The sequence below is a fragment of the Azospirillum humicireducens genome (genome assembly GCF_001639105.2).
GTDB classification, from domain to species: Bacteria; Pseudomonadota; Alphaproteobacteria; order Azospirillales; family Azospirillaceae; genus Azospirillum; species Azospirillum humicireducens.
This window is the reverse complement of the sequence record NZ_CP015285.1, coordinates 1432519-1489165: the sequence shown is the minus strand read 5'-3', so window position 1 is coordinate 1489165 and position 56647 is coordinate 1432519. Positions and strand designations below refer to the sequence as shown.

53 protein-coding genes and 2 tRNA genes (2 of these 55 running past the window's edge) are annotated in these 56647 nt (G+C 66.5%); 30 read left to right on the top strand and 25 right to left on the bottom strand.

What is annotated here, in order from left to right:
• From A6A40_RS06820 to A6A40_RS06800, 5 genes are all read left to right on the top strand, one after another.
• Positions 1 to 1087: the 3' portion of a circularly permuted type 2 ATP-grasp protein gene (locus A6A40_RS06820; protein WP_236783758.1), read on the top strand. 296 nt of this gene lie to the left of the window's left edge; only the last 1087 of its 1383 coding nucleotides appear in the window; the start codon falls outside the window, past its left edge; its stop codon occupies positions 1085 to 1087.
• Complete coding sequence (locus tag A6A40_RS06815; protein ID WP_063634727.1) at positions 1084 to 2061, top strand: alpha-E domain-containing protein; 978 nt, start codon at positions 1084 to 1086, stop codon at positions 2059 to 2061. Before A6A40_RS06820 ends, A6A40_RS06815 begins: the two co-directional genes overlap by 4 nt.
• Positions 2062 to 2133: 72 nt before the next feature.
• On the top strand, positions 2134 to 2874 hold the full coding sequence (locus A6A40_RS06810) for an arginyltransferase (protein WP_063634726.1): 741 nt from the start codon (positions 2134 to 2136) through the stop codon (positions 2872 to 2874).
• 236 nt (positions 2875 to 3110) lie between these two features.
• Entirely contained in the window at positions 3111 to 3650 is a 540-nt protein-coding gene (locus A6A40_RS06805; protein WP_063634725.1) for a TRAP transporter small permease subunit, read from the top strand.
• Positions 3651 to 3668: 18 nt separating this feature from the next.
• Positions 3669 to 5183, top strand: a complete 1515-nt coding sequence (locus tag A6A40_RS06800) for a TRAP transporter large permease (RefSeq protein WP_063634724.1) — start codon at positions 3669 to 3671, stop codon at positions 5181 to 5183.
• Positions 5184 to 5287: 104 nt separating this feature from the next.
• Here A6A40_RS06800 and A6A40_RS06795 read toward each other — a convergent pair whose 3' ends face one another.
• The 4 genes from A6A40_RS06795 to metC form a co-directional block, all read right to left on the bottom strand.
• Positions 5288 to 5779, bottom strand: coding sequence for a PRC-barrel domain-containing protein (locus A6A40_RS06795; RefSeq protein ID WP_063634723.1), 492 nt, complete (start codon positions 5777 to 5779; stop codon positions 5288 to 5290).
• A gap of 125 nt (positions 5780 to 5904) precedes the next feature.
• On the bottom strand, positions 5905 to 6588 hold the full coding sequence (locus tag A6A40_RS06790) for a calcium-binding protein (protein ID WP_063634722.1): 684 nt from the start codon (positions 6586 to 6588) through the stop codon (positions 5905 to 5907).
• 570 nt (positions 6589 to 7158) lie between these two features.
• Positions 7159 to 7593, bottom strand: a complete 435-nt coding sequence (gene hisI / locus A6A40_RS06785; protein ID WP_063634721.1) for a phosphoribosyl-AMP cyclohydrolase — start codon at positions 7591 to 7593, stop codon at positions 7159 to 7161.
• A gap of 28 nt (positions 7594 to 7621) precedes the next feature.
• A complete protein-coding gene (gene metC / locus A6A40_RS06780; RefSeq protein WP_063634720.1) occupies positions 7622 to 8800 on the bottom strand; it encodes a cystathionine beta-lyase in 1179 nt (392 codons plus the stop codon).
• Positions 8801 to 9176: 376 nt separating this feature from the next.
• Here metC and A6A40_RS06775 point away from each other — a divergent pair, with 376 nt between their 5' ends.
• The 5 genes from A6A40_RS06775 to A6A40_RS06755 all read left to right on the top strand — a co-directional run bounded on the left by A6A40_RS06775 (position 9177) and on the right by A6A40_RS06755 (position 14789).
• Entirely contained in the window at positions 9177 to 10196 is a 1020-nt protein-coding gene (locus A6A40_RS06775; protein WP_063634719.1) for an amino acid ABC transporter substrate-binding protein, read from the top strand.
• Positions 10197 to 10413: 217 nt separating this feature from the next.
• On the top strand, positions 10414 to 11613 hold the full coding sequence (locus A6A40_RS06770; RefSeq protein WP_063634718.1) for an amino acid ABC transporter permease: 1200 nt from the start codon (positions 10414 to 10416) through the stop codon (positions 11611 to 11613).
• A 5-nt stretch (positions 11614 to 11618) separates the two neighbouring features.
• The gene (locus tag A6A40_RS06765; RefSeq protein WP_063634717.1) at positions 11619 to 12725 is read left to right on the top strand and encodes an amino acid ABC transporter permease; all 1107 of its coding nucleotides are present in this window, start codon (positions 11619 to 11621) and stop codon (positions 12723 to 12725) included.
• Positions 12726 to 12752: 27 nt separating this feature from the next.
• Entirely contained in the window at positions 12753 to 13541 is a 789-nt protein-coding gene (locus tag A6A40_RS06760) for an amino acid ABC transporter ATP-binding protein (protein WP_063634716.1), read from the top strand.
• Between the two features lie 162 nt (positions 13542 to 13703).
• Positions 13704 to 14789, top strand: a complete 1086-nt coding sequence (locus A6A40_RS06755) for a pyridoxal phosphate-dependent aminotransferase (RefSeq protein WP_063634715.1) — start codon at positions 13704 to 13706, stop codon at positions 14787 to 14789.
• 319 nt (positions 14790 to 15108) lie between these two features.
• Here the strand turns inward: A6A40_RS06755 and A6A40_RS06750 are convergent, their stop codons facing one another.
• The 8 genes from A6A40_RS06750 to A6A40_RS06715 all read right to left on the bottom strand — a co-directional run bounded on the left by A6A40_RS06750 (position 15109) and on the right by A6A40_RS06715 (position 21137).
• Positions 15109 to 15351 carry a hypothetical protein gene (locus A6A40_RS06750; protein WP_236783757.1) on the bottom strand — a complete coding sequence of 81 codons (243 nt, stop codon included), beginning with the start codon at positions 15349 to 15351 and terminating at the stop codon, positions 15109 to 15111.
• Between the two features lie 252 nt (positions 15352 to 15603).
• On the bottom strand, positions 15604 to 16221 hold the full coding sequence (locus tag A6A40_RS06745; protein WP_063634714.1) for a GNAT family N-acetyltransferase: 618 nt from the start codon (positions 16219 to 16221) through the stop codon (positions 15604 to 15606).
• Positions 16197 to 16631 carry a GNAT family acetyltransferase gene (locus tag A6A40_RS06740; RefSeq protein ID WP_063634713.1) on the bottom strand — a complete coding sequence of 145 codons (435 nt, stop codon included), beginning with the start codon at positions 16629 to 16631 and terminating at the stop codon, positions 16197 to 16199. The genes A6A40_RS06745 and A6A40_RS06740 overlap by 25 nt, the downstream gene beginning before the upstream one ends.
• Entirely contained in the window at positions 16628 to 17530 is a 903-nt protein-coding gene (locus A6A40_RS06735) for a rhodanese-like domain-containing protein (protein ID WP_063634712.1), read from the bottom strand. The genes A6A40_RS06740 and A6A40_RS06735 overlap by 4 nt, the downstream gene beginning before the upstream one ends.
• Positions 17531 to 17564: 34 nt before the next feature.
• Complete coding sequence (locus A6A40_RS06730) at positions 17565 to 18272, bottom strand: alanyl-tRNA editing protein (RefSeq protein WP_063634711.1); 708 nt, start codon at positions 18270 to 18272, stop codon at positions 17565 to 17567.
• 28 nt (positions 18273 to 18300) lie between these two features.
• The gene (locus A6A40_RS06725; protein WP_063634710.1) at positions 18301 to 19302 is read right to left on the bottom strand and encodes a cysteine synthase A; all 1002 of its coding nucleotides are present in this window, start codon (positions 19300 to 19302) and stop codon (positions 18301 to 18303) included.
• Between the two features lie 125 nt (positions 19303 to 19427).
• The gene (locus A6A40_RS06720) at positions 19428 to 20036 is read right to left on the bottom strand and encodes an NUDIX domain-containing protein (protein ID WP_063634709.1); all 609 of its coding nucleotides are present in this window, start codon (positions 20034 to 20036) and stop codon (positions 19428 to 19430) included.
• Between the two features lie 84 nt (positions 20037 to 20120).
• Positions 20121 to 21137 (bottom strand): S1C family serine protease, encoded by a 1017-nt coding sequence (locus A6A40_RS06715; protein WP_082860747.1) that lies wholly within the window; start codon positions 21135 to 21137, stop codon positions 20121 to 20123.
• Positions 21138 to 21353: 216 nt separating this feature from the next.
• Between A6A40_RS06715 and A6A40_RS06710 the strand changes: the two genes are divergently transcribed.
• Together A6A40_RS06710 and A6A40_RS06705 are read left to right on the top strand one after the other, a co-directional pair.
• Positions 21354 to 21533, top strand: coding sequence for a hypothetical protein (locus A6A40_RS06710; protein WP_063634708.1), 180 nt, complete (start codon positions 21354 to 21356; stop codon positions 21531 to 21533).
• Positions 21534 to 21597: 64 nt separating this feature from the next.
• Complete coding sequence (locus tag A6A40_RS06705; protein WP_063634707.1) at positions 21598 to 21837, top strand: hypothetical protein; 240 nt, start codon at positions 21598 to 21600, stop codon at positions 21835 to 21837.
• A gap of 8 nt (positions 21838 to 21845) precedes the next feature.
• Here the strand turns inward: A6A40_RS06705 and A6A40_RS06700 are convergent, their stop codons facing one another.
• The 3 genes from A6A40_RS06700 to A6A40_RS06690 all read right to left on the bottom strand — a co-directional run bounded on the left by A6A40_RS06700 (position 21846) and on the right by A6A40_RS06690 (position 22756).
• Positions 21846 to 22100: a hypothetical protein gene (locus tag A6A40_RS06700; protein WP_063634706.1), complete on the bottom strand. Its 255-nt coding sequence runs from the start codon at positions 22098 to 22100 to the stop codon at positions 21846 to 21848.
• 264 nt (positions 22101 to 22364) lie between these two features.
• A tRNA-Asn gene (locus A6A40_RS06695) sits at positions 22365 to 22440 on the bottom strand.
• Between the two features lie 242 nt (positions 22441 to 22682).
• Positions 22683 to 22756: transfer RNA gene (locus A6A40_RS06690), tRNA-Cys, on the bottom strand.
• 305 nt (positions 22757 to 23061) lie between these two features.
• Here A6A40_RS06690 and A6A40_RS06685 point away from each other — a divergent pair.
• The 6 genes from A6A40_RS06685 to A6A40_RS06660 all read left to right on the top strand — a co-directional run bounded on the left by A6A40_RS06685 (position 23062) and on the right by A6A40_RS06660 (position 30313).
• The gene (locus A6A40_RS06685; RefSeq protein WP_063634705.1) at positions 23062 to 24189 is read left to right on the top strand and encodes an ISAs1 family transposase; all 1128 of its coding nucleotides are present in this window, start codon (positions 23062 to 23064) and stop codon (positions 24187 to 24189) included.
• A gap of 127 nt (positions 24190 to 24316) precedes the next feature.
• Positions 24317 to 24973, top strand: a complete 657-nt coding sequence (locus tag A6A40_RS06680) for a protein-L-isoaspartate O-methyltransferase family protein (RefSeq protein WP_063634704.1) — start codon at positions 24317 to 24319, stop codon at positions 24971 to 24973.
• Positions 24974 to 25075: 102 nt separating this feature from the next.
• A complete protein-coding gene (locus A6A40_RS06675) occupies positions 25076 to 25402 on the top strand; it encodes a rhodanese-like domain-containing protein (RefSeq protein WP_063634703.1) in 327 nt (108 codons plus the stop codon).
• Between the two features lie 2 nt (positions 25403 to 25404).
• Positions 25405 to 26808: a TolC family outer membrane protein gene (locus A6A40_RS06670; RefSeq protein ID WP_063634702.1), complete on the top strand. Its 1404-nt coding sequence runs from the start codon at positions 25405 to 25407 to the stop codon at positions 26806 to 26808.
• A 96-nt stretch (positions 26809 to 26904) separates the two neighbouring features.
• Positions 26905 to 27597, top strand: a complete 693-nt coding sequence (locus A6A40_RS06665) for a DUF2497 domain-containing protein (RefSeq protein WP_108546638.1) — start codon at positions 26905 to 26907, stop codon at positions 27595 to 27597.
• Between the two features lie 67 nt (positions 27598 to 27664).
• Positions 27665 to 30313, top strand: coding sequence for a valine--tRNA ligase (locus A6A40_RS06660; protein ID WP_174718511.1), 2649 nt, complete (start codon positions 27665 to 27667; stop codon positions 30311 to 30313).
• A gap of 102 nt (positions 30314 to 30415) precedes the next feature.
• Here the strand turns inward: A6A40_RS06660 and mutS are convergent, their stop codons facing one another.
• Positions 30416 to 33109, bottom strand: coding sequence for a DNA mismatch repair protein MutS (gene mutS, locus A6A40_RS06655; protein ID WP_063634699.1), 2694 nt, complete (start codon positions 33107 to 33109; stop codon positions 30416 to 30418).
• Positions 33110 to 33353: 244 nt separating this feature from the next.
• On the opposite strand from mutS, the gene A6A40_RS06650 reads away from it, so the two are divergent.
• On the top strand, positions 33354 to 33860 hold the full coding sequence (locus A6A40_RS06650) for a hypothetical protein (RefSeq protein WP_063634698.1): 507 nt from the start codon (positions 33354 to 33356) through the stop codon (positions 33858 to 33860).
• A 16-nt stretch (positions 33861 to 33876) separates the two neighbouring features.
• Here the strand turns inward: A6A40_RS06650 and A6A40_RS06645 are convergent, their stop codons facing one another.
• The 5 genes from A6A40_RS06645 to A6A40_RS06625 all read right to left on the bottom strand — a co-directional run bounded on the left by A6A40_RS06645 (position 33877) and on the right by A6A40_RS06625 (position 39564).
• Positions 33877 to 34458 (bottom strand): class I SAM-dependent methyltransferase, encoded by a 582-nt coding sequence (locus tag A6A40_RS06645; RefSeq protein ID WP_063634697.1) that lies wholly within the window; start codon positions 34456 to 34458, stop codon positions 33877 to 33879.
• 43 nt (positions 34459 to 34501) lie between these two features.
• Entirely contained in the window at positions 34502 to 35221 is a 720-nt protein-coding gene (locus tag A6A40_RS06640; RefSeq protein WP_063634696.1) for an exopolysaccharide biosynthesis protein, read from the bottom strand.
• On the bottom strand, positions 35218 to 37113 hold the full coding sequence (locus tag A6A40_RS06635) for an ABC-F family ATP-binding cassette domain-containing protein (RefSeq protein WP_063634695.1): 1896 nt from the start codon (positions 37111 to 37113) through the stop codon (positions 35218 to 35220). The genes A6A40_RS06640 and A6A40_RS06635 overlap by 4 nt, the downstream gene beginning before the upstream one ends.
• 69 nt (positions 37114 to 37182) lie before the next feature.
• Positions 37183 to 38934: a signal peptide peptidase SppA gene (sppA, locus tag A6A40_RS06630; protein WP_063634694.1), complete on the bottom strand. Its 1752-nt coding sequence runs from the start codon at positions 38932 to 38934 to the stop codon at positions 37183 to 37185.
• A gap of 57 nt (positions 38935 to 38991) precedes the next feature.
• Positions 38992 to 39564, bottom strand: a complete 573-nt coding sequence (locus A6A40_RS06625) for a peroxidase-related enzyme (protein ID WP_063634693.1) — start codon at positions 39562 to 39564, stop codon at positions 38992 to 38994.
• A 189-nt stretch (positions 39565 to 39753) separates the two neighbouring features.
• On the opposite strand from A6A40_RS06625, the gene A6A40_RS06620 reads away from it, so the two are divergent.
• Positions 39754 to 40833 carry a response regulator gene (locus tag A6A40_RS06620; RefSeq protein WP_063634692.1) on the top strand — a complete coding sequence of 360 codons (1080 nt, stop codon included), beginning with the start codon at positions 39754 to 39756 and terminating at the stop codon, positions 40831 to 40833.
• A gap of 54 nt (positions 40834 to 40887) precedes the next feature.
• Here the strand turns inward: A6A40_RS06620 and A6A40_RS06615 are convergent, their stop codons facing one another.
• The gene (locus A6A40_RS06615) at positions 40888 to 42960 is read right to left on the bottom strand and encodes a methyl-accepting chemotaxis protein (RefSeq protein ID WP_063634691.1); all 2073 of its coding nucleotides are present in this window, start codon (positions 42958 to 42960) and stop codon (positions 40888 to 40890) included.
• Between the two features lie 337 nt (positions 42961 to 43297).
• Between A6A40_RS06615 and A6A40_RS06610 the strand changes: the two genes are divergently transcribed.
• From A6A40_RS06610 to A6A40_RS06585, 6 genes are all read left to right on the top strand, one after another.
• Complete coding sequence (locus A6A40_RS06610) at positions 43298 to 44572, top strand: LL-diaminopimelate aminotransferase (protein WP_063634690.1); 1275 nt, start codon at positions 43298 to 43300, stop codon at positions 44570 to 44572.
• Positions 44572 to 45876, top strand: a complete 1305-nt coding sequence (locus A6A40_RS06605) for a homoserine dehydrogenase (RefSeq protein ID WP_063634689.1) — start codon at positions 44572 to 44574, stop codon at positions 45874 to 45876. Before A6A40_RS06610 ends, A6A40_RS06605 begins: the two co-directional genes overlap by 1 nt.
• Positions 45877 to 45957: 81 nt before the next feature.
• Positions 45958 to 46959, top strand: a complete 1002-nt coding sequence (glpX, locus tag A6A40_RS06600) for a class II fructose-bisphosphatase (RefSeq protein ID WP_174718510.1) — start codon at positions 45958 to 45960, stop codon at positions 46957 to 46959.
• Positions 46960 to 47118: 159 nt separating this feature from the next.
• Positions 47119 to 47682, top strand: coding sequence for a ClbS/DfsB family four-helix bundle protein (locus A6A40_RS06595; protein WP_269467683.1), 564 nt, complete (start codon positions 47119 to 47121; stop codon positions 47680 to 47682).
• Between the two features lie 255 nt (positions 47683 to 47937).
• Positions 47938 to 48150 (top strand): DUF1127 domain-containing protein, encoded by a 213-nt coding sequence (locus tag A6A40_RS31080; protein ID WP_082860746.1) that lies wholly within the window; start codon positions 47938 to 47940, stop codon positions 48148 to 48150.
• 279 nt (positions 48151 to 48429) lie between these two features.
• Positions 48430 to 49629: a hybrid sensor histidine kinase/response regulator gene (locus A6A40_RS06585; protein ID WP_063634687.1), complete on the top strand. Its 1200-nt coding sequence runs from the start codon at positions 48430 to 48432 to the stop codon at positions 49627 to 49629.
• A gap of 57 nt (positions 49630 to 49686) precedes the next feature.
• On the opposite strand, the gene A6A40_RS06580 is transcribed toward A6A40_RS06585, so the two are convergent.
• A complete protein-coding gene (locus A6A40_RS06580; protein WP_063634686.1) occupies positions 49687 to 50004 on the bottom strand; it encodes a hypothetical protein in 318 nt (105 codons plus the stop codon).
• 126 nt (positions 50005 to 50130) lie between these two features.
• On the opposite strand from A6A40_RS06580, the gene cutA reads away from it, so the two are divergent.
• From cutA to A6A40_RS06565, 3 genes are all read left to right on the top strand, one after another.
• A complete protein-coding gene (cutA, locus tag A6A40_RS06575) occupies positions 50131 to 50463 on the top strand; it encodes a divalent-cation tolerance protein CutA (RefSeq protein ID WP_063634685.1) in 333 nt (110 codons plus the stop codon).
• 195 nt (positions 50464 to 50658) lie between these two features.
• Positions 50659 to 51897 (top strand): molybdopterin molybdotransferase MoeA, encoded by a 1239-nt coding sequence (locus tag A6A40_RS06570; RefSeq protein WP_063634684.1) that lies wholly within the window; start codon positions 50659 to 50661, stop codon positions 51895 to 51897.
• A complete protein-coding gene (locus A6A40_RS06565) occupies positions 51894 to 52799 on the top strand; it encodes a LysR family transcriptional regulator (protein WP_063634683.1) in 906 nt (301 codons plus the stop codon). The genes A6A40_RS06570 and A6A40_RS06565 overlap by 4 nt, the downstream gene beginning before the upstream one ends.
• Positions 52800 to 52811: 12 nt before the next feature.
• On the opposite strand, the gene A6A40_RS06560 is transcribed toward A6A40_RS06565, so the two are convergent.
• Both A6A40_RS06560 and A6A40_RS06555 read right to left on the bottom strand, forming a co-directional pair.
• Positions 52812 to 54167, bottom strand: coding sequence for a PepSY-associated TM helix domain-containing protein (locus A6A40_RS06560; RefSeq protein WP_063634682.1), 1356 nt, complete (start codon positions 54165 to 54167; stop codon positions 52812 to 52814).
• Positions 54168 to 54216: 49 nt separating this feature from the next.
• Positions 54217 to 54645, bottom strand: a complete 429-nt coding sequence (locus A6A40_RS06555) for a hypothetical protein (protein WP_063634681.1) — start codon at positions 54643 to 54645, stop codon at positions 54217 to 54219.
• Positions 54646 to 54821: 176 nt separating this feature from the next.
• Between A6A40_RS06555 and A6A40_RS06550 the strand changes: the two genes are divergently transcribed.
• A protein-coding gene (locus A6A40_RS06550; RefSeq protein ID WP_063634680.1) for an alpha-2-macroglobulin family protein crosses the window boundary here: on the top strand, positions 54822 to 56647 show its start. The gene runs 3391 nt beyond the window's last position; the window shows 1826 of its 5217 coding nt (coding positions 1–1826); the start codon lies at positions 54822 to 54824; its stop codon lies off the right edge, out of view.

The window sequence follows — 56647 nt, the reverse complement described above, 5'->3', positions numbered from 1 at the left end:
GGTGATTCCGAGGGATCTGGTCGAGGGGAACCACAATTTCCGCCCGCAGATGATCGGGCTGGACGTTCCCTTCAACACCTACATCCACATCATGGGCACCGATCTGGTGCGCGACCGCCATGGCACCTTCCGGGTGCTGGAGGACAATGGGCGCGTTCCGTCGGGCGTCTCCTACGTCGTCGAAAACCGCCATATGATGCAGCGGGTCTTCCCCGACCTGATGCAGGACATCGGCATCCGGCCGGTGGACAATTATGGCCACAAGCTGCTCGACGCGATGGTGGAGATCGCGCCGGTCGACGACCCGCAGGTGGTGTTGCTGTCGCCGGGCACCTACAACTCCGCCTATTTCGAGCACATCTTCCTGGCGCGCGAGATGGGCGTGCCGCTGGTCGAGGGCCGCGATCTGGTGGTGGACAACGACCGCGTCTTCATGAAGACGACCAACGGCCTGGCCCCGGTCCATTCCATCTACCGTCGGCTGGACGACGCCTTCCTCGATCCAAAGGCTTTCAACCCCGACAGCCTGCTGGGCGTGCCCGGCATTCTGGAGGCCTACCGCAAGGGCAATGTCGCGCTGGCGAACGCCATCGGCACCGGTGTGGCCGACGACAAGGCGGTCTACTGCTATGTGCCGCGGATGATCAAATACTACCTGGACCAGGACCCGATCATCCCCAACGTCGACACCCGCATCTGCCGCGAACCGGACGCCCTGCAATACACGCTGGACAATCTGGCCGATCTGGTGGTGAAGCCGGTGGGCGAGGCCGGCGGTTACGGCATCACCATCGGTCCGCGCGCAAGCAAGGCGGAACTGGAGGATTGCCGGGCCAAGCTGTTGGCCGATCCATCCAACTACATCAGCCAGCCGGTCGTCGACCTGTCGGTCTGCCCGACCGTCTGCGACGACGCCATCGAGCCGCGCCACGTCGATCTGCGCCCCTTCGCCATCACCGGCAAGAGCACCTGGGTCCTGCCCGGCGGCCTGTCGCGCGTGGCGCTGAAGAAGGGCACGCTGATCGTCAATTCGTCCCAGGGCGGCGGCTCGAAGGACACCTGGGTTCTGGAAGGTGGTGCGGCATGAACCTGCTGTCCCGTTACGCCGAGTGCATTTTCTGGATGGCCCGCTACATGGAGCGGGCCGAGAATCTGGCCCGCATCATGGACGTGCACGAAACCTTCGCGCGCGACACCCGCGGGGCGACCAACTGGTTCTCCATTGTCCAGCTGAACGCCGACGAGAAGGATTTCTTCAGCCGTCACGACCGCCCGACGGCGGAAGCGGTGATCCACTATTACATGTTCGACGCGCAGAACCAGAATTCGCTGCTGTCGATGCTGCGGATGGCGCGGGAGAACGCGCGGACCCTGCGCCCCTGGATCTCGACGGAGATGTGGACGCAGATCAACGTCTTCCACAACAAGCTGCTGGAGATGTCGGTCAAGGATGTGGCGACGCAGAACCTGTCCAAGGTCTGCACCTGGATCAAGGAGGAGTGCCAGACCCACACCGGGATCACCGAGGGCACGTTCTACCGCGACCAGGGTTGGTATTTCTACCAGATGGGCAAGTATATCGAGCGGGCGGACCAGACCACACGCCTCCTCGACATCAAATACCACACGCTGCTGCCGTCGCCGCTGGATGTCGGGTCCACGCTGGACGTCAGCCAATGGACGACGGTTCTGCGCTGCACCGCCGGCTATCACGCCTTCCGCCGCGTCTATCCCCGAGGAATGTCGCCGACCACGGTTGCCGGCTTCATGCTGTTCAACGAGGGGTTCCCGCGCTCGGTGGTGATGTGCGTGCGGCAGATCGACGGCGTGCTGACCAGGATGCGCTCCCGCTATGAACTTCGCGGCGGGTCGGCGGCGATGGAGCGGGTGGACGAGTTGCTGGCGGCCCTGCTGTCCCGTCCGATCGACGCGGTGCTGCGCGACGGCCTGCACGAGTATCTCGACTGGATCCAACTGCAATTGAGCATCATCACGACGGAGATCGCCCAGGCCTTCTTCGGCGTCCAGCCTCCTCTGGCGGTTCAGAGCCAGTCGCAGTAAGCTGCGGGTCCGGCGGAGGGGCGGCGACGCTCCTCCGCATCGTCCTCTCTGTCGTGGTGGTTGTCGGTCAGAATGTCGGTCATCCAGCCGCCGCAGCGTCCCCTGCAGCAATTCTTCCGGTCGGGGCCCATGCCCTGTCCCTATCTGCCCGGACGCGTGGAGCGCAAGCTGTTCACGCGCCTGATCGGTCCCTACGCGACGGAGGTGAACTCCACCCTGTCGCGTGCCGGCTTCCGTCGAAGCCACGACATCGTCTATCGCCCGGTCTGCCCCAACTGCCAGGCCTGTGTGCCGGTCCGTGTGCCGGTGGCGGAGTTCATACCGTCGCGCTCGCAACGGAGAGTTCTGAAGCTGAACAGCGGTGTTACACTGGCCGAACGGCCGGCCTACGCCACCTCCGAGCAATACCGGCTTTTCTCGCTCTACCAGAATTCCCGCCACGGCGATTCCGACATGGCCCGCATGGCGATGGGCGACTTTTCGGCCATGGTCGACGAGGGCAGGGCGGACACCAGCCTGTTGGAGGCCCGCGACGAGCGCGGTCAACTGGTGGGTTGCATGCTGACCGACCGGTTGTCGGATGGCTATTCGGCAGTCTACAGCTTCTACGACGCGGCGCAGGACCGCCGCAGCCTCGGCACCTTCATGATCCTCGGCCTGATCGAACGGGCCCGGCTGGCCGGCATGCCCTATGTCTATCTCGGCTATTGGATCGCCCACAGCCGCAAGATGGCCTACAAGGCCAAGTTCCACCCGCTGGAATGCCTGGGCGAGGATGGCTGGCGCATTGCGGACATCCCGATGGACGAATGACACGGATCCGGAGCGGAAACCGCCGGTCCGTACCGCAATCGGTTCTACGTGTTTCTACGTAGCTCCAACGTAGCCCTTGCCGGTTAATGCCCGGGAAGGAATAGTCCCGTCCAATCCTATCTTTTGGTATACCCTCCGTCCGAGAGAGGGTTGCGACTTGCCGTGTCTATGCGGCTGCAACAAAAGCAAAAGGGGACGGCCAAGGCCGCGCCCCCTGCAACAGGGAGGTTTCTCCTTTGAGAGGTCTGCTCAAACTAAGCTGCCTGATCGATGCCTTGAACGAGGGCATCGGCAAGCTTGCATACTGGCTCGTGCTGGTCGCCGTCGTCGTCAGTTCGGCCAACGCGGTCATCCGTTACGGGTTGAACACCAGCTCCAACGCATGGTTGGAGTTGCAATGGTACCTGTTCTCAGCCGTGTTCCTGCTGTGCGCCGGATATACGTTCCTGCGCAATGAACACATCCGCATCGACATCATTCTGGGTCGCTTCTCCAAGCGGGTACAGGCATGGGTCGACATCTTCGGGATCCTGGTCTTCATGTTCCCGATGACGATCCTGATCACGGTGCTGTCCTGGCCGATGTTCCTGGACAGCTATCTCACTCATGAGATGTCCAGCGATGCCGGCGGCCTGATCCGTTGGCCCGCGAAGATCCTGGTCCCGGTCGGTTTCTTCCTGCTCACCGCACAGGGTGTGTCGGAGCTGATCAAGCGCATCGCCTATCTCACCGGCCATCGTGACGAGCCGGGCGAGAAGATGCACAGCCATTCCTAAGGACCGGGAGCGCCCCTGATGGTCGAGTTCGTAACCGCCAATATGGCGCCGCTGATGTTCGGCGCCCTGGTGCTTTTCCTGTTGATGGGTTTCCCGGTCGCCTTCGCGCTGGCCGCCAACGGTCTCCTGTTCGGCCTGATCGGCATCGAGCTGGGTCTGCTGACCCCGGCGCTGATGCAGGCGCTGCCGGAGCGCGTGTTCGGCATCATGCGCAACGACACGCTGCTGGCCATTCCCTTCTTCACCTTCATGGGCCTGATCCTGGAACGCTCCGGCATGGCCGAGGATCTGCTCGACACAATCGGGCAGCTGTTCGGCCCGATCCGTGGCGGTCTGGCCTATGCGGTGATCTTCGTCGGCGCGCTGCTGGCGGCGACCACCGGCGTCGTCGCCGCGTCGGTCATCTCCATGGGCCTGATCTCGCTGCCGATCATGCTGCGCTACGGCTATGACCGCCGGATCGCGTCCGGTGTCATCGCAGCGTCAGGCACGCTGGCCCAGATCATCCCGCCGTCGCTGGTGCTGATCGTTCTGGCCGACCAGCTCGGCCGCTCGGTCGGCGACATGTATGCCGGCGCTCTGATCCCCGGCCTCGTGCTGACCGGGCTTTATGCCGGTTACATTCTGGTCACCAGCATCATTCGTCCGGAGTCGGTTCCGGCCCTGCCGCTGGAGGCCCGCACGTTGCGCGGCACCAAGCTGCTTCTGCGGGTCATCACCTCGCTGGTGCCGCCGCTGGTGCTGATCTTCCTGGTGCTGGGCACCATCTTCATCGGCATTGCCACACCGACCGAAGGCGGCGCCATGGGTGCTGCCGGCGCCATCCTGCTGGCGCTGGCCAAGCGCCAGCTCAGCTGGAGCCTGATGCGTCAGGCGATGGACTCCACGGCCAAGCTGTCGTCCTTCGTGGTCTTCATCCTGATCGGTTCGACCGTGTTCGGCCTGGTGTTCCGCGCCGTCAACGGCGACCTCTGGGTCGAGCATCTGATGACCAGCCTGCCGGGCGGCCAGCTGGGCTTCCTGATCGTCTGCAACATCCTGATCTTCGTGCTGGCCTTCTTCCTCGATTTCTTCGAGCTGGCATTCATCATCGTCCCCCTGCTGGGGCCGGTGGCGGATAAGCTGGGCATCGATCTGATCTGGTTCGGCGTGCTGCTGGGCGTGAACATGCAGACCAGCTTCATGCACCCGCCCTTCGGTTTCGCCCTGTTCTTCCTGCGGTCGGTGGCGCCGAAGACGGACTACATCGACAAGATTACCGGGCAGAAGATCGCAAGGATCACCACGGGTCAGATCTATTGGGGTGCGGTGCCCTTCGTGGTCATCCAGCTCATCATGGTCGCGCTCGTCATCGCCTTCCCGCAGTTGGTGGATGCCGGCCGTGACAAGGGCCCGGCGATCAACCTGGAAGACGTGAAGATCGAGATTCCGGCCTTCGACAACCAGGACGTGGCTCCGCCCTTCGGCGCTGCTCCCGGTGGTCAGGAAAACAACCAGGCCGACGACATCATGAAGCAACTTCAGGGCAAGTGACGGCGGAAAGCCCGAACGGATGTCTGAACGGAAATGGGGGCCGGTTCGTCCGGCCCCCTTTTTTCATGCGTGCGTTTCCAGCGGGAAAGGGCCAGTGAAGGAGATCAGCGGGGCTGGGTGGCTCCCGCCCAATTGGTCGGCGCCGTGCCACCGGCCGCGAGGGGAGTACCGCCGGGACCGCCGCCGAGCGACATCATGCGGTCGCTGACGCCGGTGGGCGGCAGGGCTGCAAACTGTTCCACCGACATGCCGCTGAGGATCACGGCCTGTCGGTTGTGGGCATAGCGCAGGTTTTCGCTGTTGACCGTCACCTTGTACTCCGTCGGGTAGCGGGGTGCCCCGACCGTGACGATCGCCTGCTCCACCCGGTTGGCCGGCCCGATCACCAGATCGGAGACGTTGCCCAGGATGCGCCGTCCGTCCGGCGTCTGCACCGTCAGGCCGACCAGTTCGATCGGCGGTCTGGTCGCGACCTCCGCCGAAGGCACTCCGCCCATGTCGGAGGAACCGGCGCAGGCGCCGAGCGCCAAGACCGGGAGCAGGGGCACCGACAGCAGGAAGCGGCACGGTCGGAAGGTTTGGCGGCTTTGGTCCATCGGTTCTTGACCCTATCTTCTGGCTGCGCAGACATGTCCGTCGCTGCAACAGCGCAAGCCGTGAGGAGGTTCCGCGCGCCGATGGGGTGACCCCTTCGCCCGCGGGAGTCCTCCGTCCGGGCAGGTCAGGTGAAGATGAAGTCGTGACCGGCGTTGAGCCCGATTTGGTCGACCGTCAGCGAGGAGCCGTCGGCGAAGCTGAAGGTGGTGGCCGAGCCGTTGCTGGTCATCCCCATTTCCCAGGCGGCATAGCCGCGGAACTCGATCTGGTCGATGCCCTTTTCGAAATAGGTGATCGTGTCGGTGCCGAAGCCGCCGGTGGCCTGTTCGATCAGGAAGCGGTCGGACAGACCGTCATAGTAGCTGACCATGCTGTCATTGCCGGTGCCTGGCTGGAACAGGTCGGCGCCGCCGTCGCGGTAGCTGTCGTACAGGATGTCATTGCCGCTGCCGCCGATCATGGTGTCGTCGCCGCGCATGCCCTTGACGATGTCGTCGCCTGTGCCGCCGTTCAGCCAATCGTTTCCCTCACCGCCGAACAGTTGGTCGTTTCCGGCATCGCCCCACATCGAATCGTTTCCGGGTTCATCCTTGCCATAGGGGTCGCCGAGCCAGTCGTTGCCGTCGCCGCCATAGAGCTTGTCGTTGCCCAGCCCACCGATCAGCGAGTCGTTTCCGCGTTCGCCATACAGCAGATCGTTCCCGCCGGCGCCGTAGACACGGTCGTTGCCGTCCAGACCGTCGAGACGGTCGTCAGTGGCGGTGCCGGTCATGGTGTCGTTGTTCGAAGTCCCCCAGAACTGGCGCATGGCGTCTCTCCATCAGTGCCGTTAACGTGTTGTTAACGATTAACTATATGTTAACCATGGGCGCGGGGAGGTCGAAAAGCGATAAAGGGGCAGTACAAAGGGAGTTTGGGGAAATGACACAGATAATCATAGATTGTTTAGACAATAGGAGTTTTATGTTTCTATATTTTATGTATTTGTGACTGGAAGCGGGCTGTTTTTGCGACAGAGAGCGGGTTTTTTTTGCCTTATGGACAGGTATTGGCTTGCAAAAGGCCACCGGTCGCCGTGCCGAAGGGCATGTTGCGTAACAGACGGCACTAGGCCCAGGTCGGATGACGTGCCTGAGCGGATCGTCCGAAAGAGATTCGGCGGCGCAAACGCGCCTGCCGCCGACCGACATTGCGAGGGCGGCCGCCGCGTAAAAAATAACCGGGCGTTCATGGGAACGCCCGGTGCAGTCATATACAGGGAGGGTTAGAGACAAGAGTGTTTCTATACCCTTCGGTGGGATCGCGGCGTTGATGTGGATCAAGGATCGGTCGCGAGCGGTCACTGCCGTGGCTGCGACTCGCTTCGCGTCCGGCCGTCTCAGCCGTGGCTGTGGGAATGCCCGCCATACAGGATGGCGGGATCGGTCTGGACCTCCTGGATGGTCTCCAGCCGCCCGTCGCGCCAGGCGCGATAGAAGCAGCTGCGCCGCCCAGTGTGGCAGGCGACGCCGTCCTGCTCCACGATCAGCAGCAGGGTATCGCCGTCGCAGTCCACCCGGAAGTCCTTCAAGCGCTGCATCTGGCCGGAGGTCTCTCCCTTGCGCCAAAGCCCGCCACGAGAGCGCGACCAGTAGCAGACCCGGCCGGTCGCCAGCGTCTCCACGACCGAATCGCGGTTCATCCAGGCCATCATCAGGATCTCGCCGGTGCCGTCCGCCTGGGCGATGGCGGGCACGAGACCGTCGGCGGTGAAGCGGATGGCGGCGAGAATTTCTTCGTACGGCGCCGCATCGAGGGACGGTGTGTCCGTCATGGCAAATCACTCCTCACTGGTCAGTCCCTCAGAGGGCGGCGGCCATCCGGCGGAAGCCGGCATCCAGGTCGCGGATCAGGTCGTCGGCGCTTTCCAGCCCGGCATGCAGGCGCAGGACCTGCCCCGGATCGGTCCAGCGGGTGGCGGAACGCACTGCCGCCGGCCGGGTCGGCAGGATCAGGCTTTCGAAGCCGCCCCAGCTGTAGCCCATGCCGAACAGCTCCATTCCGTCCAGCATCGCGGCGAGTGCTTTGCGCGGGACTTGATTGATGACGATCGAGAACAGCCCGCTCGACCCGGTGAAGTCGCGCTTCCACAGGGCATGGCCCGGGAAATCGGGACGGGCAGGGTGCAGCACGCGCGTCACCTCCGGCCGGGCTGCCAGCCAGTCGGCGAGCGCCAGCGCGCTTTCCTGGTGCTGGCGCATGCGCACCGACAGCGTCCGCAGGCCACGCAGGCCGAGATAGAGGTCGTCCGGCCCGCCGCAGATGCCGAATCGCGTGGCCGCCTTCTTCACCGCGACCCAGGTCGCCTCATCGCGGCAGGTGACGACGCCCAGCATCGCGTCGGCATGGCCCACCATGTATTTGGTGGCGGCATGGATGGACACGTCGACGCCATGGTCGAACGGGCGGAAGAACAGCGGGGTTGCCCAGGTGTTGTCGATCATCACCGTGGCGCCGGCCTTCTTCGCCGCCGCGGCGATGGCCGGCACATCCTGCACCTCGAAGGTCAGCGATCCCGGCGATTCGAGGAAGACCACGCTGGTGTTCGACCGCAGGAGGGCGTCGATGCCGGCTCCGATGCAGGGATCGTAGAACTCCACCTCCACGCCGTAGGGGGCCAGCGTCTCCTTGGCGAAGCGGCGCGTCGGGCCATAGGCGCTGTCGGTGATCAGCACATGGTCGCCGGCCTTGGTGAAAGCCGACAGGGCGACCGCGATGGCGGCGAGCCCGGAACCGGTGTTCACCGTCTTGAACCCACCCTCGAGCGCAGCCGCCGCCTCCTCGAAGGCGAAGGTCGTGGGTGTGCCCATGCGGCCGTAATGCACCCCTTCCAGCGTGTTGCGGTCGCTCTCCTCCAGCGCGTCTAGGGTCGGGAACAGCACGGTCGAACAGTGATAGACCGGTGGATTGACGATGCCGTGGTTGTTCCGCGGATCGCGGCCGGCGTGAACGAGAATCGTGTCCTGCGTGACGTCCTTCATCGACTGTCCGTTTGGCTGGAGCGGTAATCCGGCCCGTTCCATTCGACCGCCGCGAAGAGTACTCCGGGGCGTGCGGCGCGGGCACGGCCGAACATTCTGTCATCGCGGGCGGCGTGCCGCCATCGCCGATTGCTTGCAACCGCTGTGAGTGGTTGGGATATTTTGGTAACACCACCGATGCACAGAGGATTCGACAAGTCGGATCAAATTGATACACTGTTGTCCCACGCGCATGGCTGCGTCGCGATCCTCACAGGACCGATCCGGCGGGGATTGTCCCGACGGATCACAAGGGGGATCAGAAGGCCGGCGTCGTCAGGCGCGTCGTCAGACCGCTCAAATGCGAAGAACGCAAGAACAGGGTGGAGTTAATAATATGAAGTCAGGGTTCCTGGCCGCCGCCGCTGCGGCCGTGGTCGTTTCAGCCAGCGTCGCCGCCGGCGCCGCCACGCTCGACACCGTCAAGCAGCGCGGCTTCGTTCAGTGCGGCGTGAATGCCGGTCTGCCGGGCTTCGGCAACCCCGACAGTGCCGGCAACTGGACCGGGCTCGACGTCGACTATTGCCGTGCCGTCGCCGTCGCCATCTTCAACGACCCGAACAAGGTCAAGTTCACTCCGCTGTCCGCCCAGCAGCGCTTCCCGGCCATCCAGTCGGGCGAAGTCGATCTGCTGTCGCGCAACACCACCGCCACGCTGACCCGCGACACTTCGGTCGGCCTGAATTTCGCCCCCGTCACCTATTATGATGGCCAGGGCTTCATGGTTCCGAAGAAGCTCGGCGTGAAGAGCGCCAAGGAGCTGAACGGCGCCACCGTCTGCGTCCAGTCCGGCACCACGACCGAACTGAACCTCGCTGACTATTTCCGCGCCAACGGCATGAGCTACAACCCGGTCGTCATCGAGTCGAACGACGAGGTCAATGCCGCCTACTTCGCCGGCCGTTGCGACGTGCTGACCACCGACGTGTCCGGTCTGGCCGGCACCCGCGCCGGTGTCGCCCCGGTTCCGGACGACCATGTCATCCTGCCGGAGGTCATCTCCAAGGAGCCGTTGGCTCCGGCCGTGCGCCATGGCGACGACCAGTGGTTCGATATCGTGAAGTGGACGGTCTTCGCGACCATCCAGGCCGAGGAGTTCGGCATCACCTCCAAGAACATCGACGAGTTCACCAACTCCAAGAATCCGGACATCCAGCGCTACCTCGGCACCACGCCGGGCATGGGCAAGGCCCTGGGCCTGGACGAGAAGTGGGCCTACAACGTGGTGAAGAAGGTCGGCAATTACGGCGAGATCTTCGACCGCAACGTCGGTCCGGGCACCGCGCTGAAGCTGGAGCGCGGCCTGAACGCCCTGTGGACCAAGGGCGGCCTGATGTACGCCCAGCCGTTCCGGTAAGGCACGGCACCGCTTGAAGCGCCGCCCGCAGGCCAGTTGCCGGAGGGCGGCCTTCCGGTTCCTTGAGGAGCGGTCGCGCAGGGCGCCGGTGAAGCGCCCGCGCAGGGGACCGCATTGGGAGACATGTCGCATCCCCTACGGTGTGGGAAATGCCCGGAAGAACGTCCGGGACCGCGTGGGCACCGTTCGGGACGCGATGGTTGGGGGAGAGTAGTCCGTGGCGACCGAGACCCGGACCACCCAAGGCGCTCCGCCGCCGGGTGGCGTATCGTTTTCCCTCAGCGACCCGACGTTCCGCGCTATCGTCTACCAGATCCTGGTGGTCGGCGCGGTCGTCCTGGTCGGCTGGTTCCTGATTTCCAACACGCTCGACAACCTCGCGCGGCGCTCGATCGCGACCGGTTACGATTTCCTGGAGCGTGAAGCGGCCTTCGGCATCGGCGAATCGCTGATCGACTATTCGCCGAAGGACAGCTATGGCCGAGCCTTTCTGGTCGGCGTGCTGAACACGCTGAAGGTGTCGATCATCGGCGTCATCCTGGCGACCATCATCGGCACGATCATCGGCGTCGCCCGCCTGTCCAGCAATTGGCTGATCGCCAAGCTCGCCTCGACCTTTGTCGAGATCGTCCGCAACATCCCGCCGCTGCTGCAGCTGTTCTTCTGGTACGCGCTGGTGTCGGAAAGCCTGCCGCCCGTGCGACAGGCCCTCAATCCGCTTCCGGGCGTATTCCTGTCGCAGCGCGGCCTGCGCGTACCGGTTCCGGCGGCCGATCCAGTCTGGATCAACATGGGCATCGCCCTGCTGGTCGCCATCGTCGCCGCCTGGGGCGTGTCGCGCTGGGCCAAGGCGCGGCAGGCGCGGACCGGCCAGCCCTTCCCCACCGGCTCGACCGGGTTGGGGCTGATCGTCGGATTGCCGCTGCTGACCTGGATCGCCGGCGGCGCGCCGATGGCAATGGATGTGCCGAAGCTGGCGGGCTTCAACTTCGCCGGCGGCGCCGCCATCTCGCCCGAGTTCTTCGCCATCCTGACCGGCTTGACCATCTACACCTCCGCCTTCATCGCCGAGGTGGTGCGCAGCGGCATCACGGCGGTCAACTGGGGGCAGACGGAGGCTGCGCGTGCGCTCGGCCTGCCCAGCGGTCCGACGCTGCGCCTCGTCATCCTGCCGCAGGCGCTGCGGGTGATCGTGCCGCCGCTGACCAGCCAGTATCTGAACCTGACCAAGAACAGCTCGCTGGCGCTGGCCATCGGCTATCCGGATCTGGTGTCGATCGCCAACACGACCTTGAACCAGACCGGTCAGGCGATCGAAGGCGTGACGATGATCATGGGCACCTATCTGGTCATCAGCCTCAGCATCTCGATCTTCATGAACTGGTACAACAAGCGCATCGCGCTGGTGGAGCGGTAACGGCCATGACCGACAACGTGCAAAGCGTCGGCCTGCCGGACGAGCGTCCGCCGGCCAACACCGTCGGCCCCCTCGCGTGGCTGCGGAACAACCTGTTCAACACCTGGTACAACGCCATCCTGACGCTGCTGGTGCTGGCGCTTCTGGCGTCGGCTGTCCCGCCCTTCGTCAATTGGCTGCTGATCCGGGCCCATGGCTTCGATGCCGCTTCCACGGTCTGCCGGCAGGATGCGGGCGGTGCCTGCTGGGGCTTCATCAGCGAGAAGCTGCGCTTCATCATGTTCGGGATGTTCCCGTGGGATGAACAGTGGCGCCCGCTGGTGACGATCTGCGTCATCATCACGCTTCTGGTCGTCAGCTGCGACCGCCGGTTCTGGAAGCCCTGGCTCGGGCTGATCTGGGCCGCCGGGTTGGGGCTGGTCGCCTTGCTGATGTGGGGTGGCGTGTTCGGCCTGACCTATGTCGAGAACACGCTGTGGGGCGGACTGCCGCTGACCCTCATCCTGTCGGTGATCGGGCTGGCCGTGGCCTTCCCGGTGGCGATCCTGCTGGCGCTCGGCCGGCGGTCGAACATGCCGGCGGTGAAGGTGCTGTGCGTCACCTACATCGAGCTGATCCGCGGCGTGCCGCTGATCAGCCTGCTGTTCATGGCATCGGTTATGCTGCCGCTGTTCCTGCCCAACGGCGTGTCGATCGACAAGCTGCTGCGCGCGCAGATCGCCTTCATCATGTTCGCCGCCGCCTATATGGCCGAAGCCATCCGTGGCGGCCTGCAGGCGATTCCCAAGGGCCAGTACGAGGCCGCGGATGGGCTGGGGCTGTCCTATTGGCAGAAGATGCGCAAGATCATCCTGCCGCAGGCGCTGGCCGTCGCCATTCCGCCGCTGGTGAACACCTTCATCAGCTTCTTCAAGGACACCTCTCTGGTCATCATCATCGGGCTGTACGACCTGCTCGGCACCGCGAAGGCCGCGCTGTCCGATCCGTCCTGGCGCGGTTTCTACCGCGAGGCCTATCTGTTCATCGGCGTGATCTATTGGGTCTTCTGCTACAGCATGTCCAAATACAGCCAGAAGCTGGAACGCGATCTCAATCGCGGCCACCGCCGTTAGACCCACGCCGTCAAGGAGAACACGACTATGTCCCAGGCCATGTCCCAGGGCACCGCCAAGGCCAAGCACGTCCTCAGCGGCGAGGAAATCATCCGCTGCACGGGCGTCAACAAATGGTATGGCGAGTTCCACGTCCTGAAGAACATCAACCTCAGCGTCCAGAAAGGTGAGCGTATCGTCGTCTGCGGCCCGTCGGGTTCCGGCAAATCGACGATGATCCGCTGCCTGAACCGGCTCGAGGAGCACCAGAAGGGCAGCATCGTCATCGATGGGATCGAGCTGACCAACAATCTGAAGAACATCGAGCTGGTCCGGCGCGAGGTCGGCATGGTGTTCCAGCACTTCAACCTGTTCCCGCACCTGACGGTTCTTGAGAACTGCACGCTCGCCCCGATCTGGGTCCGCAAGAAGCCGAAGGCCGAAGCGGAAGAGATCGCCATGAGCTATCTGAAGCGGGTGCGCATCGCCGAACAGGCCCACAAGTACCCCGGCCAGCTTTCGGGCGGCCAGCAGCAGCGCGTCGCCATCGCGCGGTCGCTGTGCATGAGCCCGAAGGTGATGCTGTTCGACGAGCCGACCTCCGCCCTCGACCCCGAAATGGTCAAGGAGGTGCTGGACGTCATGATCGGTCTGGCCGAGGATGGCATGACCATGCTCTGCGTCACGCACGAGATGGGCTTCGCCAAGTCGGTCGCCGACCGCGTCATCTTCATGGACCGCGGCGAGATCGTCGAGCAGGACACTCCGGACAATTTCTTCTCGAATCCGAAGTCGGACCGCACGCGCCTCTTCCTCAGCCAGATCCTGAACCACTGATCCAGGCGGCGGACCGGCGGTTCCTTCCGGTCCGCCATTTGGAAACAAAACACCTCGACTTATGGTGCGCGGCGCAATGTCCTGTGGCGCCGCACACCGGTTTGCGGTTCAATCGGTCGCCTGACGTGGTGTTCGACCGAATCGCTAACGGAGACCGAGGTTATGGACCTGCTCAGCCCCCGTCCCAGCGTTGGCCAGATCAAGCCGTACCGTCCCGTTCGCCCGCCCCGCGACGGCCGCCGGTGGATCGACCTGTCCCTGACCCACAATCCGCTTGGACCCAGCCCGCTCGCGCTGGATGCCTACTGCGAAGCGGCGGCCCGGATCCATTGCTACCCCGACTGGGATCAGGATCCGCTGCGCCACGCCATCGCCCGCCGCCATTCCATCGACGCCGACCATATCGTCTGCACCGCAGGATCGGAGGAGATGATCCATCTGGTCGCCCAGGCCTTCGCCGGTCCCGGTGACGAGGTGCTGTGCCATGAGCGCGGGTATCGAGGCTTCCTCAAGGCGATTCGTGCCAGCGGGGCGACCGCGGTCATCGCGGCGGAGCGCGACATGGTGGTGGATGTGGATGCGATGATAGACCGCGCCACCGACCGCACCAGGATCTGCTTCCTCGCCAATCCGAACAATCCGACCGGAACCTACATCCCGGCCGACGCGGTGCAGCGGCTGCGCGCCGGTCTGCCGTCCCACACGCTTCTGGTGCTGGATTCCGCCTATGCGGACTATTGCCGGATGCCGGATTACAGCGACGGGACGGAGATTGTCGAAAACTCCGACAATGTGCTGCTGATCCGCACCTTTTCGAAGATGCACGGGTTGGCCGGGCTGCGGGTGGGCTGGGGCTATGGCCCTGCTACGGTGATCGAGGCGGTGAATGCCATTCGCGGCGCCTTCAACGTCTCGCTCCCCGCCCAGTTGACCGCCGCCGCCGCACTCAGCGACGCGGAGCATGAGGAGGCGACCTTCGTCCACAACGCGCAATGGCTACCCTGGCTCTCACGCGAGTTGGAGCGGGTGGGTCTGCGTGTCTATCCCAGCGTCTGCAACTTCGTGTTGGCCCGTGTGCCGACCGATCCGTCGCTGGGTACTCAGGCGGTGATCGACCATCTTGCCCGCCGCGGCATCCTGGTGAAGCCGGTCGCCGACTATGGGCTCTCCGACTGCCTACGCATCACCGTCGGCCGCGAGGAGGAGAACAAGGCGCTGATCGTGGCGCTGGCAGAAATCCTCGGGTGAGGACCCGAACGGAAAGGTATGGGGTGGGAGCGGGATATTCGCCGCTTTTGATGCAGATCAACGAACGGTATATCCGGTTCGGGATAAGGTCCGTCTTGTCTCTAACCCTCCCTGTATCACTGGACCGGAGCATCCGCATGGATGTCTCCGGTTTTTCTTTGCGGCGAGGACTGTCGCCCAAAAGTGCCGCTCCGTTGACATGCATCAACGCGGCAGGCCGGGCGAGGGCGTAAACCTGTGGCTGTCTCTAACCCTCCCTGTTTCACAGGAGGCTCCGGTTCCGGTGCCTCCTGTTTTTTTGTCCGCGCTCAAGCTGGAGTCAGGATGGCGGACGGGAGCGGTTCCAGCGCAGGATCAGCCCAAGCAGCGACAGCGGCACCACCACCACGGCGCCGATCAGGATATAGGGCAAGGCCCAGCCGCCTGCTTCGACCAACAATGCTGCGATATCCTGAACCGTCTGCCAGCTGTTGGTCAGGATGTTGGCCGGGTTGATGTTCAGAAACGACAGCACGAAGCCGACGACGAAGCACAGCACCAGCGTCCGAATGATCCAGCCCACCAAGGCCTCATCTCCCGTTCGTCACGGCGGAGCTTCCGCCTCGCCCGAAGAAACACGCCGGCCCACGACCGAGTTCCGGCATCCCGCGGTAGATGGGGCGGGGTGGACTGGGTGGTCAAGGGGGTGTGGTGTGGCAGGCCCCTTCCTCCCCCGCTTCAAGCGGGAGAGGGAATGTTGGCAATGCGAGGGCCTGCTCCCTCTCCCGCCGACAGGCGGGGGAGAATTGGGGAGGGGGCAAACGCCGCTTCAGCCTCATCCTGCCAGCGGCACATGCTCCCCGGCGCTGCGCGGCAGGATGCCGTCCAGACGCGGGTCGCGCACCTCGCGGGCGACGTGCCGGGTGGGGACGAAGCCCATGCTCTGGTAGAGCGGCAGTGCTTTCGGGTGGTCGAAGGTGCATGTGTTCACGACGAGCCTCGATGCACCGCCTTCCCATGCCTTGCGGATGGCGGTGTCGAGCAGCCAAGGGCCGAGCTTGTGGCCGATGAAGTCGGGGATCAGGCCGAAATAGGCCAGATCGGTTTCGCTCGTCCGCCGGTCCAGTTCGGCGAAGCCGGCGGGCGTGCCGTCGACATAGAGCACCCAGACCTCCACCAGCGGGTCGAGTATCGAGCGCTCCAGCTCCTTGCGCGGCATGCGGCGGCGTTCGTGCCACAGCCAGGGCTCGCCCACCGTGTCGTAGAGATAGCGGTAGAAGGACCAGGTCGGCGGATTCGCCCGCAGCAGCGACAGGTTGCCTTTCGGCTGGCGCACCGGCTCACGGGCCGGCGGGGCCGTCATCTGAAGATAGGAGACGATCACCGGCAGATGGCCCGGCCGGCTGGCGGCGGGAAGGTCGGGGCGGGTCAGGGAGAAGGGTTGGTCAGCCATTTTTGCATCAACGTCGAGGGTGGTTTGGCGTAGCCGAGGTGCTCGTAGAATGCCAGCACCCGTTCATTGGTGCTTCTGACCAGAAGTTGAACCTTCGGCATCCCGGTGGCCGACAGCCAGCCTTCGGCTTCTGCGAGCATGCGGCGGCCCAGGCCCTCACCCTGATGGGCGGGGGCGACCGCGAGGTAATAGATCCACCCGCGGTGTCCATCCTGGCCAACCATGGCCGTCGCGACGATCCGGTCGTCGAGACAAAGAGCGAGGACCGTCGAATTCAGCTTCGACAGTGCCAGTGCAAAATCAGCCGCCGGATCGTTCCACGGCACCACCAGTCCGCAGTCGGTCCACAGCGCCACGACGGCGTCGCGGTCTTCCGCGCGGCATGGTCGGACGGTGACGGAATTGGTCACGGCTGCCGCGTTTCTGCTTCGCGCGGTCCGGTTTCCAGCGGCAGATCCTCCCGCAGGCCCCATTCGGCCCAGGAGCCGTCATAGATCGCCACGTCCGGTTTGCCGGCTGTGGCGAGGCCCAGCGCGATGACGCAGGCGGTGATGCCGCTGCCGCAGGAGGCGACCACCGGCCGGTCGAGGTCCAGCCCGGCGGCTCGCGCCTTGGCGGCGATGGCGTCCGGCGGCAGCAGGGTCTTGGCTTCCGCGTCGATCAGGTCGGTGTGGGGAAGATTGAAGCTGCCTGGAATCCGGCCACTGCGCCGGCCCGGCCAGGGCTCCCCCACCGCGCCTTCGAATCGCGGCTGGGCGCGGGCGTCGGTGACCTGATCGGCCTTCGCGTCGATGTTGGCGAGCACCTGATCGGCGCTGCGGATCAGCTCCGGACGTTTGCGCGCGGTGAAGACCGCCGGTTCGGCCGGAGCGGGTTCGCCCGACTCGGTCGTGCGTCCTTCCGTCAGCCATTTCGGCATCCCGCCGTCCAGAACCGCCACCCGGTCGAAGCCGAACAGACGGAACAGCCACCAGACGCGCGCCGCGGCGGTCGCCATGCCGGCGGTGTCGTACACCACCACCGTGTCACCGTCGCCGATGCCCAACGCGCCGATCTTCGCGGCGAAGGTCGCCTCATCCGGGGCCATGTGCGGCAATGGATGGGTGTCCGGCGCCGCCACCTCGTCGACGTCGCACAGGCGTGCGCCGGGAATATGGGCGGCCGCGAACTCGGCCCGGATGTCGCGCTTCAAGGCTGGCATGTGCCAGGATCCGTCGAGCAGCTTCAGCCCAGGCCGGCCGAGATTTCGGGCGAGCCAGTCGGTTGAGACGACGGGGCCGGTCAGCGGATCAACGGTGCTGTCGCTCATGCTGCGGGTCCTTGAGTGGGCTCGGTGAATGGGATCAGTCCTTCAGCGCGATGATGACGCGCCGGTTCTGCTTGCCCTTGTTTTCGATCTTCGTCACCTCGATTCCGCCGATCTCGCCGGTATGGGCGACATGGGTGCCCCCGCAAGGCTGCAGATCGACGCCCTCCACGCTCAGCAGGCGCACCCGGCCGCTGCCGGTCGGCGGCTTCACCGACATGGTCCGCACCAGTTCCGGCTTCGCCGCCATTTCCTCGTCGGTGATCCATTGGGTGCCGACGGGCGTGTCGGCGGCGATCAGCCTGTTCACCGCCTCGGCGATGGCGTCCTTGTCCAGCGATTCGGCCGGGACGTTGAAATCGAGCCGGCTCTTGTCCGCACCGATCTGACCGCCGGTGACCGACCCAGGAACGACCGCGCACAGCAGGTGCAACGCAGTGTGCATCCGCATGTGGCGGTAACGGCGGTCCCAATCGATCACCGCCTCCACAGCTGTGCCGGTGGCAGGCAGCTCCTGTCCGTCCTCCGGCACATGGATGACGTCGTCGGGGCCGCCATCGCCCTTCACCGTGTCCCGGATGCGGACTTCCAGCCCGTCGAAGCGCAGGGTTCCGCTGTCGCCCGGCTGGCCGCCGCCGGTCGGGTAGAAGACGGTGCGGTCGAGCCGGATGCCGCGCTCATCCACCGCCGTGACGGTGGCGACGCAGCTGCGGGCGTAGGCGTCCTCGCGGAAAAGCGCGTCCATGTCTCCCCTGGGGCTCCCTTGGAAAGAATCAGGCCAGCCAGTCTGGCACCGGAAGATTCTTCTCACGGAGGAAGTCCGGATTGAAGAGCTTCGATTGGTAACGCTGACCCCCGTCGCACAGGATGGTCACCACGGTGTGTCCGGGGCCGAGGTCTCGCGCCACCCGCATCGCCGCGGCGATGTTGATGCCCGACGATCCACCCAGCACCAGCCCCTGGGTCTTGATCAGGTCGAAGACGATCGGCAGCGCCTCTTCATCGGGGATCTGCACCGCGTCGTCGATCGGTGCGTCTTCCAGGTTGGCGGTGATGCGGCCCTGGCCGATGCCTTCCGTGATGGAACTGCCTTCCGACTTCAGCTCGCCCTTGGTGTAGTAGCTGAACAGGGCGGCACCCATCGGGTCGGCCAGCGTGATGCGGATGTTCGGGTTCCGCTCCTTCAGTGCCAGTGCGATGCCGGCCAGCGTGCCGCCGCTGCCCACCGCGCAGGTGAAGGCGTCGATCCGGCCGCCGGTCTGCTCCCAGATCTCCGGGCCGGTGGTGGTGCGGTGGCCTTCGCGGTTGGCGGTGTTGTCGAACTGGTTGGCCCAGACGACGCCATTCGGTTCGGTCTTCGCCAGTTCCTCGGCCAGCCGGCCGGAATAGCGGACGTAATTGTCGGGGTTGGAATAGGGGACTGCCGGAACCAGGCGCAGGTCGGCGCCGATCAGCCGCAGCATGTCCTTCTTTTCCTGGCTCTGCGTCTCCGGCATCACGATGACGGTGCGATAGCCCAGCGCGTTGCCGACAAGGGCCAGGCCGATGCCGGTGTTGCCCGCAGTGCCCTCGACGATGGTGCCGCCGGGGCGCAGCAGACCACGCTGTTCGGCATCGCGGACGATGGCGAGCGCGGCGCGGTCCTTCACCGATCCACCCGGATTCAGGAACTCCGCCTTGCCCAGGATCTCGCAGCCCGTCGCCTTCGATGGGCCATCCAGGCGAATCAGCGGCGTATTGCCGATGGCGCCGATGAAGCCGTTGCGGATATCCAAGGCGGGTACTCCCAAGGTCAGATGTGGATTGCAGCCGATACTATCAGGGCTGCGGCCCGCGGATTCAAGGTAGCGGTGTGAAATGCTGCATTGAACGGATGTAGAATGTGAAAACTTGAGCGGTTTCAGGATTCCAGCCAGCGTTCGCGCAGCGAATCGCGGTGGCGGGCCAACCAGCCGATGGCGATGATGGCGACGGAGTTGCGCAGCCGGTTCTCGTCCATCATGCGGATCGCCTCATCCGCGGGCAGGGTCATGATGCGGATGTCCTCATGCTCCTCCTCCAGCCCGCCGGTTGCAGCGAGATTGCGGCTGTCGACCCGGCCGCAGAAGACGGTGACCAGTTCGGTGAAGGCGCCGGGGCTGACGTAATAGTCACAGATCCGCTCGATCTCCCGGATTTCGCAGCCGGCCTCCTCCAGCGATTCGCGGCGTGCCACCTCTTCCGGCGTCTCGCCGTCGCCGACCATGCCGGCGACGATCTCGGTCATCCAGGCTGGGCCGCCCGCCGCGGCGGAGCCGACGCGGAACTGCTCGATCATCACGACGGTGTCGCGGTCCGGGTCGTACAGCAGGACGCCCACGGCCTCGCCACGGTCGCAGACCTCGCGCGGCGGCAGCACGTCGGTCCATGTCCCGTCGAACTTCTTGTGGCGCAGGCGGTAGACGTCGATGGTGAGAAAGCCCTTGTAAGGCGTCTTCCTGTCGAGGATTTCGATATCGGGGTGATTCATGGTCGGCGCGGTCCCATGGCTGGCTGATGCCGGCAGGGTGCACCGCATGGAGGGCGCCGACAAGTGCGCGGCCGGGAGTGGCCGTCACAGCGTCGGGTTCAGCCGCAGGAACCGCACGCGGTCGGCCGACGGCACCGGCACCGGCGTCAGGGTGGCGCCGCGCATCACGTCCAGCGGGACGACCACCCCCGCCGGCCCCAGGCCCCAGAGCTTGCGGTAGAAGTCGGCCAGTCCGGCGAAACGCTGACCGCCGACTCCGACGATCCAATCGCCTGGGCGCAATCCTGCCGATTCGGCCGGGCTGCGCGGCGATACCTTCTCCACCATCAGCCGGCCCATCTCCTCCCGCAGAGTGACGCCAAGCCAGGGTCGCGCCGGCTCCTGCCGCTGCCCGTAGGCGAGCAGGTCGGCCAGGATCGGTTCCAGGGCCGAGATGGGGACGAACATGTTGCCGGGAAGGCCGCGTCCCTCCATCGCCTCCATCACCAGCAGCGACCCGATGCCGACCAGCCGGCCTTCGCGGTTCACCAGGGCGGCGCCGTTGAACGCGCGGATCGGCGGGAAGGTGAACAGAGCCTCGTCCAGCAGATATTCCCAATAGCCGGCGAACTCCCGCTTGCTGACCAGTTTCACGGCGGCGGCACCGCGGCCGTCGCCGCCACTCAGCGCCAGTAGCGTGTCGCCTTCCTTCACCGCCGACGAATCGGCCAGCCGCAGCCAGGGTGCCTGGAATCCCAGCTCGGCCCGCAGCAGGCCGAAGCCGCTGACGGGATCGTAGGCGATCATGTTGGCGGGATAGCTGCGCCCGTCGGCTGCGGTGACCTGGATCTGCGAGGCCTCCATCACCGTGTAGCCGATGGTCAGGATCAAACCGGAGCCATCGATGACGACACCGCTGCCTTCGCGCTCCGTTCCCAGGCTGCGGGCGCTCTGGCTGTCGGGCGGCACGACCGCGCGGATGCCGACGACGGAACGGACGACGCGCTCCGGGTCCAGCTGCTCCGGCTCGGCCGCCGGGGCCGGGCCGAAGGCCAGCGCGACGGCAAGAAAGAGGAAGCCGGCCGCCCAGCGCGGCGCGACCAATGTTGAAGCGACCCGCATGACGCCGCACTCCCGCGCAATGGCAGGGCCAGAAGGCACCCCCGCCGTCGCGCGGCCCTGTCCGTCGCGACTCGGGTGACACTGTCATGACATTGCGTGCGAGTCGCCACTCATCAAGCCGTCATTCGTCTTGAGCCCGGCAGAAGGCGCGGAAACATACCGGAGCCACCAGCTGTTGTCCTATGCGATGCGAAAACCATACGGAAAGGCGATACGATGCCCATCGACAGCGATCAGGACCTGGAACGGGCGGTGCAGGAGTTCCAGCGTCTGAGCGACGCGCCGGACGAGTCGGAGGAGGGACGCCGCCGAAGCGTCCTGGACGCGGACATCAAGGCGTATTACGCCAGGTGCGCCAACACGCTCCGGCCGGGAAAGCCGCCCTCCATCGGCTGAGGGGAGGGATTGCGGCGAGTGCGACGACAGGGGCGGGCAGCCATGAGAAGGAGACCGGTCCGCGATGAAGCGACTCGACACCTGCTACACCTGCCGCTTCTGGGAGGGGCAGGGGCTCCGCCAGCGCGGGCCGAAGGGGACCTGCCGGCGCTATCCGCCGGTGGTGACCCCGCGGAGCCCCGAAGGCGATTTCCCCATCACCCTGTCCACCGACTGGTGCGGGGAGTGGAAACGGGTCGCCGTCGCAGCCGGCGCCGATTCCTCCGATCCCGACGGGACCATCTACGACGATCTGGTCGAATAGCCCGAGCGTCACCTTGGATGGGGCGGGATGACCAGGACCGGCGTGTTCTCGTAGGCCTGCGGCCTGCTGTCGGTCGCCGTTCCGTGCCAATCGCCGCTGAAGGCCAGAAGGGCCAGCAGCACTGCCGCGACGAACAGCAGGATGGCAGTGACGCAATCGGTGGTCCGGACCGGTTGGTCGCCGGTGGCGGGGGACCGCCGATGGCCGGGTCCGTCGACCGGCGGTGCGGTGCGGAAGCGTTCGGACTGGAATGGCAGAAGCACGGCGAACCTCCATCGTCTGGAGACGCCCGGCCCACGACTTAGGTCCGGAATTGTTTCCAAGTCTAACGCCGTGCGGCGTTGCGCGGCATTTCGCTTCCGGCAAGTCTGGATCGTCTTTTGGGTCTAGTTCTGAGTAGAGCGGACAGCCGTCGGACCTAGCCCGGCCGCTTTAAACCGAATTCGGGTGCTGAAGGGCCACAGTCAAGCACCAATAGCCGGTAAAGAAAAAAGGCCGGATGCGCTGGGCATCCGGCCTTTTCGATCTGGCTCCCGGTGCTGGACTCGAACCAGCGACAAGCGGATTAACAGTCCGCTGCTCTACCAACTGAGCTAACCGGGATCGGTGACCGGCCTTTCGGCAGCCGCCGTTGTTGGCGTGGCGGGTGTATAGCCGAACCATTCGGCCCTGCCAAGCCAATTCCGACAGAAAGGTGCAATTATTTTTGGAGGAGGGCGAAAGGGCATTTCACCAGCGAAAACAAGGCCAAAACGCAAAAAGCCCCGCCGGAGCGGGGCTGTGGTCTGACCATCGTCTGGAGCTTTGGTCGCTGATGCGCCGATGTATCGTGAAACTGTCAGGTATGGAGGCACGGGCGGGAATCGAACCCACGTACACGGATTTGCAGTCCGCTGCATCACCACTCTGCCACCGCGCCATCCTGACCGGCACCGGCGCGCCGTCTCCGGTGCGCCCTCGGTGTGGAGCGGTGGTATAGCGGCACGGAACGGAGCGGTCAAGGCGAATGGTGACGTTTTTTGAACATCCTTTCATGTCCCGCACTGACCCGTCCTTGCGGAGCTCCCGATGCGGCCGTTCCAGGTCCGGTTTTCCGGTCTCCGGCAAACTCCGGCCCGGTCCATTGCCGGGAGCCAGGGGAATCGCATTTGAGAAAAGAGGGTAGCGCGGCGAGCTGAAATGGATTCAGTAGGGAGGCTCTGTTGGTCAGAGAAGGAGCCCCCGATGTCGTGGTACGCCAAGGTGTTTGCCGCTTTACCGGACCCTCGCACGGGGAATGCCAAGCGGCACGACCTCCTGGAGGTTCTCACGATCGCGCTGACGGCGTCGATCTGCGGGGCTGAGAGCTGTTCGGACTTTGCCGATTTTGCGGTGGACCGGGAGGCTTTGTTCCGGGACTTCCTGCGTCTGGAGAACGGGATTCCGAGCCACGACACATTCTCGCGGATCTTCCGGCTTCTCGATCCGGCCGCCTTTGCGGCGTGCTTCGGGCGGTTTCTGGACGAGTTGGGGACGGCAGGCGCGGGCGTGCTCGCCATCGACGGCAAGACGCTACGCCGCTCCTTCGACGACGCGGCGCGCGCCAACCCGCTGGCAGTGGTCACGGCGTTCGCCTCGGCCACGCGCGTGGTGGTGGGCCAGCAGAGCTTCCGGGTGGCCGAGGGCGACAGCGAGATCGTGGCGGCGCGGGCCTTGCTGGGATGCATGGACCTGACGGGATGGCTGGTGACCGCCGACGCCATCCATTGCCAAATGGACACCGCGCGCATCATTCGCGACCAAGGGGGCGACTACCTTCTGCGGCTCAAGGCCAACCACCCCGCCCTGCATGGCATGGTGGTGGACTATTTCGCCGATCCGCTGACGCTGGCCGAATTGAATACGTACGAAACCACCGATGCCGATCACGGCCGTATCGAGACCCGCCGGGCTTGGGTCAGCCATGACCTGAGTTGGCTGCGCGGTCCCAAGTCGGCTTGCTCGGAACCGGCTCTGCTCCCCGACATGGCCTGCCTGGGCATGATCGAGGCCGCCGTCGAACGCAATGGCAAAACCACCGTCACCCGCCACTATCACCTCGCCTCGCGACCGCTTGGCGCCGAAGAGTACCTCAACGCCGCTCGGGCACACTGGTCGGTGGAGAACGGCCTCCACTGGGTTCTCGACGTTACCTTCGACGAGGACCGCGCCAGAAACCGCAAGGATCACGGCCCGGAAAACCTCGCTACCCTGCGCAAACTCGCCCTCAACGTCCTCAACCGCGCCCGCCCCGACGTCTCCGTCCGCCGCAAGCGCAAACGCTCAGGATGGTCCGACGACTTCGCCAGATCCATCCTTGGGCAAATGCGATAACCCTGTGCCGGGAGCCCTGTGGCGTTGTGTTCGCCCGGCCTTTGCGGCTATATACCGCCATGGCAGGAAGCCGTCCGCTGTTCGGCTTGGTGCCGGTGTCGTCACAACACATCAATAAGCGACCGCCATGACCGATTTCGCCGCCGCACGCTATTTCATGGTCGAGGGACAGATCCGCCCCAACAAGGTGACCGATCATCGTCTCGTCGATGTCCTGTCGGAGCTTCCCCGCGAAGCCTTCGTTCCTCCGTCGGCGCGCGGCGTCGCTTATGTCGACGACGATCTTCCCATCGGCAAGGGCCGCTTCCTGCTGGAACCGATGGTGTTTGCCCGCATGCTGCAGGCGGTCGGTGTGCAGGAGACCGAGCGGGTACTCGACGTCGGTGCCGCCGGCGGCTATTCCACCGCGGTTCTCGCCCGTCTGGCTTCTTCCGTGACCGGTCTCGACTGCGACGAAGATCTGACCGCCGCCGCGACCGCGGCGTTGGCCGGGCAGGGCATCGCCAACGCCAAGGCCGTCACCGGCCCGCTGGCGGAGGGATATGCCCAAAACGCCCCTTACGATGTCATCGTCGTCGAAGGTACCGTGCCGGAGGTGCCGGCCGCGCTGACCGAACAGCTGGCCGAAGGCGGGCGCCTCGTCGCGGTGGTTCAGGGCAGTGGCAGCGTCGGAGAGGTCCGGCTGTTCCAGCGCACCGCTGGAATCGTGTCCAGCCGCATCCTGTTCGAAGCCAAGCCGCATGCGCTGCCGGGCTTCGAAAAGAAAGCGTCTTTCGTGTTCTGACCGGTTTTGCCGGTTGGATAGGTCTTGAACTGAACGGTGCAGTTTACCTCTGCGTGGTTCTGCGCTACCGTCGCCGCCATCCTTGCACGAAAGTGAGCACCCATGGCCGCACCGTTTGAGATCGAGGTGGAAGAACTGGACCGTCGCCGGAAGGCCGGCGATGCGATGGTCGTCCTCGACGTGCGCGAACCGTGGGAGTTCGCGCTGTGCGCCATCGACGGCAGCCTGCACATTCCGATGAACGGGCTTCCCGGCCGGGTGGACGAGCTGCCGAAAGACCGCGACGTCGTCGTCGTGTGCCATCACGGTGGGCGCAGCGCGCAGGTCACCATGTGGCTGCGTTCCAAGGGCTTCGACCGTGCCATCAATCTCGATGGCGGCGTCGATGCGTGGGCGCGCCGAATCGACCCGAACATGAAGGTCTACTGAACATGACCGTGCGAAGCCGTTTTGCGCGCCGCTGGCTGCTGGCGACGGCCCTGACCCTGACCGCCACCATGGGCACAGCAGTGACCGGCGGTGGTACGGCCCAGGCGCAGTCCCTCGAACAGGCCCTCGCCCAGGCCTATGCGAACAACCCGACGATCGGCGCCCAGCGCGCCCGCCTGCGCGCCGTCGACGAAGGCGTGCCTCAGGCGTTGTCCGGTTACCGGCCGACAGCGCGGGTCACCGCCGGCATCACGCGCTCGATGGGCGATTCCAAGTTCGACGGCGGTTCGACGGGATCCGAGTCCAACGCGAAGAGCGTTGGAGTCACTGCGACACAGCCGGTCTACGACGCCACCGTCGCCCCTGCCGTGCGCCGCGCCGAACGGCTGGTCGAGGCGCAGCGCGCAACGCTGATCGCGTCGGAACAGTCGGTGCTGCTCGCCGCCGCCCAGGCCTATCTGGACATTGTCCAGAACCAGGCCATCCTGCAGTTGCAGACCAACAACGAGCAGGTGCTTCGCCGCCAGCTGGACGCCGCCCGCGACCGCTTCCGCGTCGGTGAATATACCCGCACCGACGTCAGCCAATCCGAGTCGCGCCTGTCGGCGGCAATTGCGTCGAAGATCTCGGCCGAAGGCACGCTTCGCGCCTCCCGCGCGACCTATGAGCGTCTGGTTGGATCGGCCCCCGGCGAACTGAGGGCTCCCAAGCCGTCCTTCCGCCTGCCCAAGAACCTGGATGAGCTGGTCGAGTTGGCGCGCGCCAACAATCCCAACGTCCTGTCGGCCTCCTACACCGAGGCCGCGCAGCGCGAGGCGGTGGATCAGCAGTATGGCCGCCTGTTGCCGTCGGTGAATCTGTCGGCCAGCGGAACCCGCACCTACGATCCGGGCCGCTCGTCCGGCGTCGAGGTGAACCGCTCCGACAGCGCGCAGATCACCGCCCAGGTGACCATCCCGCTCTATCAGGCAGGACAGCCGGAAGCGCTGGTCCGCGAGGCCAAGCAGACGGCCAACCAGGCCCGCCTGCAGATCGAGGAGACCCGCCGTCAGGTGACCGAGTCGGCTGTCAGCGCCTGGCAGTCCCTGCAGACCGCGCGCGCCAGCATTGAATCCTACTCGGCGCAGATCAAGGCGGCGCAGATCGCCCTGGAGGGCGTCCGTCAGGAGGCTCAGGTCGGGTCGCGCACCGTTCTGGACGTGCTGAACCAAGAGCAGGAACTGCTGAACGCCCGCGTCTTCCTGGTTCGTGCCCAGCACGACGAGATGGTCGCGGCCTTCAATGTTCTGTCGGCCAGTGGACAATTGACGGCCGACCGGCTCAATCTGCCGGTCGAGAAATACGACCCGCAGGCGAATTACGACAAGACGCGGGGCAAGTGGTTCGGAACTTCGGTGACGGAATGAACGAAGCGGCCCGCGAAAGCGGGCCGTTTTTGTATTATGGCTTTTTTGTCAGGCCTGCCCTAGGTTTGGGTCAGATTGACGTCTTGGGTTGCCACGATGAGCGATAAGGGCCAGCAAGAACCTTCGATGGAGGAAATCCTCGCCTCCATCCGGCGGATCATTTCCGAGGACGGCGAGCCGGCCAAGTCGGAAACCCAGGCGCCTTCGCCGCCTCCTCCGCCTCCTCCGCCTCCGCCGCCGCCCCCTCCTCCCCCTCCGATGGTGGAGGAGGACGACGACGTTCTGGAACTGACCCAGATGGTGGAGGATGAGCCCGACGAGCGCCCGGACTTCGGTCAGCCGGACCCCGATCCCTGGCCCGACGAGCCTGCCTTCCCGGAACCTCCTCCAGCCCCTCCGCCTCCGCCCCGCTGGGAGGAGCCGGACCCCGATCCCATGCCGCCGCCGCGTCCGGCGCGTCGCCCGATGCCGGTCTTCGATGAGTTCGAGGATGACGAGCCGCCGCCCCCGCCGCGTCCGCGCCGGCGCCCGATGGAGGTGGATGACGGGCTGATCTCCCGCCGGACGGCGGAGGATGCCTCGCATCACCTGACCCATCTGGCGCGCGAGCTGGGCGACGACCTGTCCATCGGCCCGATGCCCATCGGCATCCGCACGGTGGAGGAGGTGGTGCGCGAACTGCTGAAGCCGCTGTTGAAGGAGTGGCTGGACGAGAACCTGCCTACGGTCGTCGAGCGGCTGGTGCAGCAGGAGATCGACCGCATGATCAGACGGTCGCAGAAGTTCTGATCCTGCCCTTCTTGGACCCCGCCTCTTTGAGCCCTGGTTGAGACGTTCCTAGCGAAAGTTCGTGGTGATGTTGGAAAAGACGTACCGGCCCGCCGAGGTCGAGGAGAAGCACTACCGCCTGTGGGAAGAGTCTGGGGCCTTCGCCGCCCAGCCGCAGGGGAACGGCAAGCCCTACACCATCATGATGCCGCCGCCGAACGTCACCGGCAGCCTGCACATGGGCCATGCGCTGACCTTCACCATTCAGGACGTGCTGACCCGCTACAACCGCATGCGCGGCCGCGACGCGCTGTGGCAGCCGGGCACCGACCATGCCGGCATCGCCACCCAGATGGTGGTGGAGCGCAATCTGGCGAAGGAGGGCAAGACCCGCCACGATTTCGGCCGCGACGCCTTCATCGACAAGGTGTGGGAATGGAAGGCCGAGTCGGGCGGCACCATCACCCGCCAGCTGCGCCGCCTGGGCGCCTCGCCGGATTGGCCGCGCGAACGTTTCACCATGGACGAAGGGCTGAGCCGCGCCGTCCGCAAGGTGTTCGTCGAACTGCACCGTCAGGGGCTGATCTACAAGGACAAGCGGCTGGTCAACTGGGACCCGAAGCTGCACACCGCCATCTCCGACCTCGAGGTCGAGCAGAAGGAGATCAAGGGCAACCTCTGGCACTTCCGCTACCCCATCGACGGGGAGGAGGGGCGCTACATCGTGGTCGCCACCACCCGTCCGGAGACCATGCTGGGCGACACCGGCGTCGCGGTGCATCCGGAGGATGAGCGCTACAAGGACCTGATCGGCAAAATGGTCTGCCTGCCGCTGGTCGGCCGGCTGATTCCGATCGTCGGCGACGAGTATGCCGATCCGGAAACCGGGTCGGGCGCGGTGAAGATCACCCCGGCCCACGACTTCAACGACTTCGAGGTCGGCAAGCGTTGCGGGCTCGAGCAGATCAACATCATGGACCGCGATGCCCGGCTGAACGACAATGTTCCCGAGGCCTATCGCGGGCTGGATCGTTACGAGGCGCGCAAGCGGGTCGTCGCCGAACTGGAAGCGCTGGAGCTTCTGGAGAAGATCGAGCCGCACACCCACATGGTCCCGCACGGCGACCGCTCCGGCGTCGCCATCGAGCCGTGGCTGACCGACCAGTGGTATGTCGACGCCGCGACGCTGGCCAAGCCGGCCATCGAGGCGGTGGAGACCGGCAAGACGGTGTTCGTGCCCAAGCAGTGGGAAAACACCTATTTCGAATGGATGCGCAACATCCAGCCCTGGTGCATCAGCCGCCAGATCTGGTGGGGCCATCAGATTCCGGCCTGGTACGGCCCGGACGGCACCTTCTTCGTCGAGGAGACGGAGGAGGAGGCGCGTGCCGCCGCGACCAAGCATTATGGCAAGGATGTCGAGCTTACGCGCGATGCAGACGTGCTCGATACCTGGTTCTCATCGGCGCTGTGGCCGTTCTCGACTCTCGGCTGGCCTGACCAGACGCCGGAGCTGGATCGCTATTACCCGACCGACGTGCTGGTGACCGGCTTCGACATCATCTTCTTCTGGGTCGCCCGGATGATGATGATGGGCCTGCACTTCATGAAGGATGTGCCTTTCCGCACCGTCTACATCCATGCCCTCGTCCGCGACGAGAAGGGGCAGAAGATGTCGAAGTCGAAGGGCAACGTCATCGACCCGCTGGAGATCATCGACCAGTACGGCACCGATGCGCTGCGCTTCACCCTGTCGGCGATGGCCGCCCAGGGCCGCGACATCAAGCTGGCGGTGAACCGGGTCGAGGGCTACCGCAACTTCGCCACCAAGCTGTGGAACGCCGCTCGCTATTGCCAGATGAACGGCTGCGAGCCGGTCGCCGGCTACAAGCCGGTTGGCCTGACGCAGACGGTGAACCGCTGGATCGTCGGCGCTCTGGCCGATGCGGCGAAGAAGGTCGCCGAGTCGATCGACGCCTACAAGTTCAACGAGGCCGCCGGTGCCGCCTACCAGTTCACCTGGGGCACCTTCTGCGACTGGTACATGGAGTTCACCAAGCCGATCCTGGCCGGCACGGACGAGGCGGCAAAGGCCGAGACTCGGGCGACGACCGCCTGGGTGCTCGACCAGATCCTGCACATCCTGCACCCGCTGATGCCCTTCATCACCGAGGAGTTGTGGGAGCAGCTGTCGCCGGCCCGTGCCAACCGCCTGATCTCGGCGGAATGGCCGGAGTTCGCCGCCGACATGGTCGATCCGGCCGCGCGTGACGAGATGGATTGGGTGGTGCGGCTGATCACCTCGGTCCGCTCCATGCGGTCGGAGATGAACGTCCCGCCGGCGGCGCAGATCGAGCTGAAGCTGAAGGATCCGAACGCGGTCAGCCTGCAACGGCTCGACACCCACCGCGACCTGATCCTGCGCATGGCCCGCCTGTCGAGTGCCGAGCCGCTGCAGGGCGACGTGCCGAAGAGCAGCGTGCAGGCGGTGCTGGACGAGACCACGCTGGTGCTGCCGCTGGAAGGCATCGTCGATCTCGACAAGGAGAAGGCACGCCTGTCCAAGGAGATCGACAAGCTGACCGGCGAGATCAAGAAGATCGACGCCAAGCTGTCGAACGAGCAGTTCGTCGCCAAGGCTCCGGAAGAGGTGATCGAGGAGCAGCGCGACCGCCGCGAGGCCGCCGATCAGGCACGCGACAAGCTGCAGAAGGCGCTGGAGATGCTGGCCGGCTGATCGTCTGCGGGCGGCAACGAATAAAGCCCCTCCCTCGCAGCAGCGGGGGAGGGGCTTTTTGTTTGCAATGATTGTTGGCGGAGCGGGGGGGGGGGCGTTCGCTCAGTGCCGCAGCAGCCCCCGCAGGCGGTAAAGCTCGTCCAGCGCCTGCCGTGGCGTCAGGCTGTCCGGGTCGATTCCCGCCAGGGCTTCCTCCACCGGCGAGGGTCCGGCGGGCGCTTCCGCCACCACCTCGGCCTTCGGTGCCGGCCGCTTCAACGCGGCACTGAACAGCGGCAGGTCTTCGGCCAGCCGGTGGATCGTCGCGTTCTGGTCGCCCGATTCCAGCAGCTTCAGCACCTCGTCCGCCCGTCCGACCACCGCGGGCGGCAGGCCGGCCAGCTTGGCGACATGGATGCCATAGCTGCGGTCGGCGGCACCGGCCGTCACCTCATGCAGGAACACCACGTCGCCCTGCCACTCCTTGATCCGCATGGTGTGGCAGGACAGCGCCGGCAGCTTTGAGGCCAGCATCGTCAGTTCGTGGTAATGGGTGGCGAACAGCGCGCGGCAGCGGTTGACGTCGTGCAGATGTTCGACGCAGGCCCAGGCGATGGACAACCCGTCGAAGGTCGCGGTGCCGCGGCCGATCTCGTCCAGGATCACCAGGGCGCGGGAGCCCGACTGGTTCAGGATCGCCGCCGTTTCCACCATCTCCACCATGAAGGTGGACCGTCCGCGGGCGAGGTCGTCGGCGGCGCCGACGCGGCTGTAGAGCCGGTCGACCACGCCGATATGCGCCCGCTCCGCCGGAACGAAGCTGCCCATCTGGGCCAGCACGGCGATCAGCGCGTTCTGGCGCAGGAAGGTCGATTTACCGGCCATGTTCGGGCCGGTCAGCAGCCACAGCCGGTTGTCGGGCGCAAGGTCGCAGTCGTTGGCGACGAACGGCCCGCCATGGGCGGCGTCCAGCACCGCCTCCACCACCGGATGCCGGCCGCCCTTGATGGCGAAGGCGAGGCTGTCGTCCACCAGCGGCCGGCTGTAGCGCCGCTCCTCCGCCAGTTCAGCCAGCGAGGTGGCGACATCCAGCGCCGCCAGCGCATGGGCGGCCTGGGCGATGGCATCGGCTTTCGCCGCCACCGACTCCACCAGTCCGGCGAACAGCTCCAGCTCCACCGCCAGCGCCTTGTCGGCGGCTTCGGAGATGCGGCGTTCCAGATCCGACAGCTCCACCGTGCCGAACCGCACGGCATTCGCCATGGTCTGTCGATGCATGAAGACCTCGCGGCCCCGATCCGACATCAGCTTGTCGGCATGGGCGGCGGTGACTTCGATGTGATAGCCCAGCACGTTGTTGTGCTTGACCTTCAGCGACGGAACCCCGGCGATCTCAGCGTATTTCGTCTGCAGCCCGGCGATCAGCCGTCGGCTCTCGTCGCGCAACGTCACCAGCTCGTCCAGCGCATAGCTGTAGTCGCGGGCGATGAAGCCGCCATCGCGGGCCAGCAGCGGCAGCTCCGGCGCCAGCGCCTGGGTCAGCTGGTCGACCAGCTCCGAATGGGCGCCCAGCCGCTTGTCGAGCGCCGCCAGCCCGTCCGGCAGCGGCATGGCCCCGGCCAGCAATTCGCGGATCAGCCCGGCCTGCCGCAGCCCGTCGCGGATGGCGGCCAGATCGCGTGGACCGCCGCGGCCCAGCGTCAGGCGCGACAGAGCGCGTTCCAGATCGGGGCAACTGCGCAGGGACTGGCGCAGGTCGCCGCGCAGCCGTTCCTCCGTCAGCGCGAATTCCACCATGTCGAGCCGGCGGCCGATTGCGACGGGATCGGTCAGCGGCGCCGCCAGATGGGCGCAGAGCAGGCGCGCGCCGGCCCCCGTCACCGTGCGGTCGATGGTGGCGAGCAGGCTGCCGCGCCGATCCCCGGTCAGCGTCCGGGTCAGTTCCAGGTTGCGGGCGGTGGAGGCGTCGATCTCCATCACCGCGCCCGGTCCGACGCGCCGCGGCGGCGACAGGCGGGGGACGCGGCCCTTCTGCGTCAGTTCGACATAGCCGACCAGCGCACCGGCCGCCGCGACCTCCGCCCTGGTAAAGCTGCCGAAGGCGTCCAGCGTGCCGACCCCATATAGGGTCAGCAGGCGCTGTTTGCTGTTCTCACTGTCGAAACGCGGGGTGGGCTGCACGGTCAGCCGCGACTTCCATTCCCCCCAAAGCTCGAACAGCTCCGGCGTCTGCGACAGCTTCTCGGAGATCAGCACCTCCTGCGGGTCGAGCCGGCCGAGCGCGGCACCCAGCCCGGACCGTTCCACCGGCTGCACCACCAGTTCGCCGGTCGACATCTCCAGCCAAGCCAGCCCCAGCCCGCCGGCCGCCTCCGCCACCGCTGCCAGCCAGTTGGAGGAGCGGGAATCGAGCAGGCTGTCCTCGGTCAGCGTGCCGGGGGTGACGATGCGGATGACGCCGCGCTTCACCACCGATTTCGCCCCGCGCTTCTTCGCCTCCGCCGGGTCTTCCATCTGTTCGCAGATGGCGACGCGGAAGCCCTGGCGGATCAGGCGCTGCAGGTAATTCTCGTGGCTATGCACCGGCACGCCGCACATGGGGATGTCTTCGCCCAGATGCTGGCCGCGCTTGGTCAGTGCGATGTCCAGAGCCGCGGCGGCATTCACCGCATCCTCGAAGAACATCTCGTAGAAGTCGCCCATCCGGTAGAACAGCAGGCAATCGGGATGCGCCTGCTTGATCTCCAGATACTGTGCCATCATCGGGGTGGCGTCGGGCGGGATGACGATTTCTGCGGTGGCGGACACGGGAACCATGCGGCGGTGGATGGGTGTTGTTTCAGGGGCGCACCCTATCACGGGATATGCAGCCGCGGGATAGGCGGGATGGCCGGTGTCGGGGCATTCGGGCGCGGATGACCGACTCCGGCTGCGTCCCCATGGCGGTTGACTGGTGCTTGCCGCCGGTCGCTACAATAGGGCAGGGCCCCGTTGGGATGCTTGCGGGGGAACCCGCGCGATCGGACGGAACTCCGACCATGAAAATAGGGAGACGGCCATCATGACGCAAACGACCCAGGACGCGGCGCCCGCCGAGGTGCGGGAGGTCGTTGCCCTCTTTTCCACCCGCGCCGGCTTCAACCAAGCAGTCGACGCGCTGCTGGCCGCCGGCTTCGACCGCGCCGACCTGTCGGTGCTGGCCAGCCACGCCTCGCTGGATGCGGCCGATCCGAAGGGCAGGCCGCGGGACGAGGCGCTGACCGGTCTGGTGGGCGAACTGAAATACGCCTTTCCGCTGACCACCGCTGGCCTGATCGCCATCGTCGGCGGTCCGATCGAAGCGGCGCTGGCCGCCCTGGTCGCCGCCGGTGTCGGCGGGGCGGCGATCAAGGATTATCTGGACGAGCTGACCAGCCACCCCAAGCCCGACGAGTTCACCCGCGCCCTGGAGGCCGGCGGCGTCATCCTGTGGGTGCGTGTCACGACGCCCGAGCAGGAACGGGAAGCCTCCGCCCTGCTGGATCGTGAGGGCGGCGGCAATGTCCATATGTCGGTGCGCGAGGCGTGACGCGGCCTTTCGGCCGTCAGACGCGCCAATAACCCCAGACGGACGCGGGCGGCAGGTTTTGCAGGGTGAAGGCCAGCCTTCGGCCTTCAAGCCCCAGCGCCGCCCGGTCCAGGGGTGAATGCGGCATGAAGCTGTAGAGGAGGAAACGGCCGCCCGGCCGCAGGATTCTGAAGGTCGCGTCCAACACCTCGCGCTGGAAGGCGAGCGGGAAGGTGATCATCGGGATGCCGATCACCACGGTGCCCACCTTGCCGCACAGCGACTCGCCCAACAGGTCCGGCGCCTTGCGGCAATCCTCGGCCAGCACGGTCACGGCGGGGCAGCGCTGCCGCAGATGACGGGCGAGATCCTGGTCGAGCTCGAAGCTGAACAGGCGGTCTGCCGGAATGCCGGACTCGAGGATCGCGGCGGTGATCGGACCGGTACCGCCGCCGAACTCCACCACCACCTCGTCCGCATCGCAGCGGATCTCGCGGGTGATGCGGCGGCGCAGGGATCGGGAGGATGGGGCGATGGAGCCCATTGCCCAGGGGTCGGCCAGCCAGCGGCGGAAGAACAGCCAGGATTCTGCAAGCGGGGCGGGTGCCGTGTCGGTCATCGGAGCCTCCCTGTGTCGGGACGGCCCGTCGGCGACCGCCCTGCTACAGCGTTGCTGCCAGAAGTTGGTGACCTGCGTATGACAGGCTGCTCGCCACCAGCGTCAAAAACACCAGCGCCGCCACGGTCAGCCCCAGCCCGACGCCGATGGCGCCACCGTCGCGCTCGATCAGGCCGAGGGAGATCAACACAAGCGCGAAGCCCGGCAGCCAGCCGGTCAGCGGCAGCGGGATGATGCAGGTCAGCGTCAGGATGAACAGCAGCAGTCCGAACCAGCGTTCCTGGTCGATGCGGGCAAGGCGGTGAAGCCGCGGCTTCAGCATCCGTTCGATCCACACCAGCCGCGGCATGGCGGCGTCCAGCGTGCGGGCGGCCAGCCCCGTGCCGATGGAGCGGCGCAGCAGCCAGTCCGGCAGCCCCGCCCCGCGCCGCCCGAAGGCGAGCTGGGCGGTGTAGAGCACGATGGGCAGGTCGAACAGGCAGGACACGCCCAGCGGCACCGGGGCGATGGTGGGCAGCGACAGCGCCAGCAGGATGGTGCCGAGCGAGCGGTCGCCCAGCGCCCGGATCAGGTCGCCCAACGTGACCCGTCCCGGCGGCAAATTGGCGCGGAAGCGGGCCAAAACGTCGGAGGTGCGTTCCTCCTCCACCTCGGTGCAGGTCGCCGGCAGGGCGATGGTGCCGTCCCGCTGCGGCTCGTGTTCCAGCGCCTCCCGGTCCAACGCATCGCCTCCGGCGTCGTCAATGTGCCGGCGGGCGTTCAAACGCCGGCCTCCGCCGCGGCGCTCTCGTAGGCTTCGAGGGCCTCCAGCCAGCATTCCTCGGCGGTCGCCAGCTTCTTCTCCACCGTGCCGAGATCGATCTGCAGCTTCGTCAGCTTGTCCGACGGGCCGGTGTAGAGGGCGGGGTCGGCCATCTTCGCCTCGATCTTGCGCTTTTCCTCGCTCAGCTTGTTCACCAGCGCTTCCGCATCGGTCGCCTTGCGCTTCAGCGGGGCGAGCGCGGTGCGCGCCTCGGCGGCGGCGCGGCGCTGGTCCTTCTTGTTCGGGCCGGCGTCGCGGTCCAGGCCGCCTTTCGCCACCGCACGTTCCGCCTTGGCGCGGTCCAGAAGGTAGCGGCGGTAATCGTCCAGGTCGCCGTCATAGCTCTGCACCGTGCCGTCGGCAACCAGCAGCAGCCGGTCGACGGTCATCTCGATCAGGTGCGGGTCGTGGCTGATGATGATGACGGCGCCGGGGAAGTCGTTGATCGCCTCGATCAGGGCTTCGCGGCTGTCGATGTCCAGATGGTTGGTCGGTTCGTCCAGCATCAGGATGTGCGGGACTTCCCGGCTCATCAGCGCCAGCAGCAGCCGCGCCTTCTCGCCGCCCGACAGGCTGGCGATCTTGGTCTCCGCCTTGGCCTGCGGGAAGCCGAAGCGGCCGAGATGGGCGCGGACCTTCTCCTCCAGCGCCAGCGGCATGATGCGCTGGGTCTGCTGGATCGGCGTCAGCGACAGATCCAGCTCCTCGGCCTGGTGCTGGGCGAAATAGCCGATGCGCAGCTTGGACGACCGCCGCATCTCGCCGGCCATCGGCTGCAGCCGGTTGGCCAGCAGCTTGACCAGCGTCGACTTGCCGTTGCCGTTGGCGCCCAGGAGGCCGATGCGGTCCTCCATGTCGATGCGCAGGTTGACGCGGCGCAGGATGACCTTGTCGCCATAGCCGATGCTCACCCCCTCAAGCGCGATCAGCGGCGGCGCCAGCTCGTCGGGCGGCGGGAAGTTGAAGACGACCTCGGGATCGTCCTCCATCAGCGTGATCGACTCCATCTTCTCCAGCAGCTTCAGGCGGCTCTGCGCCTGACGGGCCTTGCTGGCCTTGAAGCGGAAGCGGTCGACATAGGACATCATGTGCTTGCGGCGCGCCTCCTGCTTGGCGGCCATGGAGGCGAGGCGCTCCTGGTTGGCGCGGCGCTGCGCCAGGAATTGGTCGTAATTGCCGCTGTAGGTGACGAGCTTGCCCTGGTCGATGTGGATCGTGGTGGTGGGCACCGCGTTCAGAAGCTCACGGTCGTGGCTGACCAGCAGGATCGTGTGCGGGTAGTTCTTCAGATAGCCCTCGAGCCAGATGGTGGCTTCGAGGTCGAGGTGGTTGGTCGGCTCGTCCAGCAGCAGCAGGTCGGGGCGGGAGAACAGCACGCCGGCCAGCGCCACGCGCATCCGCCAGCCGCCGGAGAAGTCGGAGCAGGGCCGTTGCTGCGCCTCGGCGTCGAAGCCCAGGCCGGAGAGGACCTGTGCCGCGCGCGACGGGGCCGAATGCGCCTCGATGTCGGCGAGCCTTGCGTGGATCTCGCCGATCCGCATCGGGTCGGTCGCCGTCTCCGCTTCCGCCAGCAGGGCGGTGCGTTCGGTATCGGCGGCCAGCACGGCGTCGATCAGCAAGGTCGGGCCGCTGGGGGCCTCCTGCGCCACCATGCCCATCCGCATGCCGGCCGGCAGCGTGACCGCGCCGGCATCGGTCTGCAGCTGGCCCGAGATCAGCTTCAGCAGGGTGGACTTGCCGGTGCCGTTGCGCCCGACCAGCGCCACGCGGTGCCCCTTGGGCACGACCGCGGTGGCGTGGTCGAACAACACTCGGCCGCCGAAGCGGAAGGTCAGGTCATTGATGTGCAGCATAGCGGCGAGGATGTAGCACGGGACCCCGCGGATTTGAAGCGGGGCCCGCCGATTGGCACGGCTTTGTCCTCAACGCTCAAGAGTCATCGCCGGCATGCGGGCCTGGACGCCATCGCCCTGGACGGCGGCGATCAGGGGCCGCAACTGGGCCAGCAGGGGGCGCAGTTCCGCCACAGCGGCCATGGCGCCGACCAGTTCGCCGCGGCCGGACATCAGCTCCATCAACTGGTCGGTCACGGATTTCGGCGGCGGGAAGGGGGTCAGCGTCACCGCGGCGTCCGGGGACAGTCTGGCGGCGGTGCGGGCCAGGGTCAGCGCCTGTTCCTGCCCGCCCAACTCGTCGACGAGGCCGAGTTCGCGTGCCTGCGCGCCGGTCCACACCCGCCCCTTGGCGACGTTGCGCGCCTGATCCGGCGACATGCGGCGGGCTTCGGCGACCCGCTGCAGGAAGTTGGCGTAGGTGTCGTCGAGGATGGCGTTCAGCCGCTCCGTCCCGCTGGCGTCGAAGGGGCGCACGGGCGACCACAGGCCGGCGTTGCGGGCGCCCTGCACGCGGTCCCAATGGACGCCCAGCTTGTCGGAAAGGCCGGCAACGCCGAACTTGCCGGCGACGACGCCGATGGAGCCGGTGACGGTGGCGGGCGAGGCGACGATGCGGTCGGCCGCCAGCGCGATCCAATAGCCCCCGGACGCGGCGGCGTCGCCCATGCTGGCGATCACCGGCTTGCCGTTCTGGCGCGCCTTGACCAGCGCCCGCCGGATCGCCTCCGACGCGGAGACGGAGCCGCCGCCGCTGTCGATGCGGAACAGGATGGCGCGCACGTCGGGGTCGTCCGCCGCCTCCTCGATGGCTTCGACGATGGTCTCGGATCCGGCGGCGACCTCGCCCAGCGCCGGCTTTTCGCTCTTGCCGCCGGTGATGGTTCCGACGGCGTGGATCAGCGCGATGGTCGGGCCGGTGTCGTTGGGGCCGCCGGCCACCGACAGATAGTCGAACGGCTCCACCAGTTCCGCCCCGGCGCCGGCCCGCTTCAGCGCCTCGTCGCGCGCCTCGTCGGCATAGCCGAGCCGGTCGACCAGCTTCCGGTCCAGCGCCTCGCGACTCAGCAGCGGCGCATTGTCCATGGCCGTCCGCACGGCGGCGGGAGCGAGGCGCCGGCTGGTGGCGATGCCGTCGACCAGCTGCCGGGTGAGGTCGGCGACCAGCGCCTCCATCATCTCGCGGTTGGCCGGGGTCATGCCGGACTTGGTGAAGGTATCGGCGAAGCTCTTGTATTCCTCGCGCTGGGCGAATTGCGGCTGCACGCCCAGCTGTTCGAAGGCGTCGCGGGCGAATGGCAGTTCCACCGACAGGCCGGTGATGCCCAGCGTGCCGAGCGGCTGCAGCCACACCTCGTCGAACGCGCTGGCCAGCAGGTAGGAGCGGTTGCCCGGCCCGCCCCCGCCATACTCCTCCGCAAAGGCGACGGCGAAGCGGCCGGAGGCGCGGAAGCGCTCGATGGCCGCCCGCAACTCCTGCGTCTGGGCGAAGCCGATGCTGTCGTCACCGAAGCGGGCCAGCACGCCCTTCACCTTGGGGTCGCGCCGGCCGCCGTCCAGCGCGTCGAGCACCTCGCGCAGGGTCGTCTGGTGCTCGAAGAAGCTGCCGATCCTGCCGCTTTCGCTTTCGGCCAGCGGCTTGGTCAGATCGAGTTCCAGCACCACCGCGTCGGGCAGGGCGGGTTCGTGGCGGACGGCCAGCACCACCACCGCCACCGCCCCGGCCACCAGCAGGAAGCCGATGACGGCGAACAGTCGCACGAAGAAGCGGACGATCCTCATGATTCCAACCCTGTGTGGCCTCGGTGGTGCCGGACGACCGGCGCTGAAGAATCGGCGTTAACGGTCCTGGCTGTGGTACTCGCGGTTGGGGATCATGTCCACCGCGGTCGCGACACGGTTGGACATGTTGTAGAAGCCGACCGTATCGGCAATGTCGAAGATGTCCTCCGCGCTGAATCCCACGGCGCGCAGGGCCTCGCGGTCGGGCTCGCCAACCGACATCGGCTCCTTCGTCAGCTTCCAGGCGAAGTCGAGCATGGCGCGCCGGCGCGGTTCCAGCGGGGCGACGCGATAGTTCGCGACCAGCATTTCGCCCAGTTCAGGGTCTCCGGACAGCTTGCGCACCGCCTGACCATGGGCGACGAGGCAGTAATAGCAGTGGTTGGCCGATGACACGACGACCGCGATCATCTCCCGCTCCAGCTTGCTGAGCCCGCTCTCACCCAGCATCAGCTCGTTATAGAACATGGCGAAATTGCGCAGCTTCTTCGGCCGCAGGCTGTAGGCCTGGAGCACGTTGGGGACGAAGCCCAGCTTCTCCACGCACTTGTCGAACAGCGCCTGCATGTCGGGGTCGAGTTCCGGCTTTTCCGGCAGGGGCAGGGCCATGACGTGATCGGGCTGCGGCATCGGGCGATTCCTCTCGTTGTTGGTTGGGGCGTCTGTTTGCCCGGCGGAAGGTAACCGCGGCGGCGCCTTCTGTCTCGCCCAGCTTCCCTCCCACGCTTGCCTCTCGCCAAAGCTGCGTGGCTGTGCAAGAACAAGGCGTGATGAATGCGGGGATATGGACCTTTCTACCAAGCAGATGGCGCCAATCAGATGGCGATGACCCAGCCGAAGCTCGAACTTCTCTCCGTCCTTGTGGTGGAGGACAGCGGCTTCATCCGCGCGGTCCTGACCGCCACCCTGCGCGCCATCGGTGTCGGCCGGGTTGAGGGGGCGGCGAGCGGCGCCGACGCCATCCGATGGCTGGAGGAACGCCGCGCTGCCCTGCCGCCAGGGACCGCCCCGGTCGACCTGATCCTGTCCGATCTGGTGATGCCCGAGGTGAACGGGCTGATGCTGCTGCGCTGGATCCGCTACAGCCCGAAGAGCCCGGACAAGTTCCTGCCGGTCCTGATGCTATCGGGTGCGGCCGACCGACAGTATGTGGAACAGGCCCGCGATCTGGGCGCCACCGACTTCATCGCCAAGCCCTTTTCGGCGCACACCATCGCCAGCCGGCTTCTGTTCGCCATTGCCCGGCCGCGCCGCTTCGTTCTGGCCAAGGGGTATTTCGGCCCGGACCGCCGCCGCACCGACAAGCCGGTCGCCATGGATTGCCGTACGACCGCGCCATCGGAAATCCTGGTGGTGCACAGCGCATCGAAGGCGCGCGGAATCGACCGCTTCCCGGTGATCTATTTCGACCTGCCCAACCGGCTGGGCGCCAAGGTCGGCCTCGCTCCGCGCGACCCGGTTCCTACCCTGCCGCCGGAGGTGCTGGCCGCGGCGGAGGAGGAGATCCTGAACCGGGCCGGCGACTATGCCGTCTGGATCGGGGCGGAGGTGGAGGAAATGGGCCGCCGCGTCGACCGTCTGCCGCGCGAGCCGGACGCCGTGTCCGGCCTGCTGGCACAGGTCAACCGCTCCGCCCATGAGATGCGCGGGCAGGGGGGCATCTTCGGCTATCCGCTGATCACCCACATCGCCAAGTCGCTCTACGAGGCCACCCGCGGCGGCCTGACCGCGGTGACCGCCAACGAGCATCTGCTGTTCAAGGCCCATGTCGATGCGATCAAGGCGGTGATGACCGGACGCGTCAGCGGCGACGGCGGCGCCACCGGGCAGCAGCTGCTGGCGTCGCTGGAGGTGGCGAAGCGGAAATATGCCAAGGCCGGCGAGGCGGGGCGGGGGTGAGGCCGGCAGTCAGCGACGAGCCTTCACCACGGTCATCCAGCCCCATCCATTCCCCTACGCCGCCCGGATCTGTCCGATGAAGGCCGCCACGTCGCTGCGCAGGCTGTCGGCGTTTTGCTTGAGGGCGTCGGCCATCGACAGCACCTCCTTCGCCATGGCTCCGGCGCGGCCGGCTTCGGTGCTGACCAGGGCGGCATTGTGGGAAACCTGATCGGTGCCGTCAGCCGCCTGCCGGACATTGCGGCCGATTTCGGCGGTCGCGGCGTTCTGTTCCTCAACTGCGGCGGCGACGGCGGAGATGTTCTCCTCGATGCTGGTGACGACTTTGCCGATGGCGCCGATGGCCTGCACGGTCTGGCCGGTGGCGGATTGGATTTCGGCGACCTTGGCGGTGATGTCTCCCGTGGCCTTGGCCGTTTGGTTCGCCAGTTGCTTCACCTCCTGTGCCACGACGGCAAAGCCCTTGCCGGCCTCTCCGGCCCGCGCGGCCTCGATGGTGGCGTTGAGGGCGAGAAGGTTGGTCTGGCTGGCGATCTCGGTGATCATCCGCACGATCTCGCCAACCTGTTGCGCGGCATCGCTGAGATCGGCGATCACGTCCGCGGTGTGGCGCACGTCGGTGACGGCCTGTTCCGCCATTACGGTCGAGCCCGCCATCTGGCGCCCGATCTCGGCGATGGAGGCGGTCAGCTCCTCCGTCGCGGCGGCGACCGCCTGGACGTTGCTGGACGCGCCTTCGGATGCGCGGGCGACCGACAGCACACGCTCTTCCGTGTTGGAGGCGATGCGGCTCATCTGCTCGGCATTGCCGCGCAGGCCGGAGGCCGCTCCGGCCAGCCGTTCGGACACCGATTCGATGTGCCGGTCGAACTCGGCCACCAGCCCCTCCAGCCGCTCGGCTTCGCGCAGGCGGTCCTCCTGCTGTCGCCGCTGTTCGGCGGCGAGCCGGTCGGCCTCGGCCAGGCTCAGGCGGAACTGATCCAGGCGGCGGGCCATGGCGCCCAGCTCGTCGGTGCGATCTGACCCACCGATGGTCAGGTCGCGCTCACCCGCCTCCATCCGCGCCATGTCCGAGTTCAGACGGGCGATCGGACGGGTGATGTTGCGGGCGACCAGCACGGCGATCAGCGTCATCGCCACCAGCAGAGCGGCCACCCCGGCGATCACACCGGACAGGCGGGCCATCGAGTTGCGGACGTCACGGCTGGCGAGCGCGATCAGGTCGTCGGCCACCCGCTTCTCGACGGTGCGCAGCATATCGATGGTGACGGTGATGGCGTCGAACCACTTGCCGGCATCCACCCCCTGGTTTCCCGCGCCATAGGCGGAGGCCACGCCGATCCGGCGCATTCGCTCCACTTCATCCACGACGCTGCCGGAGACGGTCCGGTCGAAGAAGGCCGCTTCCTCGTCCGTCATCTTGGCCTTCAGGCCGGACATCAGCGCCTTGTATTCGCCGGTCAGCTCGATGAACCGCTCATGTGCGTCAGCCGGGAACCGGTCCTTGCGGAAGGCGGCGCCGCCGACCGCACGCTGCTGCCCGAGCCGTTCCTTCGCTTCCGACAGGGAAACCATGGCATCGGCGGCGCGCAACTGGTCGCCGTCGTTGGACATCGTGCGGGCCTGACCGGCGGCGTCCAGCAGCTTACGGATCATGGCCGTATAGCTCGCCACGGTTTCCAACGGCGACTGCGTCATGGCGTTCACACCGTTGCGCAGACCGGCAAGCTGCGACAATGCGTCGCGGGCGTTGGTGATCGCCGCGGCCACATGGGGATCGCGGATGCGCGCGGCGGCGAACTGCGGCATCAACTCCGTCAGCTTGCCATCCGATGCCGTGCGCACCGTTTCCATGCGTCGCCGGTCCTCGTCCAGCTTGCCGCTGAGAAACACCGATGACGAGCCGCGCTCCTTCTGAAGCTCGTGCACGAGATTCGTCATACCGACGGACAGCCGGGTGACGGACGCCAGATCGTCGGCGCGGCGGCTTGCCTGCCACTGGTCCCAGACGAGCAGCGAGGATGTCACGACCACGCCCGCCATCGGAATTGACAGGGCGAGAGCCAGCTTCCGCATGACGCGCATATTGCCGAGCAGGCGGTCGATGGCTTTCAGAAGCGAGGTCATATCATATCTCCACCTATGCGGCTCCGTCGAACGCCTTGGGATGGTTCGTAATACCTTAGGACCGACCCCAGCGCGCGAGGGTATGAAAGCTAATCGGTTAAGACACAGTTAGGTCCAACCATGATCCAAGTGGGTTTTTGGGGGTCGTCGAGCCGGAGCGCCCGGAGATCGGGGCCTTGGACCGCCGATAGCGATCGTCCAGGGGCAAGACGGGGGCCTGCCGGCTGCTGACGCGAAATTTGCCTCGCTTCCGTCGCGTCGGGGCGGTAGAACGTGGGTCCCGGTCCGCAGGTCTCTTGGGTTCGTGGCGTGACCGGAGCGGTCTTCCGGAGCGTCCATGTCCAACACCGAATTCCATCGCATCAAGCGCCTGCCGCCCTACGTCTTCGCCGAAGTGAACGCGATGAAGGCGCGAGCTCGAGCTAATGGCGCCGACATCATCGACCTCGGCATGGGCAACCCCGACCAGGCGACCCCGCAGCACATCGTCGACAAGCTGGTCGAGGCCGTGCGCGATCCGAAGACGCACCGCTACTCGAACTCCCGCGGCATCCCCGGCCTGCGCAAGGCGCATGCCGCCTATTACAAGCGCCGCTTCAACGTCGATGTCGATCCGGAGACGGAGTGCATCGTCACCATCGGCTCGAAGGAAGGTCTGGCGAACCTCGCCCAGGCGATCACCAGCCCCGGCGATATCATCCTGGTGCCGAACCCCAGCTATCCGATCCATCCCTTCGGCTTCATCCTGGCCGGCGCCTCGGTGCGCCACCTGCCGGTGGGCATGGAGAACGGGGCGTCGACCGACATCGACAGCTTCATGATCATGCTGGAGCGCGCCGTGCGCCACAGCGTGCCGAAGCCGCTGGCGCTGGTGCTGAACTATCCGTCGAACCCGACGGCCGAGGTGGTGGGGCTGGACTTCTACCGCCCGATCGTCGAGTTCTGCCGCAAGCACGGCATCTACATCCTGTCCGATCTGGCCTATGCCGAGATCTTCTTCGACAACGACCCGCCGCCGTCGATCCTGGAGATCCCGGAAGCCCGCGAGATCGCGGTCGAGTTCACCTCGATGTCGAAGACCTATTCGATGGCCGGCTGGCGCATCGGCTTCGCCACCGGCAACAAGACGCTGATCACGGCGCTGGCCCGCATCAAGTCGTATCTCGACTACGGCGCCTTCACGCCGATCCAGGTCGCCGCTGCAGCCGCGCTGAACGGTCCGCAGGACTGTGTGCAGCAGGTGCGCGACATGTACAAGCAGCGCCGCGACGTGATGATCGAGGGTCTGGCCGCCGCCGGCTGGGAAGTCCCCAGCCCGAAGGCGTCGATGTTCGCCTGGGCGCCGATCCCGCCGCAGTTCGCCCATCTGGGCTCGCTGGAGTTCTCCAAGCTGTTGCTGCAGCAGGCGGAGGTCGCGGTTGCTCCCGGCATCGGCTTTGGCGAATACGGCGACGGCCATGTCCGTCTGGCGATGGTGGAGAATGTCCACCGCATCCGTCAGGCGACCCGCAACATCAAGGAGTTCTTCCGTTCCAACGCCGGCGGCGTTGCGGCGAGCAAGGACCCGGCGGCCCGCGCCGCCCTTCTGGAATCCGAGAAAGCGAAAGCCTGATGCCGAACGCCCAGCAAGCCCCCCTGAAAATCGCAGTCGCCGGCCTCGGTACGGTCGGCGCCGGCGTCCTGAAGCTGCTGGACACCCAAGCCTCGCTGATCGAACAGCGCTGCGGCCGCCGGATCGAGGTGGTCGCGGTCAGCGCCCGCTCCAAGGGCAAGGACCGTGGCGTCGATCTGTCGAAGGTCCAATGGTTCGACGATCCCGTTGCCATGGCGGCCCAATCCGGTGCCGATCTGGTGGTGGAACTGATCGGCGGATCGGAAGGTCCGGCCCGCGATACCGTCGCCACCGCAATCGAGACCGGCAAGCATGTGGTCACCGCCAACAAGGCCCTGCTGGCGGTCCACGGCACCGAGATCGCGCAGAAGGCCGAAGCGCGCGGTCTGACCGTCGCCTTCGAGGCGGCGGTTGCCGGCGGCATCCCGATCATCAAGGGGCTGCGCGAGGGGCTGGCCGGCAATGCCGTGTCGGAAATCCACGGCATCCTGAACGGCACCTGCAACTATATCCTGACGGAGATGCGGACCACCGGCCGCGACTTCGCCGACGTTCTGGCCGATGCCCAGGCCCTGGGCTATGCCGAGGCCGATCCCAGCTTCGACATCGACGGCGTCGATGCCGCCCACAAGCTGGCGATCCTCGCATCGGTCGCCTTCGGCACGCCGGTCGATTTCCCGTCGGTCTATGTCGAGGGCATCCGGCAGGTGTCGGCGATCGATTTCGATTATGCCGACCAGCTGGGCTTCCGCATCAAGCTGCTGGGCATCGCGCGCCGCACCGATGCAGGCGTCGAGCAGCGCGTCCATCCCTGCATGGTGCCGAAGACCGCCCCAATCGCCTCGGTGGACGGCGTGTTCAACGCCGTGGTGGCCCAGGCCGACTTCGCCGACCGGGTGCTGTTCGTCGGCCGCGGCGCCGGTGCCGGCCCGACCGCGTCGGCGGTGGTGGCCGACCTGATCGACATCGCGCGCGGGCGGTCTACGCCCACCTTCGGCGTTCCGGCCGATCGGCTTGGCGCGGCACCCCCCTCGCCGATGGAGACGCGCCGCGGGTCGTACTACGTCCGCCTGATGGTCGTGGACCGTCCCGGTGTGATAGCGGATATCGCAGCGGCGATGCGCGACCAGAACGTCTCCATGGAGCAGTTCCTGCAGCGCGGCCGCTCGCCGGGCGAAGGCGTTCCGGTGGTCCTCACCACCCACGACACCGACGAGGCGGCCATGCAGCGCGCGCTTGCGACCATCGCAGCCAGCGACAATGTGCTTGAGCCGCCGCGGATGATCCGGATCGAGCAGTTCTGATCGGGACAGTTTCCCACAATAACCAAGCACAGCCTGACCAAACACAGCCTGATACGACCGAAGAGTCGGGGGGAGCACACGATGTCTACGCCGTCTACGCATGTCGACCTGTCCCACATGGACCGCAACCTCGCGCTGGAGGCCGTCCGCGTGACCGAGGCCGCCGCCCTGTCGGCCTCGCTGCTGATGGGTCGCGGTGACGAGAAGCTGGCCGACCAGGCCGCGGTCGACGCCATGCGCCAGGCACTGAACACGCTCTACATCGACGGCACCGTCGTGATCGGCGAGGGTGAGCGCGACGAAGCCCCGATGCTCTACATCGGCGAGAAGGTCGGTGCCGGCATCGGCTCCGGCCCGAAGGTCGACATTGCGCTCGATCCGTTGGAAGGCACCACCATCTGCGCCACCGGCGGCCCGAACTCGCTGGCCGTCATCGCCATGGCGGAGGAGGGCGGCTTCCTGAACGCCCCCGACGTCTACATGGACAAGATCGCCGTCGGTGCCGGCCTGCCGGACAACATCGTCGATTTGGACGAGACGCCCGCCAACAACCTGAAGGCGCTGGCTGCCGCCAAGGGCACCGAGGTGCAGGAGCTGCTGGTCTGCATCCTGAACCGTCCGCGCCATGCCGAGCTGATCGCCCGCGTCCGTGAAGCCGGCGCCCGCATCATGCTGATCAACGACGGCGACGTGTCGGGCGTCATCGCCACCAGCCAGGCCGGCACCGGTGTCGACATGTATGTCGGCTCCGGCGGTGCGCCGGAAGGCGTGCTGGCCGCTGCGGCCCTGCGCTGCATCGGTGGCCAGTTCCAGGGCCGTCTGCTGTTCCGCAACGACGACGAGAAGGCCCGCGCCGCCAAGTGGGGCGTCACCGACCTGGACAAGAAGTACAGCCTGCACGAGCTGGCGCGTGGCAACGTCATGTTCGCCGCCACCGGCGTGACCGACGGCGCCATGCTGAAGGGTGTCCGCCGCGTTCCGGGCGGCGCCTACACCCACTCGGTCATCATGCGCTCCAAGTCGGGTACGGTCCGCTACATCGAGGCACACCACAACCTGACCCGCAAGCCGGCGGTGAAGTAAGCATTCCTGCCGGAAGCGCCGGTCGGACGGGCGCGCGGGGGGACGACCCCCGCGCGCCTTTTTCAAGTCGGCGCCGACCCGGTAACCAGTCCGGCGGACGCCGTCCAGCCTGTTTCCATCACACTGGAACATGGGTCGGGGGAATATGGGTCGGGCAGGATGTCCGGCATTGGTGGCAGCATCGGGAAGACCGGCATAGCTGTGCCGCAAAGCAGACGGGAATTGCTGGACGCGATCAGCAAGACCTATGTGAGACTGGCCGCAGATCTCGCCAGTGTGCCGCCTGAGCGCGCACGGGAAGCGACCCTTGACGGTCATGTCCTGGGCACGCAGATGAGTGTGGCCGATCTGGTTGCCTACCTGATCGGCTGGAACCTGCTGGTGCTGAAATGGTGCGGCGGCAAAGCCAGCGGGGAGCCGGTGGATTTTCCTGAAACCGGCTTCAAGTGGAACGAACTCGGCCGTCTGGCGCAGAAATTCTATGCCGACCAAGCTGGTGTCGCCTATACCGACCTGCTGCGGCAGTTTACCAATGTGAATGCCCGCATCATTGCCCTGGTCGAGGGGGAAACCGATGCGTCGCTGTATGGTGCCCCTTGGTATGGAAAGCACACCCAAGGCCGGATGATCCAGCTCAACACTTCGTCGCCCTATGCCAATGCGCGCGCCCGGCTGCGCAAGTGGCTGAAAGGCGCGGGAACACCCGGCACGGCGGGACCGTAAGCCCGCCCCGATGACGCACCCTGGTCGCGAATGGTGCCAAACCATTGCCTTATAAGCGATATTGGGTATCGCGAAATCCGGGTCAAGGATCCGTATAGCGACGCATCCCCATGTCCGCGTTGATTTGACTACGAAGTATCCATCGAATCCCCGCAGGTCTGCTGCCGTTGGGCCGCAGAGGGTGCATCATTGATTTCGCTGCCGCGAGAGGCAAAATGGGTCCATGTAATCGAGCGCCAAGCGCAGGAGATCATCATGGCCTACTCTTCGATCCAGTCAACGTCCGGCGAATTGTTCGATGTCAGAACAAAGGATATCACTGTTCTTCATCGTATCGTTCATTGGGTCCGTGAACGGATGGAACTTCGCCGCGCGGAAAGTGAGCTGAATCATATGTCCGACGCCGAACTGTCCGACATCGGTCTGACCCGTGGCGAGATCCACAACGCTGTTCGCCGCGGCTTCTGATAGACAGACTATCGAAGGGTTTGCCCAAAGCGTCTGGCGGCCGGTGGCCCATCTGAGTCCCGAATGCGGAAAGCCTCGGAAAATTGCCGGGGCTTTCGCATATTCGCAGGCATTAACCTTTTCTTCGTCGACCCTGCCCATGCGGCACATATGCCTGGGAAGGGTTGCGCGCTGCAGCACAGTCATGGTTAATGCAGTTTAACATTAACCCCGGTTCTGTTCCAAAATGGAAACGGGGCGCCTTCGGGAACCCCATTCCTCCGTGAGAGCCGTGGCCGCATGAGTCTCATTCATCGCCTTCAGTCGCTGGAAGCGGAGCGCGACGCCGCCCGGGAGGAAGCCGAGCGCGCAAATCTCGCCAAGTCGAAATTCCTTGCCGCCGCCAGTCACGATCTCCGCCAGCCCCTGCAAGCGCTGTTCTTCCTGTCCGCGGCGCTGGCCCGTCATGTCGGCGACCACAACGGGCGCGATCTGCTGTCCCGGCTCGACCAGGGGCTGGACACCATGAAGGGGCTGTTGGACGGGCTGCTGGAGGTCTCCCGGCTGGAGGCCGGCGTGGTGACGCCGGTGCTGGACACCTTTGCCGCCGGCGAGATCACCGACGCGCTCGATTCCGCCTATGCCGGGCAGGCCACCGCCAAGGGGCTGGTCTGGCGGGTGCAGGGATGCGACGCCGTGCTGCGCACCGACCGCGGCCTGCTGATGCAGCTGCTGCGCAATCTGGTCGACAACGCCCTGCGCTACACCGAGGCCGGAGCCATCCGCATCCGCTGCCGGGTGGATGGCGAGAGACTGGCCATCGAGGTTCAGGACACCGGCATCGGCATTCCGCCCGAACATCTCGACCGCATCTTCGAGGAGTTCCATCAGGTCGGCAATCCGGAGCGCGACCGGCTGCGCGGCCTGGGGCTTGGGTTGGCCATCGTGCGGCGGCTGTCGCAACTGCTCGACCACCCGGTTCAGGTGCGCTCGGTGCAGGGACAGGGCTCCGCCTTCCGGGTGCTGGTGCCGCTGGCGCCGGCCCGCCTCATCCCGACCCGTGCTGGCGGGGTTGACCGGCGGCCCGTCATCGACCGGCCGCGGCTGGCCGTGTTGGTCGATGACGACGCCGTGGTGCTGCTGGGGCTGCAGACGGTGCTGACGGAGTGGGGGTTCCGCGTGGTTGCCGCTGACGGTGCAGACCGGGCGATGGACCGGCTGGAGGCGCTGGACCGGGCGCCCGACATCGTGATCGCCGATTACCGGTTGCGTGAGGGTCGTGTCGGCACCGAGGTGATCCGCCGCGTGCGGGAACGCTATGGAGCGGAGATTCCGGCTCTGATCCTGACCGGGGAAACCGGCATCGACACGCTGGCCGACGTCTCGGCCCATGGCGTGGCCATGCTGCACAAGCCTGTGACCCCGCGCCAGCTGCAGGCCGAGATCGACAGGCAGCTTAGGATCAAGCGCATCGACGGCATCGCCCAGGCCGCCCAGTAGAGGCAGACCGGGAGCGATTCTGCAGACGCGGCCACACCGCCTCCCGACCGGTCGAGTTCAGATCAGCGCACCCTGGCGGGCATCGTCCTCCGCCCCGTCGGCGGGGACCTCGCCATCCTGGCCATTCCCGGTCAGAGCGGAGCGACCGGCCTCGGTCAGGCGGCACACCAGCCAGTCCGGCTTCAACGGATTGTCAAACCAGCGTTCCGCCCATCCCGCCTTCAGGCAGGCTTCGACCGTCGCCTTCTTCACGCGCTGTCCGCGTTCGTCGAACAGCGGCAGCTTGCCGCCCGGCTGGTCCAGACCGCGGCGCAGCCAAGCCCGCTGGACGTCTGACGGGGCGCTGCGGGACGTGGAGCGGCGGGGCTTGGCCATGGACGGGCGACTCTTGCGGATGCGGGACGGGACGGGGGATTGCCAGCCCCGGCGGGGGCTGTGGCAAAGTGCGGGCATCCTACGCGAAAGCGCATTCCGGATGCATCGAAAAGGAGGAGCCCTTCCATGCGTGAGACCGGCACCGACCCTCTCGTCTTCGCCTACATCACCGCCGGTTCCAGGGACGAGGCGCTCCGCATCGGCCGCTCCCTGGTGGAGGAGCGGCTGGCCGCCTGCGTCAACATTCTGGACGGCATGACATCCGTCTATCGATGGAACGGCAGCATCGAACAGGCGGACGAGGCGGTGCTGATCGCCAAGACCCGGTCCTCACTGTTCGACCGGCTGACCGTCCGGGTGCGTGACCTGCACAGCTACGACACCCCATGCGTGGTGGAGCTTGCGGCCGGGCGCGGCAACACCGCCTATCTGGACTGGCTGCGGGCGGAAACGGACTGAGCCGCCGGAAGGCAGACCAGCCGCGCAACCGCCACATGCCGAAACAGGATCTTGACGTCGATCAAGGTCGCGCGCTGCAGTTGACGGTACGGGTCGCCTGACTTGTCCGCTCCTTCGGGCGGGCGCGACAATCGACGCGAACCGGCGTTGCCGCCAGCTCCCATCCGGAACACCTCAATCAAGGACATCGAGACCATGGACGATTGCTCCGCACACGGCCCCACCCCCCTGTCGCTGGACGAGGCGGTCACGCGCGTCGCGCAGGGGTATGGCGCCGTGACAGGGACGGAGGAGGTGCCGCTGCGTCAGGCGCTCGGCCGCGTGCTGGCTGAGGAGGTGGCGGCCCCGGTTAACGTGCCTCCGGCCGACGTGTCCGCCATGGATGGTTGGGCCTATGCCGCCGCTGCCGGCGAGGGGTTCCGGCGCCTCGACATCGTCGGGCGCGTGCCTGCGGGCTCCAGGTTCGAGGGAACCGTCGGGCCGGGGCAGGCGGTGCGCATCTTCACCGGTGCGCCGGTACCGGTCGGTGTCGACACCGTGGCGATGCAGGAGGACTGCCGGACCGATGGAGACGCGGTTCTGGTCCCGGCTTCGCTGAAGCGCGGCTCCAACGTCCGTTCCGCCGGAGAGGACATGATGGCCGGCGCCGTCGTGCTGCACCCCGGCCAGCGGATGCGCGCGCAGGAGGTGGGGCTCGCCGCCGCGGTCGGCCGTTCCGGCCTGACGGTGCGCAAGCGGCTGACGGTCGTGCTGTTCTCCACCGGCGACGAGCTGCGGGAGCCGGGGACGCCGAAGCCCGACCATGCCATCTATGACGCCAACCGCTATACGCTGGCGGCCCAGCTCGATGCGCTGGGGGTGGAGGTGCGCGACCTCGGCATCCTGCCCGACCGGCCGGATGCCACCCGCGCCGCCCTGGCCGAGGCCGCCGGCACCGCCGACCTGATCGTGACCAGCGGCGGCGTGTCGGTGGGCGAGGAGGACCATGTCAAGGCGGCGGTCAACGCGCTCGGCTCCATCGACCTGTGGACGCTGGCGATCAAGCCGGGCAAGCCGCTGGCGCTGGGCCGGGTCGGCGATACGCCGTTCCTGGGGCTGCCCGGCAATCCGGTGTCGGCGATGGTGACCTTCCTGCTGGTCGGCCGGCCGCTCGTTCTGCGCCTGTCCGGGGCCAGCAGCATCGCCACGCCGCGCAGTCTGGTGGTCGCCGACTTCACCTTCACCAAGAAGCCGGGACGCCGCGAGTTCCTCCGCGCCCGGCTGGAACGTGGCGCGGATGGCCGCCCGGTCGCGGTGAAGTTCCCCAGCAACAGCTCCGGCGTGCTGACCTCGATGGTGGAGGCCGACGGGCTGGTCGACATGCCGGCCGAGGCCACCGCCGTGCGGCCCGGCGATCTGGTGGACTTCCTGCCCTTCACCGGTCTGTTCGCGTGACGCTGGAGCAGCTGCGCATCTTCGCCACGGTGGCGGAGATGCTGCACTTCACACGGGCGGCGGAGGTTCTTCACCTGTCGCAGCCGGCGGTCAGTGCCGCCATCGCCGCGCTGGAGGCGGAACATGGCCTGCGTCTGTTCGACCGCATCGGACGCCGGGTGGAACTGACCGCCGCCGGCCAAGTGCTGCACGGTCAGGCCCGCGCCATTCTGATGAAGGTCGAAGAGGCCGCGACCATGCTTGCCGAGCTGTCGGGGCTGTCGCGCGGTTCCTTGCGGCTGGCGGCCAGCCAGACGGTCGGCAATCATTGGCTGCCGCAGCGGCTGCTGCGCTTCGCCGACGCCTATCCGGGCATCCGCGTGGATCTGTCCATCGGCAACACCGAACAGGTTGCCGAAGCGGTGCGCGACGGACGAGCCGAATTGGGCGTCGCCGAGGGAGCGGTGGCCGATTCGGCGCTGTGCAGCGAACCGATCGAGGGCGACCGGCTGCGTCTGGTGGTAGGCGCCTCGCATCCCTGGGCGGGGCGGGGGCGGGTGGACCGGGAAATGCTGGCGGCCGGGCGCTGGATCTTGCGCGAGCCCGGTTCCGGCACGCGCGCGCTGTTCGAGACGGCGATGCGCGGCGTGGGGGTCGAGCCGGATGGGCTGGATGTCGCCATGACCCTGCCGGGGGGCGGGATGATCCGGGCCGCCCTGCTCGCCGGGATCGGTGCCAGCATTCTGTCCGACCTGATCGTGGCCGACGATCTGGCGTCCGGACGCATCGTCGCGCTGGAGGGGCTGGACCTGCCGGCCCGGCCCTTCCATCTGCTGCGCCACCGGGACCGCCACCGCAGCCTGGCCGAACGGGCGTTCGTTCGATCCGCGCTGAATGGCGGACCGGCGTCGGCTTCGTGCTGACGGGGTTGCGAATCAGGCTGTCCGCAACCTCCGGGCACCAAAGGCGGCGGCCTCGATTGCGGCGAAGGCCAGCATCGAGATGCCCACCATCGGGAAGAAGAGTCCGCCTGCGATTGCGATGACGATCAGCCCCTTCGGCACGGTGGTTCCCGCCGGCAGCCGCGGCGCGCCCAGGCTGCCCGCCGGTCGCCGCTTCCACCACATCACCACCCCCGACATCGTCAACCCCACCATCGCCACCAGCGCGGCGAGCAGGACCAGCTGGTTCGCAAGTCCGAAGGCCTGGCCCATGTGAATGCTGACCCCCCATTCGGCCAGACGGCCGAACAGGCCGAGGTCCTTCAGCTGCATGTCGAACAGCGGCTTGCCGGTATATTGGTCCAGATGGACGACGCGCTCCTTTGTGATGTCGTCGGGATAGACCGATGCCGTGAAAACGCCGTCCGGCTTGGTCGGAATGACGATGGCGTAGCCCGGTTCCATTCCCAGCCCATCGACTGTCCGCACCACGTCGTCCAGCTTCGCGGGAACGCCGGATGCCGTCTTGGACAGTGGTGTCGGCTGATTCTCGACGATCCAGGGGGCGCGGTCGATGGTGTCCTTCAGCGGCACGGTGGAGACCGGATATTTGTCCCAATAGCCGTCCGGCATGCCCATGCCGACCGCATAGGCGGCGCTGTAGAACTGCTTGCCCCAATATCCCGACCATGGCAGGCCGGTCATTGCCAGAAAGACGATGAAGATGCTGACGAAGATGCCGGTAACGGCGTGGAGGTCGCGCCAGAACATCCGTTTCCCCGGCCGGCCGCGGACGGTCACGACACCGCCCTTCTGGCCGCGCGGCCACCACAGGTAGATGCCGGAGGCGGTCATCAGCACCATCCAGCCGGCGACGCCTTCGACGATGCGTTCGGCGAACCAGCCGACATATTCCAGGCTGTGCAGCTTGCGCACGACATACATGGTGGGCGATCCGGCGGAGCTGCCATCCCACAGGCTGCCCAGCACCCGGCCGTCATAGGGATCGACATAGACGACATCCTTCAGCCCGTCGGTGCCGACGATCTTGACCTCGGCGGGACGGTCGGGCGCGGCGGGCGGGGCGTAGCCCTTCAGCGTGCCGGGATGGGCTTCAAGCGCCTTCGCCACCAGGGCGGACGGCGCGAGCCGCTCGGTCGTTTGGGGTGCGACGATGCGCAGGTCGCGGTGCAGCCTGTCGTTGATCTCATCCTTGAACAGATAGATGGCGCCGGTGACGGACAGCAGGATGACGATGGGGGCGCAGATCAGGCCGGCAAAGAAATGCCAGCGCCACAGCGCGCGGTAAAGGGCAGAGCCGATGGCTCCGCCTTGCAAGGGTCCAGTCATGATTTTCCATTCGGTCGTCGCAGTGCGGATTGCCCGGAGTTCAGGCAGTTCAGTGCTTCGGCTGACGACCGGATGGCGGGGCCTGGGACTGGAAGGGCTTCCGCTCCTTGGGATGGAAGAGCCCGTCGGGCTTCGGCAGCTCCGCGGACAGCAGGATCGCATGCGGCATGACCGGCATCTGGAAGGCCGGCAGCAGAGCGACATAGTGACCGAGCCAGCTGCAAGGCAGATGCAGCGGGGACAGCTTTTGCGTGTCGGTGCCGTCGGCATCCGTCAGGGGGACACTGTCCCGCAGGGGAACGCCGTCCCGGTCGACCGGAAGATAGACGATCTCGCTGCCGGTGCAGATGGCGACATAGCCGTCGCGGTCGGCGGCGCCGGCGGCGGGAGCGGCGATGCGGACGAAAAGGCTCAGCGCCAGCGCGAGTGCAAGCGCCAGCCCCCACCGTTCCTGCAGTCCGCGGCAATAAGCCAGCATCCCGTTGCGACCGTCTCGCAGATCAGATGGTCGGGATCGTTACCCGATCCGCGACAGGCGAACAAGCGCCGTGAGTTCACCCTACGGCCGAAAGGTGCATCGGCGGTTCGCCATATCGCCAGCATCCGATTATCGGCGCTATAAACGGAGCGTCCCGTTTCCGGTGGTAAGGCGATATGATGGCACGGCTTTTGACGCTGCTCTGTGTCCTGGTGGTTATGGCCGTCGCGGCCGGTCCGGTCCGGGCCGACTACACGCCGCCGGGGGCGCTGTCCGATGGCACTGCCTATGCCAACGGGCTGCTGTTGAAATCGCCGCCGCAGCCGAAGCCGCAGGTGATCGCCGACTTGCTGAAGCAGGCGCGCGCCGCCCGCGACCGCAAGGACATGGCCGGCGCCATCCAGGCCTATGAGAAGACGATCACCCAGGGCGGCGGCTCGCCGTCGGTCTGGCTGGAGCTGAGCGCGGCCTGGATGGCGGCGACTCCGCCCAACAAGGATCGCGCGTTGCAGAGCGCCGTCATGGCCGGCCAGTTCAACCCGAAGGACGAGGAGCGTGTCGCCATCCTCTGGCGCATCGCCACCTTGATGGACGAGGCGTTCGGCAAGCCCGACGAGGCGGTGAAGGCGCTGAAGGCGATCCGCGAACTGGCGCCGAAGCTGGAGGCCGCCACCCTCGACACCCAGGCGCCGAAGCTGGAGGAGCGGTTCGTCGCCATGCGCCGCAAGGCCGGGCTGGCGATGACCGGCGTCACCGTCAACGCCGAGGGCAGCAGCCCGCGCGTCTGCTTTCAATTCTCCGATCGGCTGAGCGGCAAGCAGGGCGTGCGCTTCGACGATTACGTCCGGGTGGAGCCGCCGACCAAGACCGCGCTCGAAGCGCGGGAGAACAGCCTGTGCCTGCGCGGCGTCACCCATGGTTCCGGCTACACCGTCACCCTGCGCCAGGGTCTGCCCGGCGAGGACGGGGTGAACCTGAAGGCCGACGAGACGCAGCGCGTGCGCGTGCCCGACCGGCCGTCGATGGCGGCCTTCCGCGGCTCCGCCTACATCCTGCCGCGCAAGGGGGCCGACGGCATCCCGGTGGTCAGCGTCAACACCGACCGGCTCGACGTGTCGGTCTACCGCATCGCCGACCGCGCCCTGGTCTCCAACAAGTATGAAGGCAACATCTTCAACGAGCTGACCAGCTATTCCGCCGACCGGCTCGCCCAGGAGAATGGCGAGCTGGTGTGGTCCGGCTCGCTGGAGGTGAAAGGGGAGCGCAACCGCGACACCACCGCGGCGATCCCGTTCCGCCAGGCCGTCGGCGACGATCCCAAGGCCGGCCTCTATGTCGTCACCGCCCGCCCGCACGACGTGGAGGAGTCCGACCGCTGGGATGCGCTGGCGACCCAGTGGGTGCTGCTGTCCGACATCGGCCTGACCAGCTTCCGCGGCGCCGACGGGCTGACCGTCTTCGCCCGCTCCTTCGGCACGGCCAAGCCGCTGCCGGGGGTCGATGTCGCCCTGGTCGCCCGCAACAACACCGAACTGGCCCGCGTCAAGACCGACGAGTTCGGCCGCGCCCGCTTCGCCCCCGGCCTGTTGAAGACCGGCGGCAACGCGCCCGAGATGGCGATGGCCTATCTCGGCACCGATTTCGCCATGCAGGATCTGACCGGCGCCGCCTTCGACCTCAGCGACCGCGGGGTCGGCGGGCGTCCGGCGCCGGGGCCGATGGACGCCTTCGTCTATGCCGACCGCGGCGTCTACCGCCAGGGCGAGACGGTGAACCTGTCGATCCTGCTGCGCGACGACAAGACCGAGGCGGTCGACAATTTCCCGTTGACGGTGAAGGTCCTGCGTCCCAGCGGCACCGAATATTACAGCGGCGCGCTGAAGGGCCAGGAGGCCGGCGGCTTCTTCCTGCCGCTGACCCTGACCCGCACCGCGCCGCTCGGCGGCTGGGAGGTCCAGGTCTACAGCGACCCGAAAGGCGAGCCGATCGGCCGCGGCTCCTT

Bases quoted from the DNA above. Each gene is read 5' to 3' on its own strand.
- A6A40_RS06710 (WP_063634708.1), top strand. From the start codon at position 21,354: ATGCCCATCGACAGCGATCAGGACCTGGAACGGGCGGTGCAGGAGTTC.
- A6A40_RS06670 (WP_063634702.1), top strand. From the start codon at position 25,405: ATGACCGTGCGAAGCCGTTTTGCGCGCCGCTGGCTGCTGGCGACGGCC.
- A6A40_RS06665 (WP_108546638.1), top strand. From the start codon at position 26,905: ATGAGCGATAAGGGCCAGCAAGAACCTTCGATGGAGGAAATCCTCGCC.
- A6A40_RS06775 (WP_063634719.1), top strand. From the start codon at position 9,177: ATGAAGTCAGGGTTCCTGGCCGCCGCCGCTGCGGCCGTGGTCGTTTCA.
- A6A40_RS06620 (WP_063634692.1), top strand. From the start codon at position 39,754: ATGGCGATGACCCAGCCGAAGCTCGAACTTCTCTCCGTCCTTGTGGTG.
- metC (WP_063634720.1), bottom strand. From the start codon at position 8,800: ATGAAGGACGTCACGCAGGACACGATTCTCGTTCACGCCGGCCGCGAT.
- A6A40_RS06570 (WP_063634684.1), top strand. From the start codon at position 50,659: ATGGACGATTGCTCCGCACACGGCCCCACCCCCCTGTCGCTGGACGAG.
- sppA (WP_063634694.1), bottom strand. From the start codon at position 38,934: ATGAGGATCGTCCGCTTCTTCGTGCGACTGTTCGCCGTCATCGGCTTC.
- A6A40_RS06610 (WP_063634690.1), top strand. From the start codon at position 43,298: ATGTCCAACACCGAATTCCATCGCATCAAGCGCCTGCCGCCCTACGTC.
- A6A40_RS06800 (WP_063634724.1), top strand. From the start codon at position 3,669: ATGGTCGAGTTCGTAACCGCCAATATGGCGCCGCTGATGTTCGGCGCC.
- A6A40_RS06635 (WP_063634695.1), bottom strand. From the start codon at position 37,113: ATGCTGCACATCAATGACCTGACCTTCCGCTTCGGCGGCCGAGTGTTG.
- A6A40_RS06625 (WP_063634693.1), bottom strand. From the start codon at position 39,564: ATGCCGCAGCCCGATCACGTCATGGCCCTGCCCCTGCCGGAAAAGCCG.
- A6A40_RS06650 (WP_063634698.1), top strand. From the start codon at position 33,354: ATGACGCAAACGACCCAGGACGCGGCGCCCGCCGAGGTGCGGGAGGTC.
- glpX (WP_174718510.1), top strand. From the start codon at position 45,958: ATGTCTACGCCGTCTACGCATGTCGACCTGTCCCACATGGACCGCAAC.
- A6A40_RS06605 (WP_063634689.1), top strand. From the start codon at position 44,572: ATGCCGAACGCCCAGCAAGCCCCCCTGAAAATCGCAGTCGCCGGCCTC.
- A6A40_RS06745 (WP_063634714.1), bottom strand. From the start codon at position 16,221: ATGGCTGACCAACCCTTCTCCCTGACCCGCCCCGACCTTCCCGCCGCC.
- A6A40_RS06715 (WP_082860747.1), bottom strand. From the start codon at position 21,137: ATGCGGGTCGCTTCAACATTGGTCGCGCCGCGCTGGGCGGCCGGCTTC.
- A6A40_RS06810 (WP_063634726.1), top strand. From the start codon at position 2,134: ATGTCGGTCATCCAGCCGCCGCAGCGTCCCCTGCAGCAATTCTTCCGG.
- A6A40_RS06795 (WP_063634723.1), bottom strand. From the start codon at position 5,779: ATGGACCAAAGCCGCCAAACCTTCCGACCGTGCCGCTTCCTGCTGTCG.
- A6A40_RS06815 (WP_063634727.1), top strand. From the start codon at position 1,084: ATGAACCTGCTGTCCCGTTACGCCGAGTGCATTTTCTGGATGGCCCGC.
- A6A40_RS06680 (WP_063634704.1), top strand. From the start codon at position 24,317: ATGACCGATTTCGCCGCCGCACGCTATTTCATGGTCGAGGGACAGATC.
- A6A40_RS06645 (WP_063634697.1), bottom strand. From the start codon at position 34,458: ATGACCGACACGGCACCCGCCCCGCTTGCAGAATCCTGGCTGTTCTTC.
- A6A40_RS06685 (WP_063634705.1), top strand. From the start codon at position 23,062: ATGTCGTGGTACGCCAAGGTGTTTGCCGCTTTACCGGACCCTCGCACG.
- cutA (WP_063634685.1), top strand. From the start codon at position 50,131: ATGCGTGAGACCGGCACCGACCCTCTCGTCTTCGCCTACATCACCGCC.
- A6A40_RS06555 (WP_063634681.1), bottom strand. From the start codon at position 54,645: ATGCTGGCTTATTGCCGCGGACTGCAGGAACGGTGGGGGCTGGCGCTT.
- mutS (WP_063634699.1), bottom strand. From the start codon at position 33,109: ATGGTTCCCGTGTCCGCCACCGCAGAAATCGTCATCCCGCCCGACGCC.
- A6A40_RS06675 (WP_063634703.1), top strand. From the start codon at position 25,076: ATGGCCGCACCGTTTGAGATCGAGGTGGAAGAACTGGACCGTCGCCGG.
- hisI (WP_063634721.1), bottom strand. From the start codon at position 7,593: ATGACGGACACACCGTCCCTCGATGCGGCGCCGTACGAAGAAATTCTC.
- A6A40_RS06580 (WP_063634686.1), bottom strand. From the start codon at position 50,004: ATGGCCAAGCCCCGCCGCTCCACGTCCCGCAGCGCCCCGTCAGACGTC.
- A6A40_RS06765 (WP_063634717.1), top strand. From the start codon at position 11,619: ATGACCGACAACGTGCAAAGCGTCGGCCTGCCGGACGAGCGTCCGCCG.
- A6A40_RS06705 (WP_063634707.1), top strand. From the start codon at position 21,598: ATGAAGCGACTCGACACCTGCTACACCTGCCGCTTCTGGGAGGGGCAG.
- A6A40_RS06585 (WP_063634687.1), top strand. From the start codon at position 48,430: ATGAGTCTCATTCATCGCCTTCAGTCGCTGGAAGCGGAGCGCGACGCC.
- A6A40_RS06595 (WP_269467683.1), top strand. From the start codon at position 47,119: ATGTCCGGCATTGGTGGCAGCATCGGGAAGACCGGCATAGCTGTGCCG.
- A6A40_RS06755 (WP_063634715.1), top strand. From the start codon at position 13,704: ATGGACCTGCTCAGCCCCCGTCCCAGCGTTGGCCAGATCAAGCCGTAC.
- A6A40_RS06735 (WP_063634712.1), bottom strand. From the start codon at position 17,530: ATGAGCGACAGCACCGTTGATCCGCTGACCGGCCCCGTCGTCTCAACC.
- A6A40_RS06790 (WP_063634722.1), bottom strand. From the start codon at position 6,588: ATGCGCCAGTTCTGGGGGACTTCGAACAACGACACCATGACCGGCACC.
- A6A40_RS06720 (WP_063634709.1), bottom strand. From the start codon at position 20,036: ATGAATCACCCCGATATCGAAATCCTCGACAGGAAGACGCCTTACAAG.
- A6A40_RS06760 (WP_063634716.1), top strand. From the start codon at position 12,753: ATGTCCCAGGCCATGTCCCAGGGCACCGCCAAGGCCAAGCACGTCCTC.
- A6A40_RS06660 (WP_174718511.1), top strand. From the start codon at position 27,665: ATGTTGGAAAAGACGTACCGGCCCGCCGAGGTCGAGGAGAAGCACTAC.
- A6A40_RS06560 (WP_063634682.1), bottom strand. From the start codon at position 54,167: ATGACTGGACCCTTGCAAGGCGGAGCCATCGGCTCTGCCCTTTACCGC.
- A6A40_RS31080 (WP_082860746.1), top strand. From the start codon at position 47,938: ATGGCCTACTCTTCGATCCAGTCAACGTCCGGCGAATTGTTCGATGTC.
- A6A40_RS06730 (WP_063634711.1), bottom strand. From the start codon at position 18,272: ATGGACGCGCTTTTCCGCGAGGACGCCTACGCCCGCAGCTGCGTCGCC.
- A6A40_RS06615 (WP_063634691.1), bottom strand. From the start codon at position 42,960: ATGACCTCGCTTCTGAAAGCCATCGACCGCCTGCTCGGCAATATGCGC.